Genomic DNA, 57,671 nt, shown 5'->3' with positions numbered 1-57,671 from the left:
TGTTTGTAATGATTTTAGAAGTCCATTATGATAAGCTATTTCTTTTCAATACTATTTTACAAGTTTAGGTGTTTTTTTATACCTTTAACTAATTCTGAACAAGTGTAACTTATGTTGAACTTTTTTATAGATTATATTGCAAATTTATGTATTACCAATTAAAAAAACTTCATTATATAACAACTGCATGGTTAAAACAAGCCAAATATCGCCCCAAGAGCCAGCTAAAAATTAAAATGTTAACACCTTTACATTAAATTGCGTTAATAAGATAGCATATGCTATTCTATCTTATTTTTCAACTGTTTTTTATTAAGTATTAATAACTTTTTGTTCTGTTTCCATAATCTTTTTATGTACTTGCGCTAAACTGTCAAAAAAGTAAAATCAATCTTTAAAATAAGAAAAATAAATATCAGAAACAATTAAGTGCTTTTAAAGCTTATTGAATGCTAATTGTTTCTTAGATATTATGGACAGCTTAAAATATTTAGTGTGAAATTGGATTTTAAAAATCTGCCCTTATTTTAAATTGAAAGTGCATATGCAGATTTAGTAACAACTTCAAGTAAAAAAATAACTCGTATACAAGCAGGCGGTTTAAATGCAAAAAAAATATATCGGAATAGTATCAGGGCTTCTAGCTTTTGTTATTTTAACTTCAGGATGCATATACCTTGACAGTTTTACAGCCCCAAATAAAAATTATGGTGTTAATGATACAAGCTATAATACAGTTGCTAACGTATCCACAAAGACATTTTCTGCTCATGGTGTTAGTTTTAAGTATCCCTACAACTGGAGGGTAGATACTGGTAAGAACCCCGATGGAAGCGATATGATTTCTGCCTATGAAGAGGTTGCATTTAAAGCTACAGCGTTTAATATCCAGATAATGAACGATACAGATATATCAGAGCAAACGGTAATCGAGGGAATGCAAAAAAGCATAATTCCTGGAGGAAATAAAACTGCAAGCTATACAATTATAATAGATAACCAAACAGCTTATGAAGATGTGTATGTTGTAAATAACCCTAATTTCAGTAAGTTAATGAGATTTACACTGATTTACTTTGTAAAAGACGGTAAATCATATCTAATTACACTCCAAGCTTCAGATAAAGGATTTGATAAAGAAAAAGCCAAATTTGGCATTATTCTCAATAGTTTGAAGGTTCAATAAGATTAAAATAACTTTTTAATTTCTAAATGAAATATTAAAGGGATTTTAAATATGACAAAACGGCAGAGTTCACGATTTCAAGGTATTATATTTATATTATTAGGGTTATTGTGGCTATTCCATAGTAGTAATGCACCTATAAGTCCGATATTTATTGCCTTAGGCGTAATATTAGCTACTGCAAACTATTTTAAAAGTAATCATAAGGCGTTTTATATTTTTTTAGCACTTGTTTTAGTATTGATGCTGGTTGGAGAATATTTCTTAGCTCCTGTGCAAAATATAACATTATTCTACGTATTAATTGCAGTAATAACCGTAAGCATGTGTATTAACGCTCGTTCATTTATAATTCCAGAAGATAGCCTGACTAAAAAAGAAAAAGTCAGGGGAAAAATTGGGGTAGCCCTGTATGCAATAAGTCTTTTTAGTTTAGCAGGTATTATCTATAATAATTTTGAAATAGTCTTATTTTTGAGCGCTTTTATGTTAATTTTAATAATTATAAGTCTGTTAATTCGTAGGAAAAGAAGTAAAAAGGTGTTTAATGGGCTTGTTTAATATATTTAAAGAACATGATAATATTTATTAAATAATAAAACAATGAAGTAATGTTTACACAAGGAGCTCACCAAGATAAGTATAACACAGATGGAAATTGAATAAAAATAGGTAACTGATGGTCAAAAGGAATTTTATAAACAAAAATTAAATTTATTAAATTTTTGAGTAAAATAGGCCAATTGCGCCCGATATTCAACGATATAACTCATTTAATCATAAGAAATAGGAAGGAGAATAAAAATGTTTGCAGCACCAAGTTGGTTAGAAGGACTGTTGATACAGGCCGGCATATACATAGTAATCCCGTTAATTATCGCTACAGTTGTAGCAGTAGTAAGATGGAAAAAATTGAAGGATAGGGAACCACGTCATAAAGAATCATCCCCTAAGAAACCACATCACAAAGAACCTCATCCTAAAGAGTCACATCACAAAGAACCATATCACGATGAATCACATCACAGGGGACCAAATCATAAGGGATCAATATTTATAACGTTTATTTTAGCTTTTATTGTAGCAGTCATAGTAGTCTATCCAATTGGTTGTGTATACTGGTGGAATGCTTATGAAGTGCCATCTGTACAGGAAAAAATAATTAAAGTTCAAGGATGGGAACCTAAGCCCGGAATAGTTGCCAATGACTATGGTAGAATAGTTATAGACAATGCAAATAAATTAATGCTTGTTACAAATGAAAGTGAGGGATTCTTTAATAATGAAAACTTCCTGTTCCAGAAATTCAATACAAGGGATATTTTTAACCAGTTAAAAGTTGGGGGAACATATAAAATCAAATACTATGGGTGGAGAAACGGATATAACAGCGGATTTCCAAATATACTGAGTGTTGAACAGGTTATCAATGAAACAAATGCAACAAATAATGATTATGATAAATATTTCGGCACAAAATTAGCAAACTAATTAAGGAGTTTGCAATCCCTTTTATTTTTAAATATAATTCGTTATAATGTTCAAAGAAGGAAAATATTACCCTCGCATAAATTAGTAGGGTTTATTCTCCTATAATTTTCCATTTTTCTTCATCTGTATAAATGTTGGAACATACATCACTGCAAAACCAATTACAATAGCCAATATAAAATCTAATGCATTCAGCATTCCAGATCCCCAAAAGCTATAGCAAATATACACTGAAACAGGAGCATATACAGCACTTGCAGTCACAACACCAGGGGAATATTCGCCAGTATACAATGTATACCCTGCATGAATTAAAAAATTTGAAAATATCCATGCTGCAGCGGCCAATCCAAGAACAAGCGTCCACTGGCTGGTGTAAAAGATTGCAAGAGACACTGATATAAGAACATAAACCATGAAAATAACGTTTCCAAGAACGAACTGGCCAAATGTCTCAGGTGCACCAAGATATTTCTTTGCCCATGGCACGAAACGCGGTGATTCCTCTAAAATATGTATAAAATAAGCTACAGGTACAAGCCATAACATATTCAAGTCCATTAAGTCTACCCCCATCTTAATATTAAACATCTTTTTTGTACTCCTGCATAAATAGTTATGCCCATATTTTAAGGAATAAAATTAGCCAATTGTATAAATAAAGACCATTCAATTAATATTCAGAAGATAAATTCAATAATTTATCTTTTTTTAATCATAGCGACCATACAACTAAAAATATTCTATTTATTGTCATGAGGATACTAAAAATAGAGATATTAAAAGCCATTATTTCAAATTGCATTAAAAAAATAATCTGCCTACTTTTAATTTTGTTTAAACATATTATCGCTCATGCCCATAAGGTTGTGTAAATAATATCGTTTCATTTTCGTGTGTCTGGTTAAGTAAATTGCATTTTTTTAAAATCCCATGTAATCAATTAAAATTGCAATTTAACAGGAAGTATAACTCATGCACAGGATCATGGACATGAGTATTAATGATAATATATCCTGCTCAGGCCAGCCAATCTAAAAAAATTCATCTAAGATACTTGAAAACTAAAATTAAAACATGTATATTAATTTATTAATAAAAGATGAATAGTTATAAGAGGTGGTTTAAGTGAATGACTGGAAATCTATAATTTTAGGGATCATTATAGCTCTGATTCTAAGTATAGTCCTGGGAAAAGTTGTTATTGGAGGATTATTTGCGGGAATTATAGGGTTTTTAATAGCCGGGCTAATTATAGGTTATTTAACTGATAGTGAAACTGAACATGTTTCAATTATAGGTCATTTAACAAGCAGTGATAGGGACAATGTTGCAATTAATGGGGCAGTTGCAGGATTTGTAGGAGGATTTATTTTCATTTTAATTGGAGTAATCATGAATACTTTTATTTATAATACTGGAGCATTTACTTTTGATAATAGAACAAATGCAGCTTTGTTTATTATGTTTATTACAGGAGGAATTCCAGTTGGGATAATCATGGGCATTATTTTCGGAATTATATCTGCAGTTGGTGGAGTTATAGGGGTCTTTATTAAAAGATCAAGACCGCCGAAAAAAAATACAGCTTAATTCCATTTACCACTATTTTTTAAACTTTTCAATTAATTCATGATTTTTATTACACTAAATATAACGACCATAGGGCCAAAACTAGTCAATTTTAACGAAATTTAAGCTTTTTATAGTAACTAACTTCCATTATATACATACCTAATAAATCTGTGAAGAGGCTTAATTAAATTTCAAAAAATTTAAATGTAAACCTAATGCAATGATGAACATTTAATAAACTTATTTTTATATATCTAACCTAATTAGTTCTTAAATTAACCTTAAAATAGAATTAATGAATTATAAAATTTAAAAATTATATCCAGTGTCTTCCCCTGAAGTATATGAGCAGGCTGATTATAAGTACAAAATTTATAAGTAAAACAAGTGGGTATGCAAGGGGCAGTCCAAGTTCAGGGATAAACTGAAAATTCATACCATAAATTCCTACAATGAAAGTTCCTGGAGCAAATAATACTGTTACCACAGTTAAAACCCTGACAATTTCATCTAACCTTCTGCTCATTGACGAATTATATATATCACGTATCTCAGTAATTCTACCAGATAATGTGTCAATTCTAGTAACTACTTGAGTTACATGGCTTTGAAAATTCCTTAAAAAAGTGCTGGTTGACTGATTTATTAAAGGTGATTCAGTTAGCTCCATACTGTTGATTATCTGTTGAAGTGGGAGGATGTTATACCTTATTTTATCCAGTTCAGTCCTGTATGTATGAATTAATCTAAAATTTTCGTTAGATGGTTCATCCATTATATTTTCAGCTGCCTTTGAAAGATCACCTTCAAGTTCTTTCAAGGTAATTATTTGAGAATCCAGAATAGTATCTACAAGAGTGTAAGCTAAATAATCAGCCCCCTTAGTCCTAATACTATGTTCACGGACATTTAATCTATTCATTACTGGGTTCAATATTTCAGCATTGTCCGGATGTATTGAAATTACATAATTATTCCCTAAAATGATACTAATCTGTGTTCGTTCTATTCTGGTTTTCTTTTTGACATTTAACGCAATTAATGTTAAATAAATATAATTTTTATAATCTTCAATATCAGGTATATAATCCAATGTTAAAACTCTTTTTAGAACATGTTCATTTAAATTCAAGCATTTACCAAGCTTTTTTAAAGATTTATCTTCTGTAAGATAAGTCATTTTAATCCATGTTGTTTCATTTTCTTTAATTTCTGGACACTCACCAAATATTTCTTCTTCGAAGTGCTCTTCGTTGTATTTTATGATTTTAATTTCTGTTTTCCCAATATTTTCAGTTAAAATATCATGGACCTCATTATTAAATCTTTTAAACCTGGTTTTATGGTTCATTTTTTACACTCTTGATGTAATTAAATTATATATAATACTTTTTATATATTTAATATTATATTATATTTTTTATTGGTTTGTAGAGACTTTAATTAGGTTCGCATAGCCTCCAAGTTGTATTTAGAGCACAGATATTAAATAAAAAGGAGAGATGTCAAATTGATTGAAAGAGAAGGTAAATACGCCAATGTGAACGGAATGAAAATGTATTATGAAGTCTCCGGCAGGGGAGATCCACTGATCGTATTGCACGGCGCTTATATGAACATAATATCAATGGGAGAAATAATCCCCGAGCTCGCCAGGGCCCACAAGGTCTATGCACTCGAATTACAGGGCCATGACCGGACCACCGACATTGAACGCCCTATCACCTATCCTAACCTGGCAGACGATGTAGCTGCTTTTATGGGCGAAGTAGGTCTTAAGAAAGCTGATGTGTTCGGCTATTCCGTGGGTGCTGAGGTTGGACTGCAGCTCGCCGTCCGTTATCCTGAGAAGGTCAGAAGACTTATTGCAGCCTCAGCAGCCTACGACCTTGAAGGTTGGCAGCCGGAGTACAAGGCAGCTATCCCTCAAATGACCGTTGAGATGATTGTCAACATGCCATTTGCTGAAGACTATCGTAAGCTTGCCCCTAATCCCGATGGTTTTCCCGCACTTGTGGAGAAGATGATAGCTCTCGAGAAGGAGCCGATGGCGTGGGGAGAAGATGTTAAAAAATTGAAAACCCCTGTGCTGATCATTGCTGGTGATGCAGACGTGACAACCCTCGAACATACGATAGCAATGTTTCGGCTGCTTGGTGGTGGCATTATGGGCGATATGGGCAAGCCGTTGTCAAATTCACGTCTTGCTGTTATACCGGCGACATCGCATACGGCTGTTATTACTCAGACCGACCTTTTAATTGCTTTCATTGAACCTTTCCTGAAAGGAGAAACACCAAAGGGATTCTTCCAATAGACTAGTCGAGTTACCCTAAGGGCTAACTTAAAATTAAAATGTCAATATGACTGCATTAAATCGCATTAAAGCATTTAAAGCTCCTACAACTTTTTTATTATAGTTATATTCAATTGGCCCTGACACTATAAAACAGATTTTTATTCATCAATACATTTTTATATTAGTACGATCGTACTAATTTTATGAGGTGGAGAATTGGGTAGAAAAGATAAAATTATAGATGCCACAATGGAGTTGATTACTCAAATCGGGTTTTCAAATTTTTCTATTGGAAAAGTTGCAAATGCACTTAACGTAAGTAAAGGTGTTATTACTTATCATTTTCCCACAAAAGACCTTCTATTGAAGGCCGTGGTAACAAAATATTATGAAGAAGCCGCTGCTTATATGGGGCAGCATATGCGTATTGATAAAAGTGCCTGTGATACATTAAACAGTTATATTGAATCTACTTTATTTTTTGTAAATGAAAATAAGGTAAGAACTGTCGCAATAGCAGATATTATATTAAATAGCCGCACCAAAGAAGGAGAAATGCTCTTTAAAGAAGATAAAACAATCTATCAACCGTTAATAGAAATATTTAAGTATGGCCAGGAGATTGAAAAAAGTTACAGGGATTTTTCACCAGAAATTATGGCAAGAAGTGTTAGAAGTGTCATTGATTCTATGAGCTTAGCAATAGCCAGAGAAGAAATTACAGACATTGATGATGTAATTAGAGAGGTACAGAAAATTTTTGAGTCTTCTACATTAAAATAAACTGAAAAATTGTAATTCTTACTAATTAGAGGTTAAAAACATGTTTGGAAAAAAGAAAAATAAAGAAGAAAAAGAAGAAAGATTTAAGGTGATATATTCACAGGGAAAATTAACTCAAATCCAGATATTACAGGACACCGAAACTGGAGTCAATTATCTTATACGTAATGGAGACGGTGGTACAGCAATTACTGTACTCTTAGATAAAGATGGGAAACCAGTTATAACCAACGTAGAATCATATAACTAAATACAATTTATTTTGATTTTTTAATGAACCAGTTCCTACTCCACGTACACCTTAACTCTGGTTTGATTTTCCTCATCTTCCACTTCCACAATTTTTCCTTCTGCCCCATTTTTAACAGCTTCCATAATTTCTTCAATGTCAATTTTATCGAGGCCAGACTCCTTTAATTTAGGGTCATAGGTTTTTGCAAGTTTTAATCCTACATCAACCAGTGCCAAGGGTATGTTAACATTTACCTTTGACTCATTTTCCATGGTTTTTACCCTAACTTTTAACCATTTAGCATTCTTTTTAGGCACAATTTCTTCCTGATTTCTTTCCAGGGCGCTGAGCAGCTCCATTGCCTCAGATGCATCGATTGTTCCTTCTTCAACCATTTCCAAAATTTTTATCCTTTCTTCTGATACGTTTTTAGACATCATCTAATCTCCCCCAATATTTTATTATTCATTTAGTAACTTCAAAGCCTCTTCTTTGCTAATTTCTCCCCGGCTAAGCTTCTCTAAAATCTCTTTTTGATTAACAGCTGGTTTTTCAACTTTGTGTCCCAAAGCAAAAATCACTTCATCCAGTTTATTCCTTACAGTAGGGTAAGATATCCCCAATTCCTTTTCAATTTCCTTGATATTGCCCCTATTTTTAATAAAAACTTCAACGAAGTATTTCTGTTGTTCAGTTAATCTGCAGAACTTGCATAGATCAAATTCACCCTTGATGGTTGTTTCACATTTCCTGCAGTGTATCTCTGTAACTTTAGTTTCACCGCCGCATATTGGACAGTTTCCAGGTACTTCACGCTTCATAAACCATTTCACCCCACTGTGTAAATTTTAACGACTGTATTTCCTTCTTTTTCGTCGTAGGTTTCAATATCCACCATTTCAAACGGTTCTTCCTGTTCCAACTGGTCGATAAGTTGGTCGACATCTTTACAGGTTATGTTCTTTAAAATTGATTCAATATTTTCATATTCAGCAGATTGAGGCAGCCACCCCGTTCTCATTTTAGAAGGGCCGTATTTGATTATAATTTTAGAAATCCATCTAAGCGTTGAAAATCGTAATGCAGGGATTGGAACTGAGAATTTAGATGTTTTAATGTATATTTTTAATTTTTTTGCCTTCATGATACCCTCCCCTTAAAAATATTTATTCATAACTTCAAATAATCAATATTGTGTTAATGCAATTTAATATTCTTAAGTTATACTATATAAACATATTGAAAATATCAATATTAAATTCAATATTTTCAAAGGTTATATCAATATTATTAATATAACCCCATTCCAATGTTTAAATTTTTTATTGAAATATTCCATTTTTTATTAGTTTCCATGCATTTTTTTATTTCAAACTTTATAACCTCAAAAATGAGTTCTACATGATTTAACGGCCATTTCCAGAATGTCACAGGTGTTTCATAGTTTAAAAAAATAATTGTAAATTCCCATTTTTAGATAAAATACAACATAAAATACGGGATAGTTTAGTTACTATGCCTTAAAAAAACTCCATTATAAAAAAATATATCAACTTCATAGTTAAAACTCGTCCAGTTTTACAAATTAAAATACCCAAAACACGGACTTCTTCAAATAATTATATTACCCTGTTTAATACATTGTCTAATTAGACAATATATGGGGAGGATTCAATGGAGGTAAAATATCTATCTTTACTAGGAATTTGTTTTATCTTAGTTATTATTTTAGGAATATCCGGATGTACTAGTTCCAATAATACCAATCCGCAAACTGACATAGCGGTAGACGGAAATCTTAATGGGCAGTGGAATAATGCAGAAAAAACCAGTTGGCTGGTCGCTGGAAATCTAAAAAGTGCAAGTAACACAGATTATTCTCAAGTAACAGTTAAATTAACAGCATATAACAGCCAAAATCAAGTGGTTGGAGAAAATACTGCCACTACAACAATTAGTAACGGATACGGGTCAATTAATGTAGTTATTCTAGTAACAGGCCAGCCGGCTTATACGAATATGACTGTGGTAAATGCTACACAAAACACTGCCAGCGATACAGACACTTCTAAAACCAAGAAAAAAAGAAGATAAGTTATTATTTTCCATTTTTAATTTAATTTTTTCTATAAGCATAGTGGCCATGTGGCTAAAAACAGGTTAATTTTACAATATAAAACCAGCATCAGGTCAAATAACTTTTTTTCAATAAATTATTTCCTAAGCTTTTTAAAATATCAATAACTCCTTATTTAAAGATAATTTTCACAGTTTTAGATGTTCAATTTTGCTTGATCTATTTTAAAATTTCTACAGCAAAAAATAAGTTTTAATGAAATTACCGATTTACTCCATTTAAAATCTATCCTTAAAATGCAACAGACAAATTTTAGGAGATAAAAATAGTTAAATTGAGAAATTTAAGAACCAGTAATCATCATATCCTGCAGTTTATCCCTCCTTGTCCAGAATATAAGTGCAATAATTAAAATTACCCCTACTACAATTATTTTCCCCAACAAGGTATGGAGTTAAACTTTCACTACTTAAGGGATCAAATATATTTTGAACATGATTGCTGCCTGCATTTAAAAGGACCGCATGCCATATACTGCCTGATTTTAATCGCAGCCGCGCTATAAAACTTATACCAAAACTGATATTAAAAACAGGGGTAGTGCATACCATAATGAGGTAATAGAGTTATAGTTAGAAAATATTATTAAAGGGAAATGCCAGACTGCCCATATAATTCCACTTATAATAGCTACTTTTGTAAAAGTAGTTAATTTAGCCAGTTGAGGGGCTAAAAATTCCATTCCCCGCCTCAATAGATCCTTCAGATATAATTAAAAAATAAAAGACACTGCTTAATGCAAAAATAAGCAATATAAAAGTTATTATCGCTTCTTTAACCTTTAAAAATTGCTCTTGTTTCTCCTTAGCAGGTATAAAAATATGTTTACTTAAATAAATATTTATAATTAGTTTTCAAAATTTAAAAAAAAGAAAAATTAAACATCAAACTCTTTCTCCTTTTTTGACTCAGCTAAATCTTGGTAGCCTATTTCTTCTCCATCTATTTCATTGCTCATGCATATATCTTTTAAGAATAGGCATAATACTAGTCCAATTATGTTCATTAGTACTGCTACTGCAAATACATTGCAAATAGCTGTGACAAGTAATGATGATGAAACATGTACCGTATTTTGCAAATTGATGTTCAAAGTCATGTTTGCAATTGTCCCTAGAACAGCTAAACCAATTACGCTTCCAAGCTGTTCGATATACATTGATGATGCGGTTACAACACCTAAATCTCGTTTTGCAACTGAATTTTGAGCTGCAACAGTAAACAACGGCATTGCCAAACCTGCACTTATACCTATGATAATTTCATAAATGATTATTTCCAGGCCGGATGTGTTTGGAGTGAGTGTTGAAAGTAAGAACATACCTGCAGCGCCTATGGCAAAAGATAGGATAGCGAGCTTTTTGTAAGTGCCTGTTTTTGAAATTACCTGGCCGGATAAAACTGCAGTTATGATCATGGTAAACATCAGTGGAGTTAGATATGCCCCCGACGATGAAGGGCTTAAGCCCTGGACTGATTGTAAGAAAAGTGGAATGTAAACCGTACCTGCTAATGTTATAGCACCTAACAAAAATACTGAAACGGTTGAAATAGTAAATACCGAGTTTTTAAATAGATATAATGGCAGTACAGGTTCTTTAGCTTTTCTTTCAGCATATATAAATCCAAAAAACATGATTACTGCAAATATCCATAATGAATCCAGTAATACCTGCGAAATGACAGTATTTTGCTGGCTACAAGTTAAAGCCGCTAAAAATGATGTTAAAGCGCCTGTAAATGTTATAATGCCCAGGTAATCCATTATTTTTTCTTTTACAGTTACTCCAAATTCAGGGAGATATGGAATAATTAAACTTAGTGCTATGATTCCTATTGGAACATTTACAAAGAATATCCACTGCCATCCGAGGGAATCTGTTATAAAACCTCCCAGTGTAGGGCCTACTACAGTTGAAATACCACCTGCAATACCAAATAAACCCATATATTTTCCTCTTTGTCTTGGCGGAACCATTTCGGCAATAATTTTCTTCGGCACGGTCACAATTATACCCGCACCTAACCCTTGCAGTGCCCTAAATAGTATGAGTTCAGTCATATTTTGTGAAAACCCGCAAAGAACGGAACCTAATATAAAGACCAGTAATGCGCATATCAATACTTTTTTACTGCCATAGAAATCAGAAAGCTTGCCTGAAAGCATGGCAGAAATTATTACAGTTGCAAGATAAATCGTAACCGGCCAAACATAGTATTCCAGGCCACCTAAACTTGCAATAATATTAGGCATAGCTGTAGTGGTGATGGTACTATCTAATGAAACTATTAAGAGACTAATTATAAGTCCAGATATGATCAATTTAAAATGTTTTAAAACATCATTTTCTGCATCCATATGTTAATTCACCCATATAATTCGTTCATTTTGATTAAATTTAGATATTGATTAGATTTTTGATTAAAAAACTGATAATTAACTACTTTTCAAGGACTTCTTGTTATTAATTCAATCGTCTATCTGCATTTTTAGTCTTTGTCATATTTTTTGGCTCTAATTTGAAATTTGAAGATAGCTGCCGCTAATTAGCTATAAAAATTAAAAATTAAGTATCAATACCCTCGAAACTTTTGTTTCATGGCATGTGAAAAATCTTTGATTTTTTACGGCTACAAATTGTTTGTAAGCCTTTTTTCAAGCGTTTTTATAATAATCTCATTATTTAAGCGATTCTTTTATTTTTTTAAGTCTTTCAATGAGTAATTCAATTGATTCTTTGTAAGAAGTAATTTCCTCTTTATCAAGCTCTTCCATATAAGATGCATGCCAGTTCATTGCCTCTAATGAATTTTCTACAGAAAGCACTCCACGATCCAATTCATTAGACCTAAAATGTTCAAATAAATTAGTTACTATGATTTTCCCATTCTCAGTTAAATCATATTTCCCATCATCTTGCTTGGTTATTAAACCTTCAGATACCATTTTTTTAAGCATAGGATATACAGAACCCGGCAAAAGTCTTTTTGATTGTGTGCTGCTTGCATGATGCGGATGTACATGAGTGCCTTCATACCATTGAAATTGTAAATCATAATGTTTTTGGACGTTAGCCATAATTTCTACACCATTACTCGGTCCAAATTCACCTATTACATGGAGTATCCACATTCTTAATCCTCCAACCTCTTTCATTCTTAATCCTCCGTTACCATGAAATTTATGAGTTTTTTAAACTATTTTCCACAATATCTTCTTTAAATTTATAGTCTAAATTATGGCTATTATATCAGTTATAAATATCAAATTTTTATATCAAAAATATATATCAAATTTTTGATATCAATTAATTGATAGAGCATTACATATATACATTTCTGTTTGATATTTTTTAAAAATAGCACAACATTTTAAATAATTAAAACACAGTTATCATTTTACTATCTACAATAAGTTGTATTTTTAAGCATAGTTACCCCCAAAGGCACATAAATAATTAATTAATCATAAAAAGTTTAGATGGTTATTTAAACTAAATACTCCCCAGCCTATACTTACACAGTAAAGATAGCAAATTTGAAAATTATTCCAAACTGGTTTTTATTTTAATTTAAGGGAGGAATACCCTAAAGACTACTGATTCCACAAAAAAAGCGGCAAAAATAATATTAATTTCTAATTTAAACTGCTTCCAAAATTAACATGTAGATATCGCATGAAATAAAAAAAATCCATTAACTATTAACTTTTAAAAAGCAGTTTTGGTTTTTTTTTGAATAATCTGAAGGTTTTAAATTTTCAATTAATTCATTTATCTCATTTAAAATCATCTATTTTGTAATTTTTTTGTTTTAGTTCGGCTTTTAATGTTTCTTCCATTTCATCAGCCATTAAAATTATTTCTAAATATTTATCGTTGTCCTGGAATTTACATGCATCTTCTTTGATCCTGCGTATATTTTCAAATGATCTCTGGAATTCATGGGCTTTTTTTGGTTTAAGACGTTTATCTTTAGTTGCAAGTAATCTTAATTTAAAAAGTACAAACCAGAATTCTTCATTTTCATAATATTCCATAATACCAACATTTTATTAAGTTTTAAACATTTTTGTGCTATAATAAATATAGAATTTATTTCATATAAATGTAATATTATTTTATAAATTAGTACTAAATTAATGTAGATACCACTTTAAACCAGCACACAATATAACTATTCATAGATTCTTTTCACATACATCCCCCTAATTTCTATAGAAACATCTAAAAAAGAACATAATATTAGTATTATTCAATTTATCCTGCTAAAAACATGTAAAGTACAATATTAATCATTTATATTTTTATGAAATAAATATGAAAAAACAAAGTAAAATAAAATCTCGTTTATTTTCTATTTCGGGCCAGTGATGCAAAAACTGCTATTAAACTCAGCACTACAGAAATTGTGAAGGTTATCTTAATACTTATTAAAAGTTCAGGATAATTTTGAGGGCTAAACTGGACTGCGCCAATGTAGACTGCAAATATCACTAAAATCAATCCCATACCAAAGGTTTGGCCTAAAATTCTCATTGTACTTAATATTGCAGAAGATAAGCCCATATATTTCTTTTCAACAGACCCCATGATAACGTTTGCATTGGGGGCTGAAAATATTCCAATTCCAATCCCTATAATCGCCAAAGCCAGTATTATAATATATAAACTGGTTTCAGCTGTTATCAGTGCAAGGATTAAGAGTCCCACGGTTATTATTCCCATTCCCATTGAAGCCAATTTTCCAGGGTCAAATTTATCAGAAAGCCTCCCTGCAACTGGAGATAGAATTACCATAAAAATTGTTTGAATTACAAGAATCAGTCCAGCTGTTCTAGGATCAAACCCTTTTATGAACTGTAAGTACAAACTCAGAAGAAAACTCACTGCAAATGTACTTATATAACTTATAAATGTTGCCAGATTAGAGAATGCAAATTTCTTATTTTTAAAGAACAGTTTCACCTCTAAAACAGGATTTTTAACCTTTAATTCCCACATGACGAAGCTTATAAAGCCCATAATTCCTAAAATAACCATTATCATTCCAAGAGTGTCAGTAATAGTTGAAAATCCTATTAAAACCAGTGCAAGCATAATGATATAAAGTAATGTTCCCCAGCGGTCCAGCTTTTCACCTTTACATTCTGCCCATTCATTTCCCTTCATTTTCCAGAATATAAGTACACTTACAAGCAAGCCTAGAGGTACTATTAAATAGAATATACTTCTCCAACCAAGATATTGTGTTAAAAAGCCCCCTAAGACAGGCCCCATGACCAGTCCAGCATATCCCACAGTGAGGTTTATACCTATCGCTCTACCCCTCTCTTGTGGAGGAAATACTGATGTTATCATGGCAAGCCCTGTTACCATTATCATTGCACTGCTGACACCCTGAACAGCCCTGGTTACAATTAAAAATTCAGCTGAGGGAGATACTGCCGCCAGAAATGTTGAGACTGTTAAAATGATAATACCATATGTAAAAATCTTTTTCATCCCATAAACATCTGCAATTTTACCGAAAGGAACTGCAAACATGGCACCTGTTAAAATATATGCTGTTGAAATCCAGCTTAAAAGAATAGCATTGACTGCCAGTTCGTTTGCAATGGTGGGGAGTGCGATAATTAAAGAAGTGCCCATAAATGGGGTTAAAAATGAGGCCATGGTAGCAATCAGTAAAACCGTTGTTTTATCTACTTTTTTGCCATTAGATATTTGTGTTTCCATGTTTGCCCATCCAAATTATAATTTATATGTTCTTAAAACCCCAGAACCCAAAAAAATTTAAAAAAGACTATTGATGCTGAATTAACGCTATTCGTACTCCATTTGGATCTTCTAAGAATGCAAGGGTCCCAACTGTTATTGGTGTGGGTTCCATGGTGATTTTGGCACCTTTGGATTTGAGTTCTTTCACTGTGGAGTTTATATCTTCAACATCCATACCTATTGAAAACAGTCCAGGTTCGTCTACAGGATTTTTAATGATTTCTATCATAGTTTCTCCTTCTCCTTTAAGCAGAGTAATTGCTCCAGCCTGCCCTAGATCGTACTGGCTGTCTATTTCAAAGCCCATAATGTCCCTATAGAATTTAATTGACTCATCCATATCCTTAACTATCATAGTCGTGTATTTAATTTTCATAGTTACCACCATCTTTATCTTTTATAAAATGAAAGCAGTTTATAAATATAATGTAACTTTAACCAGTGAAAAGGTGACAAAATATGATGTTTGATGAGAAGATGCTGTCTTCCCTGAAAAAGCTGGGCTTAACAAATTACGGTGCAAAGACTTACATCGTTATAACAAATTTCGGGCCAGTTGACGCTTCAAATATTGCCAAAGAGGCAAATATACCGAGGACAAAGATTTATGATGTTTTAAATAAGTTAGAGGATCAAGGATGGATAAATGTAGAACACGGGAGACCTATGCTGTTTACTGCCCGAGACCCGCGAAACATAATCGATGAACGCAGATCAAATCTTTTTACAGAAATCGATGCACTACTGGGTGAAATGTCGATGATGTACGACCAGCAGATTAAAAAGGAAATACCAAAGGTATGGTTAATTCACGGTAAGGCTAATATTACAGCTAAATCACTGGACATTATATCAAAAGCCAAAAAAAGCGTCATGATGACTGGTGATTTGTATTTCCCTGAAGAGGTTGAGTCCCTAAAATCTATCATCCAAAAAGCCAAAAGAAATTCTATCAGCTTTCGAATCATTGCAGGAGGTGTTGTAAAAACCAGTGAAGGTAAGATTGACCTTGTAAACGCATTTGCTGAAGTCCAGCCAGACATGATAATTTCAGGAAAACCTCCTATAAAATACGTAGTAGTCGACGAAAAAGAACTTCTGATCATGTTTCCAAAAATAAATGAAGAAATTTTAGATCTTGACAAAGTAGTTGCTTTATGGATCCCTAGCCCTGCAGTAGCGTCTTCTATGGTCGATATGTTCAATATGCGGTGGAATGCATACGTTAAAATGCAAACAAGTGATAATAAATAAAATTAAGGTTAACATTGTATTATATCATGTTAAAATTTTTCTACTCCTTATCTAACTAATTGATATAATGTACTGTTTCACGCCTCGAATTTTTGAGATTTAAATGCTATTTTAATATTACAAACTAAAAAATAAATACTGGCAGGGCTTATAAAAGACAACTGAAGTTAAATGGGAAATCTAATAATTAATATAATATATGTACTGAGCAGTAGCTGTTATAATGTTTTTAGATTTTAAATATTTAAGGTATGAATTCTTGAAAAGGCTAACTGCCAATATAATAATTGTTTTAGTACTTGCTGCTTTATATTATTTGTTTCTAGTTAATTTATAAAAAAATAGGTGCTTATGAGGACAGATAATTAATTCCAGGAGTATTTACAATGATCAACTGGCTTTATACTAATTAGGCAAAATTAAGTCTTTTTTTGCATTTATAGCAGCTGTACTTATTTATATTTTCATAAATCCCCACAATTTACTCCTATTTCTGATCTGGCTGCAGTTCCCCATTTATTTACTGCACCAGTTTGAGGAACATAACTGGAACGGTTTTAAGAGAATTTCTAAAAACATGCAGAACCTTAAAATAGATGTATGATATAAATTTTATAATAATTAATAATATTAAAACATGTTTAAAGGGCGTATTTTTCAATATAAACATCTTAAATCATTAATTAGAAATTATATCAAAATGAAAAATAATTAAGCCCATATCAAAACGATGTTAATAGAAATTCTCTTAAAAATTATGTTAACAGGAATGTGTTCAATGTTAAAGAAGGTGATTTTCCTTTAAATGATAAAATTATATTCTGGGCCAATATCCCCATTGTCTGGATTCTAATATCTATTTTCTCAGTCCTATCATCTGCAAATATAATGTTTGGTTTATGGATCCCTTATTTTGCAGTATTTAACAGTTTAAGCCACGTAATTGTTTCAGTAAGGAACCATGAATATAATCCGGGGTTACTTGTAAGTTTAATACTCGGAATTCCAGTGGGAATCTATGCATTGATCATATTCTATTCTTAAATCCATGTTCCCGCATTAATTTCGACCATATCCATCTTTTTTGCAGTAGTACTGCATATAATTGTATTTGGCATAATAAGAAGAAATTATAAAAAACAAAGTAATTCTCATTAATCTACTTTTTGACCCATTATTAGCTTGACTTTAATATCTAAGAAAAATAGCTCATTTAATGTATTTTATCAGGGTTAATATATTCTTTCCATCTTTATATGTATAATTAATTTTATCCATGTATTTTTTAATGAAATAAATCCCCAAACCACCAGGATCCCGTTTTAAAGGTGAAATTTTTAAGTCAGGTTCGCAAACATCTTTTTGATTAAACGGCTTGCCAGGGTCCTCAATTATAATATGAATTTCATTATCCCTTTTTTGACATTTAATACTGATTTTATCATTTACTTCAAGACTTCCGTGTTTTATTATATTTGTCACAGCTTCTTCAACTGCCAGTTGAACCTGAAATTGCCCATAGTCCCCTAAACCAAATTTAAGCATGGAATTACCTATGAACTTTGATAAAATGGGAATTTTTTCCAGTTTAGTACTTATATTCAGGGCAGTACATTGAACCACTTACTTCACCTTTATAACCATTAGAGTGATGTCATCGAATTGAGATTGATTCTGGCTGAAGGATATTACCTCTTCCCTTATTTTATTGACCATACCCTCTGCGCTTAAGTTAGAATAGGATTTAATTAACTTATACAGCTTTTTTTGGCCAAAAAATTCTTCTTTATCATTCATCGCCTCAGTAACTCCATCAGTATAAAAGACGATGACATCACCGCTTTCCAGATATATTTGCTTTTCTTCCAGTTCTATCGTGTCTATAGCACCTAAAGCTATTCCTTTAGCATTTAAACATTCCATTGTTCCAGTTTTTCTTATAAAAAGTACTGGATTGTTGTGTCCCGCATTTACATATTCCATGGTTTTATTTTTAAGGTCAAGTATGGTATAAAAAAGGGTAACGAACATTCCAGTATCAGAATCTTCAGCTATAAGTTTATTGGCGTCTTTAATGACTTCTGCAGCATTGCTGTTCCCCATAGCCTTTGCCCTTAAAATTGTTCTGGAAACTGCCATAAAAAGTGCTGCCGGAACGCTTTTACCAGAAACATCCGCAATTGTAACTCCTATTTTGTCTTTGGAAATTGGAATAAAATCATAGAAATCCCCGCCCACTTCCTTTGCAGGTAAATTTATGGCAAAAATGTCATAACCATCTAAATTTGGCATTTCCTGGGGCAAAAAGCTTTCCTGGATCTCATGAGCTATTTCAAGCTCATATTTCTTTCTTTGAAGTTCGTCAAAGTATTCATCCCTTTCTTTAGTTGTTTTTCTTTCTTTAGCTAGATTGGTGATGAAATAAGCAAATATAAGCATTCCCAGAGCATTAGAAACTATCATAGGTATACTTAATTCTTGTGCAATTACAAATGCTTCAGGATATGGTTTTGCAAGTAAAAGAACAAGAATCATGTGAAATGCTTCCATGGAAGCTGCAAACAATACAGAACCTATAATCCCGATGAATTTACGCTTGTTCAGGATGTATATAATACCTGCAAAAAGCCCTGCAAGTACTGTAGATAAAGAACAGGGAAATGTAGTGATTCCCCCTAAGAAGAAATATCTGTAAAGCCCCCCAATAAGTCCTGCACCTAAACCAGCCACTGGGCCTCCAACAAGCCCTGCTATCATGGGTCCTAGGTCTCTAACGTTTCCCATTGCCCCATTAATAGTTATTCCAGAATACGTTCCGAAAATAGAGAGCGCACCAAAAACGAGGATGATAAATACCATGTTTTTAATGGTAAATTTCCTGTCCAGAACTTCATGAAAAATTTTAGTTCTGGTTATCAGATATGCAATTACTAAAATTACACATATCTTTTCTGCTAAATCTAATAAGAGTTCTATTGTGATCATTTTCTTAATTTAATTATTCATTTTTTATAATTTTTAAGTCCATTCAAACTTTTTTTCATCTCAAAGCTTAAATTGTTAATTTAAACACGTATTTAAGCTGTTTAATATCCTTATATCAAGTTTAAATATAAATGTTTTGAATTAAGGCTCATATTGTTATTTAAACTTCAAATGACTTTAAGGCTTCTTCTTCACTTTCATAAATCTCAAAAATCTGTTTAAATCCAGATATTTCAAAAACCTCCATTACATAAGGGTGAAGGTTGGAAAGTATAATCTTACCACCTGATTTTTTAAGCTGTTTTAAAGATGAAAGTACTACTCTAAGTCCTGAACTGCTGATGTAGTCCACTCTCTGAAAATTTAACAATAAATTGATGCATCCGTCTCCAATAACTTTATTTATACATTTTTCAAGTTCAGTGGAGTGATATGCATCTAATTTACCCTCTAAAGATAATTTGCATATGTTATCATCTATATCTTCAGTTATTTTCATATTTAACCCCCAAATCTCTTATCTCTTTTTATTAAAAAGTACGAAAATGGTGGAAGTTCATCATTTATTCCAGGTGTATAATCAAACATTTCTTTTAACTTAACGTTAATTTCATGACTTATTTTAGATAGGGGGATATCTGCAGGACATACGTCTTCACACTGCCCGCAGTTTATACATGAATCTACCATGTGCATAAGTCTTTCCATGTGAAATAAAGGTTTAGGAGGGACTTCTGTATTATTTACCCATTCCGGAATTTCAGATTTTAAGCTGCAGTCGCTGCAGTAACATATGGGGCATGAGTCTTTACATGCAAAGCATTTAATGCACCTCGAAAGATCATTTTCATATTTAAAGAGCACAGCTAAAAATTCACCCCCCACGTGGCTGAACATTTTTTCCTGCCACTTTTTAGCCTGGTTTACCATAATTTTATCAATTTTTTCCCTTACCCCAATACCACCTGTTGGTGCCTTATCCAGGTTTAATATACCTTTATTTGAAGCTTTATCCAATATTTTAGCGCCATTGTCAGTTAGCACTTCAATAAAACTATTTTTGCTGCTGTCAATTACTCCCCAATTTCCAAATGCCAGATCTGCCGTTCGAGGTATGTTGAATTCACACCTCCTGCAGTTTTCTCTCCTACCGTTATTTTCTTCTTCCAGCTCATCTATACTAATTTTTTCCCTTTTGTTCCCTTTAATTTCAATTATAAATTTACCCTTACTTATTTCTTCATTAAGAACCGTGTCAGGGTCAATTCCATGACTTTTTAGCATTTTTATGGTGGGAACTGGAGGCAAAGTTCCGCCGCAGTTAATTCCAAGCATGATAATATTTTTCCTGGCTATTCTACCCCTCTTTATTAATTCATTGATGGCCATTGCATCACATGGTTTAGTTGTAACTGCAATTTTAATATCAAAAGCGCCTCCAAGATATTTTTCAAGTATAACTGCCATATTAAGGGTTCCGCAGTGAAGGGCACCTGCAGATTCTATTAAATCTTCAGGGTTATCTATTAAAACAGGGACAGCGTCATAGATATCTGCACCGCTTTTAACTGTAAGAACAGCATCTATGATTCCTTCTTCAAGTAAAAACTTGTATAATGCTGTTAACGATCCGCCTGATTCTCCTTTTTCTGCTATTAGATTATCTACGGCATTTGAATAAAATTTATCTCCTATCTGGATCATAAAATTCACCTTATTAAGTGTTCATGACTTTCTAATTTTTACAGGGCATAACTTAAGGGGAGGCATCTTTGAAACAGGATCAAGGGATTCAGCACATGTTAAAACGTTTATCACTTCTTCTCCTTCAGCAAAATGGAAAGGAACGAATATAACTCCAGGCATTATATCTGAAGTTATCCTGGCTTTGATATCAATGTCACCTATCTTCGAGGAAATATTGAGTTTTTCACCGTTCATAATTCCCAAAACATGGGCATCTTCGTCATTTATTTCCACATAGCTCTCAGGATATTGTTTTGTTAAAGTTTCTGATCTCATGGTCATGGTGCCTGTTTGAAATTGGAATACAACTCTTCCAGTAGTTAAAATAAAAGGATATTCTGGATTTTGTATTTCAGTTGAATTATTGGGTTCTATTTTGTAAAATACACCTTTTCCATCGGAAGTAGAAAAACTGTCCTGGTGTAAAATTGTTGTGCCTGGATGATCCTCTGTTGGGCATGGCCACTGTAAACCTTCAGGCTTATTAATCCGTGATAAGTCCATACCCCCATATTGCGGTGTCACTTTTCTTATTTCACTAAAAATTTCCCCTGAATCTTTAAAGTTAAATAGATCTGAACCCATTTCACGTGCCAGTCTACTGATTATCATCCAGTCTTCCATAGCTTCACCTGGAGAATTAGCTGCCTTTCTTACGCGCCTTACCCTTCTTTCAGTGTTGGTAAATGTACCATTTTTTTCTGCAAAGCAGGCTGCAGGTAAAACAAAATCTGCAAGTTCAGCAGTTTCAGTTAAAAAAATATCCTGAACTACTAGAAGTTCTAATCTTTCCAGTGATTCTTTTACATGTCTTAAATCAGGATCAGCTACCATTGGGTTTTCACCCATCAAATACAATCCTTTAATAGTCCCTTCATAGGCAGCTTCCATCATTTCTGAAAGTTGAATGCCCGGCAAATAATTTAATTCCCCGCACCGCCATATGTCTTCCATTTTCTCTCTGTTTTCATCAATGATTACTTTTTGATATCCAGGATAAAAATAGGGGATAACACCCATGTCGCAGGAGCCCTGAACATTATTTTGACCTCTCAAAGGGTTTAACCCAGTTCCCCTCTTTCCAATATTTCCAGTAAGCATGGCCAGGTTTGACAGTGAAATGACATTATCAGTGCCATTTATATGTTCAGTTATCCCCAGACAGTAAAGAATTACAGCATTATCAGCCTGCCCGTACATTAGTGCCGCTTCTTTTATGAGGCTTTCTGGTGTACCTGTGATCTTTTCAACTTTATAAGGATCGAATTCTTTTATATGCTCCTCAAGCTCTTCAAAATTCTTTGTTCTTTTATTAATGAATTCATTATCTTCAAGGCCTTCTTCCATTATGACATTCATCAAAGAATTTATCAGCGCCACATCTGTTCCAGGTTTAAGAGGCAAAAATAGGTCTGCAAACCGGGCGATGCTGGTGTACCTTGGGTCTACCACAACAATTTTTGCCCCTTTCCTTTTTGCCCTTAACACCCTTCTCCCAATTAAGGGATGCTGTTCCAGGGGGTTTGATCCAATAATAAAAATGCAGTCTGATTCTTCCAGATCATCAATAGAATTGGTCATGGCTCCTGAACCAAATGTAAGGTTTAACCCCATAATTGAAGGGCCGTGGCATAGATTTGCACAGTTATCAACGTTATTTGTGCCTATTACCGTCCTGGCAAACTTTTGAAAAATATAATTATCTTCATTGGTGCATCTGGCAGATCCTAAAAATCCAAGAGCATCCTTATCTTCTTCCTTAATCTTTTTAAGTTTAGAAGCAATTAAACTGAGAGCTTCGTCCCATGTTGCCTTTTTAAAGCCATTATTTTCTTTAATTAAGGGATATTTAAGTCTATCATCGTGGTTGATGAATTCATAGGAATAATTCCCCTTAGGACAGAGTTTTCCCTCATTTACAGGACTTCTTTTCCAGGGCTCAACGCCTTTTATTTTACCATCTACAGTAACAAGGTTTAAACCGCACCCACACCCGCAATAAGGACATATTGTAGACGTGAAATTCATTTCCAAGCCATTACCCCCATAATTAACTTTAATAATTATTTAAAACTACTGACCTTGAATTTAAATTATATGACCCAAATAGATATCCAAATGCATTTTTTCATGTAATATAACACACATAATCCTAAACTTGATTATAAACCTTGAAATTTAATTAATTTAATAATAACAACCCGATTAATTATTTATTGGGAAGTTTATGTATTACTAACACTATCAAGAATATAAATGTTTATGTAGAACTGCTTATATTAATAATGAACAAAAGAACTGTTTAAAAAATAAAATTTTTGCCTATTTTGCGTTCGAACTGCAAATGGGGATCTTTAACTTAATATGATGGCCTTTTTGACTAAGACTAGTTAAATTTAATTGAATTTAAATCTTTAAAATCTAAAAAAAAATAAATGAGGTATAGAATACTTACATCTCTCTAAACCCAATAATTAAAAAAAATGATATTAAAATATAGTTTTATTTTATATAATTATTCGCTCTAATTATTCTATAGCGATACATTCCCAAGGTTGAACGTCTGTATCAATAGTGGCGTATAATTCTTTTTCTACATCCTGGAATAAATCTTCACAAGTGAATTTTAAACCTGGAATTTTTTTAACAGAATACATTTTGCCTCTTCCACTTTTAACGATTATATCGCCCTCTCGGGTTATACCAACTATTAATTGTTTTATTTCTGCCATATTATCACCAATCAAAATAATTTAATTTTTACTCATTTATAATTGCTTAAGAAAATCTCTATAATTATTTTCCATCTACATAATTTATTATATCTCACAATATAAGTACTGTTATTTTAAATTTTAACCATATTAAAAATATCGAGTCATTACTTAAAATAGGAAACTAATCATTTTTTTCATAAAGATATATGTTATGCTATCTTTTTCCGTCGGGTATTATAAAATACACGATAACTATCTTAATCTTCTTCATAGAGTTATATGTTACCAAATACTCAATAATCTTTTTCAGTCCAGTACTATCCAAAAATAATTCAACGAAATCTAATCTTTATCCATAATCATGTGTTGTCTCAAAATACTTCAGTAATTTTATTCCTTCAGGTGAAATACTGAAGTTTACCTGCCATATCTCCATTCCTTTTGAGATACACTTTTGTACTTCATTTTCTACAAAATCACTGTTAGTACTCCTAACTTCAACCTTAAATCCAGGATTATCGTAAATAAAACAAACTAAAAGAATTGCTCTCTGATTAGTAGTAAAGCTACCTGCCAGTTCATTGATATGTTTAATAAAACGTTCTGTAGAGCTGAATTTTCCAACCTTTTTCGTATTGATGTGTTTCGGATAAGGCAACTGTATAATTAATAGTGGCATTTTAACTTCAATATAAGTATCTCCAACAAGAAAGTCCAGTTTAGAAATTCCCAGTACCTGTTCACGGAGAACTGTATCATATCCACTAACCATATCTTGAAATAAACCTTTCACCAGAGCATTTTCTACATATCGATTGGCAGCATTCTGGCCCAATCCATGATTTTTCTTTTGATTCAGGTAGATCTAATGAAACTGCTTCTACAGTATACGGCGTTTTACGCTTTGGATCATTGCTTTAGATAGTAAACAAGGTATTCCAGATAGATCAATATTCCCAATCCTTCCAGTTGTTGGGCAATGACACCACTTCATTATCGATGACAACATCAATTGTAAACTGGCTTTTTCTCCTTTCCATAATTCCCTCCATTAAAGGCGTTTCATACTTAAGAACCATGTTATTTTCCATAATTTACCTCTAACTATTGTATATTCATTGAATTTTGGGGACCTTTTCAACTCTTTTCCAGACTTTAGATCTCAAAAGAATCAGTGCAAATATTCCCAGAAGTACACTGCCCATAATATTACCCAGTAAACCATTACTGGAATAAGCAAGATATGCTGCCACAATATTACCTGCTTTATTATTAAATAGATGTATTATTATTGCTGCCCAGACACTTCCAGTTTTTAAAACTGCATAACTTAAAATAATGCCCATTACAATGGTGAAAATTGTCATTAAAACATTACCTAGAATGGGGTGTCCTGGAAAATTATAGCCCATTGCATTCATTGGATAATGCCATGCGCCCCATATGATACCCAGTACCAGAACACCTTTATAACTGCCTAAAAGAGGAAATAGTCTGTCCTGGAGGTATACTCTCCATCCAAATTCTTCTCCAAAATACCATGCCCATATTGTAAAGAAAGAAAAAATTAAATAAGGTATCAATGTTATGAAGAATGTGTAAATGTTAAATTCCGCAGCAGGAGCGCCTAAACCACTGAAATAAACTATAATACCCTGAAAAATAAGTATTAAAAGAACAGTTAATGGCAAAATGAGGTAATATTTACGGTTCCTGCCAAAGGATAATTTTGAAGCTTTCAGGCCGTTTCTCCACTTCTTTTTCAAGTTCAACAGTATTACAGCTAACATCCCTAAAACTGCAACAATGGTTGAAAGAACAGGCTGATCCATTACACTCCCCATTACTGGCTGATAATAGTTCTCAAAGGAAAATAAAACAACATAAAGTAAGAAGAATGTAAATACAATTTTTGATTCTCTGGTAAGGGCACTAGATTTGAAGTAAATAATACAGATTATGGCCGCAGTGGCAGGTATAAACATGCTCAATACCAGCGTGGCGACCCATATTTGAGAAGGTGGAGATGGTATGTAACCAGCGATACTATAAATAAAAAATTGAAGAATATAAGTCGCTGCAAAGGTAATGATTAAAAATATAGATAATTCTTTTTTCAGTTGTCCTCTTTTTAATGTTTTATTCAATATAAATCCCCACTATTAAATTAATTTATAATATACCTAAATTATTCCCCTACTTTATATTTAAATATGGACTAAACCGCTGAAAATAGCTGTAATCTATTAATCTGATTATTTCAATGTACTTAAACTCATTTATTTATAATAAGTCAAAGCGGACATTTATTTTGATAATTAAATTCATCAGGACTTAAAATTCTGAAGGAATTTTATTTAGAAAAATAGTTAGTGTACTGGCCATTAAATAAAAAAACATCTGTATTAAAATCAGGATTCAGTTTATTTTAAATTATATTAGAACCTTATCATTGAGTTTTGCATGATTAAGTTAAGAACTCATTTAAATAAAAAAGAAATTAAGTTTTAAATTGATACCATTTATTTAGCGTTAGAACTTTGAATTCTCTCATTCATCTGTCTTCTGAAGTTCTGGTATATTTCTGCATTCTCTTTTTCTGCTAGTCCACCATCAAGACCTTTTACAACTTCTTCTGAAGGGATACGGTCCGAATTGACCTTTCTTTCATACCGGAAGGAGGGCCAGTTATCAGGTAAATCTGCAAGGTGCACAAATTCCATATTATAAGGCATGAGGTCAATCTGTTCTTCTAAAACTTTATCTACATACTTTTTATTGGGTTCAAAAGTTATCATAGGCCTAATCGAATCAGCCTGCATGATATCTTCAATGTTTCTGCCTTCGTGTTTTTTAATTAAATCTGCACACATGTTGAAGTGGGTGATTTCCATCTGTGCAAAGTGTTCCCATAACCTTCTTATCCTTCGGTTTGGCTCTGTTAAAGCAGCGGAACAATAGTTATACGCTTCGTTAAGTTGTATCATTGCTACTTTTTCGAGCATAGTCTCATTTGGATCACCCAATAGTCCATATTGAGTTACATGCTGTTCTTCAATTTCTGCAATTTCGGAATACAGTTTACGTGCCAGATCATCACTGCACATATTTCCATGGGATTTGTAGAATAGTTCAGTCTGCTGTTCACCGGAAGTAATAGTGATATAATTCATTTTTGTCTTGAGTTCGGCCTCATCCTTGTCATAATGATTTCTCATGGAATCATCAGGATGTCTGTGCTCCATACTGGTAGGTCTTCCAGGTTTAATGTCAGTTTTTCCCTTAGTTATTTGTTCAGGGTCTTCGCCATTCAGTATCTGCATCAAGCATCCATATCTATACAGATGGTCAAAATCCTCAAGCAGTGCAAAATCCAATGTACTTTTCACATAGGAATCGGGTTCGTGTTGAGCCAGGTTTGCTGTAAGATCTACAGCAACTTGTTCATAACCAAGGGTAGTTTCCAATATGGTTTGATCAGGAGGATTAAGCCAGTCTACAGTTTGCTGCTGCTGAGAGTCTGCACGACGTATTTCAGCCATTTGCTTCTTAATTTCAGGATTATCAGCCATTCTTTCCACTGCATGAGATGTTAATACAGAATTAGTCTCGATTCCATTCATTAGAATAACTCTAGTACGAGTATAAGGATCTACATCCATCTTGTCATACGGTTCCTGAATTACTTCTTCCCAGTTCATATATTCTGATTCTATAGGAATTCCATCCATTTCAAATGGTTTAAATTGAGCCATACTATCAACCTCCACTTTAGAATTTCCTATGTAATACTTTATTTATAAAATTTAATATTATTGAAATAAAATACTCCGTTTATTAAAGACCATACTGACAAAATAAGAGTTATAATTAGATATGAGTTTTTATATAACCACAACCACACTATAGCTAAAAAAAATGTATTTAACTGATTTTTAATCTTTTAATGTTTAATGAACTAATTTCCGATATATCAAAAACAATCCAGTACCCCTTTAGTGACTTAACTCACAATAACAGAAATAAATTATTACCAATATAAGTTTAATTCTCTTGATCCATTAAAAAAGAAAAACAAATTCCATATAAATGAATATGATCATTGTGATCCTAAAAATATAATATTTATCGCTTCATAACCATTTAATAAATAATTTAAGTTTTAATTGTATGGATAATAGTGAAATATAATGTGATTAATTCTATTTTAGATAGGTATCCATTTAAACTAAAGATAAAAGTTTTACGTTGATTATAGGAGTATAAAAATAGGAAATATTATATTGTATAGCGTTGATAAACTACTGTTAAAGATATGATAAGGCATTTCAAATTAATACTTTTATACCGCTTCTTATATCAAAATGAAAGTATATATGTAACACTTTGAACCAGCCTATTATTTATATATGAAATAGAATATTAAATAAGGTGGAAAAATGGCAATTATACCCAGTGCATTATCTCCAGTATCTAACATTATTGACAACATTATACCTGAAAAATATGCAGTTATGATGCAGGAAATGCTTATAAGAAGTGGAATGTATGTTAAAGCTTCAGATATAATAACTTTAGATCTCATAATTGCAATTGGGTTAGCCGTACTCGCAGCTGTTTTATCATTATTACTTGGCATAAACCCTATTTTAGGGGCGCTAGCTGGTTTCGTAATACCCACCATACTTATTGGTGTTTGGATATTTTTCATGATGGAACGCAGAGTTGATGCTATTGAAAATGGAACTCCTGATTTTTTAAGACAGATCGCATCTTTACTTCGTGCAGGTGTTGGTCTTGAAACTGCTCTGGAAGACGTCTCAAGACATGGAGAAGGCCCATTAACTGATGAATTAAAAAGGGCTGTAATAGAGATTAAAATTGGAAGTACATTTGATGATGCAATACTTGCAATGGGCGAACGTCTTAAGTCTAAAAACTTAGATAGAACATTCAGGATGATATTAGAAGGAAGAAAAACTGGTGGAAGTCTATCTGACGTTGTTGAAACAGTTGCAGAAGATTTAAGGGCTGTTTTAGCACTTCAAAGGGAAAGGAAAGCAAATGTAATGATGTCAGTAATGTTTCTTATTATCGCAGCCATAATAGCTGCCCCCTTTGCACTCGGAATGATAATGACATACAATTCATTTATTGCGTCTGTAGGTAAACCAAATCCACTTGCAGAAACTGCAACACTTGCTGCAGGCGGTTATATAATCATCCATTCCATCATAGCGTCACTGTTAATTGGTATTGTTATGTATGGTAGTGCAAGAAAAGGCGTTAAATTTGCATTATTACTGGCCCCGGCAGCCTATGGGATATTTGTTGTAATACAAATGTTGGGTCCAAAGATTTTAGGAACAGGTTAGTTGGTGTTAAATATGGGAATGCTAGAAGAAGAAAGGGCACAGGGTGCAGCGGAATATCTACTAATTTTTGGCGGCATAATTGTAATTGTAATTGCAGCAGCACTTTATTACAAGAATTATTTAGCAGGAATGGGTAGCGAAATTAACAAGACCGATTTGAAAAATATCAACAATTCATTAAATGGATTACTCCCTAAATTTAGTTAATAACCAATTTTACAGTTAATACTACCTACTTTTTTTATAATTACTCATGTCCATGGTGCACAGTTTATACTTCATGTTAACCTGTCACTGGTTAATTTAAGTTGAACTTGTTTAAGAAAATTCCAATTTATTTAATCAATGATTTACATAAATTATAGCGCTAACATAACGATTCTGGACATGAACATGAGCGACAATTAATTATTTAATTATATTAATTACATAAAATACTGCAAACATCTATTCACAGCGGGAGGTAAAAGTATGGACATGCTGATAAACGGTAAATTAATGGATAAAACTGAGAAAATAGAAATTAGAAATCCGTTCAATAATGAAGTAATAGATACAGTACCTCAAGGGAATCACGAAGACGTGCAAAATGCACTGATTGCTGCAAACAGAGCAAAGAAAGCCCTAAATGATCTTTCATCCCGTGAAATATCAGAAAATTTATATGGAATTCATGAAGAATTATCAAAAAATTCAAAATCCCTTGCAAAATTAATAACCATTGACTGCGGTAAACCCATTAAAGATTCAATAGAAGAAGTTAATCGTTCCATACAAACTATTTTACTTGGAGCAGAAGAATCAAAACGTATATACGGCGAAACAATACCCATGGATGCCTGTGCCGGCGGGGAAAATGTGATTGGTTTTACAATGCGGCTCCCATTAGGTGTGGTTGCTGCTATAACCCCTTTTAATTATCCTTTAAACCTGGCAATTCATAAAGTGGCACCAGCAATTGCAGCTAAAAACAGTGTGATTCTAAAACCATCCATGAAAGCACCGCTTACCGCGTTGAAAATGGCCGAAATTATGGATTTTTACCTTCCAGATGGGGCCTTAAATGCTGTAACAGGGCATGGAAGAACCATTGGTGATGAGATTGTAACAAGCCCTGTTGTAAATAAGATCTCGTTTACTGGAAGTGTGGAAATCGGCGAACATATATCTAAACAGGCAGGGATGAAAAAATTAACACTTGAACTTGGTGGAAATGATCCACTCATTGTACTTGAAGATGCAGATATAGAAAAAGCAGTTGAAGCAGCTGTAAGAGGTTCTTATCTTAATGCAGGCCAAGTTTGTATTGGAGTAAAGCGTGTGATTCTTGATGATAAAATAGCTGATGAATTTATCCAGAAATTTGTAAATAATACTAAAAAACTTGTTACTGGAGACCCCATGGATCCTGAAACAGATGTAGGCCCTTTAATAAATAAAGGAGCAGCAATTGAAGTTGAAAACAGAGTAAATGAAGCCGTAAATGATGGAGCAGAGCTTTTATGTGGTGGAAAGCGTGAAGGGACTTTATATCTGCCAACGATCCTGGACAATGTTGATTCTAAAATGAAAATCGTACAATATGAAACATTCGGCCCTATCTCGCCAATAATCCGCATAAATGGGATTGATGAAGCAGTAAAAGTTGCAAATAACACCAAATATGGATTACAGGCAGGAATATTCACAAATAACATTAACAATGCTATGAAAGCTGTAAAAGAGATAGAATCTGGAGGAGTTATAGTAAACAAACCGTCAACATACCGTATGGACAACATGCCTTTTGGAGGCTGTAAAATGAGCGGGTTAGGTAAAGAAGGTATAAAATATGCCATTGAAGATATGACTAAAACTAAAATCGTGGTTATTAACCCTCTTTAAAAAAATAATAGAAGCAGTTCTAACCATGCCCTATAACAACTACTGGGAAGTCTGTACAAATATAGTAAAGCGGAAAATATAGGTAAAAACCTTAAAAAAAAGTTACTGAAATACCGTTTATTTCACAAGAGCAGTAGGAATCGCAAAATAAAAAGTTGAACCTTTTTCAGGCTTAGATTCAACCCATATTCGCCCGCCGTGAAGTTCCACCACTTTTTTACTAATAGCCAGGCCTATCCCCGTACCTTCATATTCTTCTTTGGTATGTAGCCTCTGGAATATAGTAAAAATACGCTCTGCGTACTGTTGTTCCATTCCTATTCCATTATCCTGAATACTGAAAATGTATTCCTCCTTATTTTTATCTTTACAGACTTTTATATTGATTTTAGGTGGAACTTCTGGTTTCCTGAATTTAATGGCATTTCCAATTAAGTTCTGGAATAATTGAATCATCTGTCCAGGTTCGGCCATTATTTTTGGAAGGTTTTCATAGGTAATTTCAGCATTATTTTCATAAATAGCAGTGTTAAGGTTATTTAAAGCAGATTCAAGAACATATCCCATATCTGTCAGTTCGAACCCTTTTTTCTTTGTTGCTACGCGGGAGTAGTTCAGGAGGTCGTTAATTAAAGTTTGCATCCTTTTTGCGGCATCTACAATATATTCAATAAACTCATCAGCATCTGAATCTAACTTATCTTTATAACGACGTTCAATTAACTGGGTAAAACTGGTAATGGTCCTGAGAGGTTCTTGAAGGTCATGTGACGCAACATAAGCAAACTGCTGCAGTTCCTCATTAGAATGTCTTAACTCTTTTACGGTTTCTTTTAATTCTTCTTCCAACTGCCTTCGTTGTGTAACATCATGACTTATTACAAGTAATGACTCTATTTCACCACCATCATATTCTGGAACCATATATGAATGAAAGAATTTTAATCCGTGGATTGAAGGAAATTCATATTCCATTTCCTGTATTTCTCCAGTTTTTAAAACCTTTCTGGCATTTTTCATCCATATTTTAGCAATGCCATTTAATGGGGTTATATCCTCAATCTTCTTACCAATTAAATTCTCAGAGGATAATCCCAAAGTGTTGGAACCATGGTTGACATATTTATACCTTAATTCTTTGTCTAATCTTGAAATAACATCGGGAGAATTCTCTGCAAGAGCCCTGAATTTTTCTTCACTTTCCCTTAAAGCCCTTCCTATTCTTTTAATCTCACTAATATCGCTTTCCAGTCTCATGTTGCATCTTGAAAGTTCTTTAGTACGTTCCTGAACTTTTAACTCCAAAGTGTCCTGTGTTTCCCTTAAAATACGTTCTAACTCTTTAAGTCCAGTAATATCCTCACATACAATTAATACCGTAATTTTCCCATCATTTTCTTTTACTGCGCGTGCTGTTTCCTTAACCCAAATCATACTGCCGTTCCTACGAACTTTGCGCAGTTCCCAGTGGAATAATTGCCCAATATTCTTAATACAGCGCCTTATATTTAAGATAGCAGCTTTTTTATCTTCTTCGTGGAACACCTTTAATACAGATTGTCCAACTAACTCATGAACTGTAAACCCTAATTGTTCAGCTCCAAACTGGTTTACAGACAGTATTACAGCTTCGCAGTCCACAGTGAAGTACATTGAAGGATTGTGATCATATAAAAATCGGTACCGATCTTCACTTTCTATTAAAGCCTCTTCCCATTGCTTCCGATCTGTGATATCAATCCATACACAGTGAGTTTGCTTAAAGGTACCATCTGCTGAATATTCAATATTACCGTCAATTAGTATAGTTATTTGAGCATTATCTTTACATAAAAGCTTAAATTCAGATTTCCGCATATATCCTAATTCATTAAATCGTTTAAAACGTTTCTTAAATGTATATGCGCATTCAGGAGTCATTATATCGGTAAATGGACGTCCAATGATTTCTTCTTTGGTATAACCCATAGCATCAAGAAATGCTTGATTTACCTCGATAAAATCACCATTACAATCCAACGACTGGTATGGAAGAGGAGAATTTTCATATAACAACCTGAACATTTCTTCACTTTCTCGAAGTGCATTTTCAGTGAGTTTACGTTTCTTTATTTCATTCCTCAATTTTTCATTGTTTTTACTAAGCCTAACCACATATTCTGCAATTTGTTCCAGTTCAACAGTTCCATCCTGTAACGCCTTTTCCAGGTCGCAGATAAGTTGTTCTTTAGTTTTAATCCCAGTTTTCATTTTGAACAACCCGCAATATTTTTTATTTAACGACTAATTTGAATTTTTTTAGTTCTATATCGTATAAACGCATTTTTATTGTTAATAAAGCATTTAAATTCAACTTTTCAAAAATAGTTCCATCAGGTTAATTTTATTTGAATATGTTGAACTCCTGTTTTCCAGCATAACATACCGTGGTAATATGCTTTCAAATTCAATTATACTTTAATTAAATAAAGTATTACTTAAATAGGATTTCTTAAATTTTTTATTCAATTCGTATCCGTTTTTATTATTTGATCATTAATACATTTTTCGATTCTTTTAGCAGGACGAAAATAGGGTAAATTCAAAATTAAATGAATTTTAATAAACAAAATCCGTTAAACTTTACAAAATAACATTCAAAAAACTAGACTATTAACGTTCAAGTTGATTAAAAAATAAAATTTTGGTTTAAATTAAAAAATAGAAGATTAAAGATTATTTTAAGAAAACCTCGGAAACTGTCATAATCCCTCAAAATCTGTTATTTTGGGGGAGGTAAAATCGGAGATTTTCAAATGCTTTGCTTTTTCTAAAATTCAAAGAATTTTCGAATGATTTTTGAGAATTTTTGCTGTTCATAAACACTAACTCACGTTAGTGCTTTAAAAAGTCTTCAACAAAATTTCTAGCCTCATTCAACGCTTCCAGAGGAATTCCTTTTGGCATTCCACCTACTTCTCCTTCAACATTTTTCAAGACACCTTCTCCAGCCCCTAAAAACATTCCTTCACTGGTAATTCCCATGAAGCTTGTTGGTGGGAGCATTGCTACAGCGACCCTATTGGATTCTTTAACCTCTAAATCGTTAGTTACGACTGTTATGACCCTTTTGATGTTTACATTACAAACAAAGAGACTGTCTGCACCAGGATGTTCTCCTGCACTTACAATCTCCCCAACTTTAATATCAATGGCAACTATGGGGTCATCTATTGGTCCGAGAGCCAATCGTTTATCTAAATTTAAAACTGTATCTAAAAAGAAACGTATTTTAGCGATGGCTTCTTCTAATTTAATTTTTTCTTCTTTATTTACCATATCTAAAAAGTGACTGTACCATTTTTCCCCACCGAAATTTTCAATTATTTTCCCTGCCTTTTCCTTTAGAGATTCAATTTGAGGCATTTTAGCTAAATCAGCAGGTTCAGCATAAGAATAATAGAGGGATTGAATTTCAGGAATCATATCTCTGGCTATTTGTCGAACATCTCTTTTATTCCACCTTCCTTTTAAATTAGCTCCTTCTATGGTTCTTAAAAAAAGATCTACTGACTTTTCACATACTAATAATCTGTAATCATTGCTTGTATCCCACATATAATCACCATAACTATCAAAATTCGAATTATAAGTAATACATTAATTCAATTTCTTTATTTGTTTTATAGATTTAATTATTTAGAATTTTAATTTACTTTATAATTGTCCTTTACAATTTATAACTTCAATGACCACTGCCGTAAAATAGTGAAAAAGTATGATTAAGTAATACTTATGTAATATTTTTAATCATAGTTTACATTGCGGATTCAAAATTCCATTAATACATTTAGGTATCCTGTTTTAAAACATTGGGCTAATTTTCGAAATATTTAAGTAGATAAATGATTCAAACCTTATTCAATAATCAGAATTATTTAACTAAATGTGGTGGTAACAAATGGTCGATTTATCTAGCCTGTATAATTTAGATGTATACACAACACGTGGAAAATACGTTGGAAGAGTTCAAGACGTGGTATTAAACATTAAAAAAGGAAGGGTATCAGTTCTTAAAACAAGAGTAATGGCACCAGATAAAGTAAAAAGTGTTGGAATAAGGGATGTTATTAAAACCAGCATGCGCTTTGTTCCAGAAGTAGACGAAGTAAGGCCTTTAAAAGAAGAAGGGAACATAGACATACAGTACGACAGAGTACAAGCTGTAGGAGATATTATTTTAATAAGCCCAGAAGTATCGACCACACCAGCAGCTGCAACCACATCAAAATAAGGGAAAATAAATGAAAGTTGGAATTATAGGATGCGGGGCCATAGCTAACATCATGACCAATTTTGCAGTTGAAGGTAAACTAGGCGTTGATTTAAAATTCTTTTATGATAAAGACATTGAAAGGGCAGAAAATTTAGCTCTTCAAGTTGATGGGACAGTCGTTCTTGAAATTGAGGATATGCTGGATAAAGTTGATCTGGTAATTGAAGCTGCTTCACCTCATGCCGTTGGAGAAGTTATCCCTCAAGTACTGGAAAGCGGGAAAAATGTTATTATAATGAGTGTTGGAGCTCTAATGGATTTTGAACTTAAAAATAGACTTGAAAAGATTGCAGCTTCAACAGGAGCTAAAATATATGCCCCTTCAGGCGCCATAGTGGGTTTAGATGGGATTAAAGCAGCTTCAATTGGAAAAATATCCAAAGCTTCGCTTATTACCAGAAAACCTCCAAGGTCACTTGGAATTAAAACAGATGGGGAAACTATTCTTTATGAAGGAAAAGCATCAGAAGCTGTTAAAGAATTCCCTACCAATATAAACGTAGCAGCAGCCCTGAGTATTGCCTGTGGAATAGATATTGATGTTAAAATAATAGCAGACCCCTCAGTTGATAGAAATATGCATGAAGTTCACGTTGTCGGAGACTCAGGTGAATTTACAACCATCACCAAAAATGTCAGGTGCTCCATGAACCCTAAAACAAGTGTTTTAGCTGCATATTCTGCAATTAAACTTCTTAGAAGATTAAATGAAAATATAATTGTAGGAACATAATTTTTTCCTATCTTATTTTTAGAAAATTTGATATTATGAGAGAATGTGAAATATTTTCAAGTTTGAAGGTTCCATGCGGATCCAAAATTGTTATAAGGATTGATGGAAGAACATTTTCTAAATTATCTCATGATTTAAAGTTTAAAAAACCTTATGATGACCAGTTTAAAGACATAATGGTTAAAACATGTGAAGATTTTTTTAAAGAATTCAGCCCTACACTTATTTACACCTTCTCTGATGAGATAAACATTTTATTATCTGAAATTCCATTTGGGGGAAGAATTGAAAAGCTGGACTCAGTTTTTGCCAGTTTTATTACAGGAAGCTTCACAAAAAACCTGTTAAAAACAGTTAAGAGGCCTATTTCATTTGATTCCAGAGTAATCCCACTTTCAAAAAAAGGCACTGTAACCTATTTTAAAGAAAGGCAGGACGAAGCCTGGAGAAACTGCATCAATGGATATGCCTACTGGACCTTAAGAAAGGAATATACTAAAAAAGAGACCATGGAAATTCTGATAAAGAAAAAAAGTAGCGGGCTCCATGATATCTTGTTTGAAAGAGGCATAAATCTAGCGGAACTTCCAGCATGGCAGAGAAGAGGTATCGGAATCTACAAAAAAGAAGAAATAATTGAAGGATATAACCCTGTTAAAGATGAAAAAGTAAAATCTGTGCGGAAAAAAATCTTTGTTGATAAAGATCTGCCTATATTTAATGCTGAATTTTTCAGCGAAAAGCTAATTTTATAGATATTTATAATGTATCTATCAATTTTTATGTTGCATAGAAATTTCAACTATAAATTATACAACAGATAGAAATGATTGTAATTTTGTTAAAAATAAATAATTTATAAAACTTTAAACCTGATAAAATGAAGCTGAATAATTTACTTGGGAAACTTCTTGGAACGTCTAAGTACCAGTTTGAAGAAATACATGTGGAAAGCGAAGTTATAGACGAAATAATGAACATTGCAAAGGAAGCATATCCTAACGAGTTCATGGCCCTTTTAGAGGGAAAAGTAGAGGAAAAAATACTTAAGATAACAGGTTTGGTATTTCTTCCAGTTGAAACTTCGCAGGAAGGTGCTGTAATGCAGGTATTCATGCAGCCTTTAACCACCAACTCCGTGGGATCTGTTCACAGCCATCCTGGCCCTAGTGCTAGCCCATCTGATGCAGATTTGAATTTTTTTGCATCAAAAGGATTTTTTCACATGATAATTGCAGAACCATATGATAGAGAAAGTATCAGGGCTTATGATTCCTTTGGCAATATAGCAGATTATAGGATAGTTTAAAAACAAATATTCATTCTGATTTTGTGGTTTGAAAATTAATTTAATCCAGCTTAAAAAATGAGAAAAAAAGAGAAATAAATAATTAATTATCTATTTTTTTTATTGTTGATGTAACTTTATAACTGAACGTATACAGCATCATAAACGTGTTCTAATGCCCTGATTTCATCAATTACATCTACTGGAACCTTTTGATCTACTGTTAAAACCATTACAGCTTCTTCGCTAGGTGCCTGCCTACCGACCTGCATTTTAGCAATGTTTATTCCGTGTTCTCCCAGTTTTGTTCCAATGGTACCAATACTTCCTGGGATATCTTTATATCTTGCTATTACCATTGTTCCTTCAGGTTTTACGTTGACCCAGTATTTGTCAATCCTTACAATCCTTGGCTCTCTTGTAGCATTACCTTCAATGCTTAGTTCGCCTTCATCGCTCTTAATTTCAATTTTTATAAGGCTTTTATATCCTTCTGCTTCGCTTCTTTTACTTTCTGTGATGACAATGCCCCTGTTTTTAGCAATGGTAGGTGCATTGATCATGTTTACAGGTTCAGTAAGTATGGAATTTAATGTTTCTTTTAAAATTGTCCTGCTTATTACGTCTACTCTTGGGAAGTCAGCTAGTTCTCCGCAGTAGGTTATATTAACTTCAGTTATGTTGCCTTTTGCAGCCTGAATTAAGAAATTAGCTAGTTTTTCAGAAAGTTTTAAATATGGTTTAATGGCGTGAAAGGTTTCTGGATCTAAAACCGGCATGTTTAAAACGTTTTTAGGTGCTTCACCAGTAAACACTTTCTTAACTTCGTTTGCAACGATTATTGCAGCATCTCTTTGTGCTTCTTTAGTTGATGCAGCGATGTGCGGAGTTACGACTATGTTATCAAGTGTTAAAAGAGGACTGTCTTTTGGAGGTTCTGTTTCGAACACATCAAGTCCGGCCCCACCAATTATGTTATTTTTAAGTGCTTCATAGAGGTCATCTTCGTTTATTATACCTCCCCTTGCACAGTTTACTATGAAAGCATTTTCTTTCATCATTTCAAATTCTTTTTTGGATATGAGATGTTTTGTCTCAGGGGTAAGTGGAACGTGTATTGTCATGACATCGGAATTTTTAAGTAAGTATTCAAGGTCTACAACTCTAACTCCTATTTCTGCTCCTGCTTCTTCAGTTACGTATGGGTCGTAAACAAGAATTTCCATTCCAAATGCCTTTGCCCTTATGGAAACCTGGGTTCCAATTCTTCCTAAGCCTATAATACCAAGGGTTTTACCATTCAGTTCTATACCCATGAATTTGCTTTTTTCCCATTTTCCTTCTTTTACGGACTTGTCTGCAATTGAAATTTTCCTTATAAGTGTCATTATAAGTCCCATTGTGTGTTCTGCAACAGTTATTGAAGTTGATTCTGGTGCATTAACTACCATTATTCCTTTTTCTGTAGCAGCAGCCATATCGACGTTGTCTACACCAACACCTGCTCTCGCTATAATTTTAAGCTTTTCTGCTGCTTCTATTACAGCACGAGTTACTTTAGTCCTGCTTCTAACAATAATAGCATCAAAATCTTTAATTTCTTCTATGAGCTCTTCTTGAGTAATGGAAGTGTTTACTACAACATCTGCCACATCTTCAAGCTCTTTAATTCCTTTTTCATTTATTTGATCAGCTATGATTACCTTCATTTTATCCATTATTTCACCAGCCGCATATCTATTTTAAATTTGCCATGATTTGTGCAAATGTAACTATAAGTCTCATATGAATTATGAATGAAAAAAGTTTAAAAATTTAATCGCTTATTAACTAAATAACATTCTTCACATGATCACAGCATGAGCCTAAACTAATAGAATCACTACTGTACAATATAGATAAATAAATTTAAACTATTGAGGATTTAATTTAATTATATCTATTGTTATAAGTTTTGTTGTTTATAATTTAAACTAATTAGTATAAGATTCAATAGAAATTAAGTAAAAGATTATCATTATTTAATAATGACATTTTTTTATAATTTCTATATTTTTAAAATCCTCTGTTTAAACTATTGTATCTCCTATTTCTATTTAAATAAAAATAAATTTAAATTTGTTGTTACATAATATTAATTAATATATAAAAATTATTAAATGAAGGGATGTAGATTACACAAAATGATACACACAGACAGATAGAAGAATTTTTAAAGGACAAAAATTTAATTGTCGCCTCAAACAGGGGACCTGTTGAATTTCATATTAAAGATGGTAAAACTGAGATGAAAAGAGGTGCAGGAGGACTTGTATCTACTTTAGTTCCATTTATGACCCGTGTTAAAGGAACATGGGTTGCAAGCGCCATGACCGATGGGGATCGGGAAATGGCAAAAAAGCATAAGAAGTGTTTAGTACCAATTCCAGAAGATAGCCTTGATTTTTGTGTTTTGTTCGTTGTTGTAGACCCAGAGATATATAAAGATTATTACAGCGTAATTAGCAACCCCCTCATCTGGTTTGTGCAGCATTACATGTGGAATACCCCATACATGCCAGAAATTGATGATAATATCCATAAAGCATGGCATGACAGTTATGTATATGTAAACCAGCAGTTTGCAGAAAGAATTATAGAAGAAGTAAAATTAAGTGAAAAAAAACCTTTGATCATGCTTCAAGATTACCATTTATACACCTGTCCTGGTTATATACGAGAAAAACTCGATGATATTTTTCTAAGCCATTTTATCCATATTCCATGGCCTCAATCCGAATATTTCAGCATTCTTCCAGAGTATATGCAGGAAGCCATTGTTAAGGGACTATTGTCTAATGATATTGTTGGATTTCATCTGGAAAAATACGCCAGGAATTTTCTATATACCTGTGAACCCTACGTAGATAAAGTAGATTACAAAACCAATACAATCTGGTATGAAGGGCGTAGAATTTTTGTAAAACATTATCCCATATCAGTTGATGATAAAAAACTCATAGAAAATGCAAAAAGCCCCGATGTAATAAAAAAAGAGGAAATAATTAAAAAAATCAAGGGAAATAATTTTTTACTGTATAGAACTGATAGAGCAGACCTAAGTAAAAATATAATCCGCGGATTTAAAGCTTATGAACTATTTTTACAGAAACATCCTGAATTTCATGGAAAAGTAGTATTTCTCTCAACTGGAATGCCTACAAGACAGCAGATAAAGGAATATTGTGATTATAGAGATGAATCTTACAGAATAATCGATTCAATAAATGAAAGGTATTCCAAAGATGGTTGGGTGCCAATTAAACAGATTTTTAAGGCAGATTATGGGCTTGTAACTGCGGCCTTTAAACATTATGATTGTTTACTTGTAAACCCCATTGTAGATGGTATGAATATCGTTGCCAAAGAAGGGCCAGTAGTAAATGAAAATAATGGCGTTTTAATAATGTCAAATGGTGCAGGCTCTTACGAAGAGCTTAAAGATTATTCTATCATTGTGAACGCTTATGATATCAGCCAAACAGCAGATGCAATTTATAGGGCCATTATGATGAGCAAACATGAACGACAAAGACTTATTGAAGGACTTAAAAAAACTGTCGGGGAAAGAAATGTTTATATCTGGATGCAGGAACAGTTTAACGATATTCGTAAGCTATTTTAAGTCATATATGCTCTAATTTTGTAGTAAATTCTTATTTTTAACTTATTGCTAATTTATCTGAAAATAATTATTTTAAGAGTAACACCATTTTAAGCTTGTATTTTAGCTGTAAATCTTCTTTTGAGTTCAAAAAATCAAAATAAATATAAATTCATTAAAACATATATTAATTAAGAAAGTTTTTTTAACACGCTCATGACTTGAAGGTGGTGCAGATTATTATGATAAAACTATATGAATTATATTGTAAATTGCACTTATTAGTACTCCAAATAGCTAAAATTACAATTTAATACAGGACAAAACTTATAAGTGTATTATAGATATGGGCGTTTAATAAAATTAATATCAGGAGGAAATTACCATTCCAGCTTTAGATGAATGCATAAATCGATTTCTTGAAGATAAAAATTTAATCATAGCATCTAACCGCAGCCCAGTAGAATTCTTTTATGAGGATAATGATGAAATAGGGATGAAAATAGGGGCCGGAGGAATAGTTCCCACTTTGCTCCCATTTATGGAAAAGAATGGAGGTACATGGGTTGCAAGCGCCATGACCGATGCAGATATGGAAATGGCAGGCAGATTCCCAGAAAATAAAATACCCATTCCACTGGAAGAACCCCGGTTAAATGTCCAATTAATTAGATTAGACAGAGAAAAATACAATGAATTTTATAATTCTTTCCATAACCCTTTTTTATGGTTTATATATCATTATCTGTGGAATTTAACATATACTCCAGAAATTGATGACAGTTTACATCATGCCTGGCAGAGCTATCAATATGTAAACCAGAGATTTGCAGAAAAAATAATTAAAGAAGTGAATTTATCAGATAAAGAACCTTTAATAATGCTTCAGGACACCCATCTGCAAACATGTCCAGCATATATCCGTGAAAAGTTTGATGATATTTTTTTGAGTCAGTTCATACATATTCCATGGCCTCATCCAGATTATTTTAATATATATCCCCGATACATTAGGAAATTCATTATAGAAGGGCTTTTATCTAATAATCACCTTGGTTTTCATACTAAAAAATATGTTAAGAATTTTCTTATGACATGTGAAAAATATGCAGATGAAGTAGACTTTAAAAATAATATAGTGCATTATAATGGCCGTGAGACATTTGTAAAGAACTATCCTATTTCTGTTGATACCAAAAAGCTAAATGAATTTGCAAAATCCGATGAGGTTTTAAAGCAGGAGCAGTATGTAAAAAAAATCAAGGGAAATAACTTTTTAATTTACAGAACTGAAAGAACTGATCCCAGTAAAAATATTATAAGGGGTTTTAAAGCATATGATCTTTTCTTCCAGAAGCACCCCGAATTTAAAGGCAAAGTCACATTTTTCATAACTGGGGTGACAACCAGAGAGAATGTGAAAGAATACAGGGACTATAAAACTAATGTAAATAATATAATCACTGAAATCAATGCAAAATATTCTAAAGATGGGTGGAAACCTATAGTTCCTCATTTTGATGCTGAATATTCACTTGTAACTGCCGCATTTAAAAACTATGACTGCCTTTTAATAAATTCAATTAATGATGGAATGAACATCGTCCCTAAAGAAGGGAGCATTGTAAATGAAAATGATGGTATTTTAATAATATCTGAAACCACAGGAGCTTACGATGAACTTAAAGAAAATGCAATTAATATAAATGCACTTGATATTACAGAAACAGCGGATGCCATTTATAAAGCCGTTGCAATGAAACATGACCAACGTAAAAAGCGTTTAAATGGACTTAAAAATACTATCTGTCACTATGATGTATATAGATGGATGGGAGAACAGTTCAACGATATTCAAAAACTATTTTAAGCACATAATAAATAGTTAGTTCACTGTTAGAGGGAGGCAAAATAATATGGATGTAAATGAATTCATTGTGGTAAGTTCAAACCACGTACCTGGATACAAAGCTGTTGAAACTCACGGTTTTGTATATGGACTGACTGTAAGAAGTAGGGGTCTTGGCGGACAAATAGGTGCAGGACTGCGTTCCATGTTTGGTGGGGAAATAAAAGAATATGTTAAAATGATGGAAGATACAAGAGATGAAGCTTTACATAGAATGGTACGTCACGCGCGATCAATGGGAGCTAATGCTGTAATAAGCGTGCGTTTTGATTCAAATGACATCTCAGACGTGATGCAGGAAATTTTAGCCTATGGAACTGCAGTAACAGTAGAAAAGGAGTAAATTTGGGATAAAAATGTTTGAGGGAACTATTACAATCAACAACAGGGAAATACCAAGAACTCTTCTTGGGACTTCTCCTTTTATAGGGGCAGCTCATTTTGGGCATAGATCTAGACTTTACCAGTTAGACCTTTATGACAAACCAGAAAACATACTTAAAATACTTAAGAAATCACATGAACTTGGAATTACTGGTATTCAGCTTATACCTTATGAACCTGTAGTAAAAGCCCTTAACTGGGCCGTGGATGAAGGTTATGATTTTAATATTGTTGGAACTGTAAGACAGGACTGTGAAAATGAAGATATAGAACTTCTATCCCAGCTTGGAGCAAGTGCTATGATTCTTCATGATGCAGCCGCCGATAGTTTGAATTACGATTTTTTAGCTGAAAAACTTGAAGATATACAGCAAACAGGGGCTGTTCCAGGGATTACAACACGCAAGCCTTTCAATACAACAAAAAATCTTTTAGAATCACCCATATTGGACTTATTTGATATTTATATGGTCCCTGTAAATAAACTAGGATATCTAATGGATACTGACGCTTTTATTGCCAAAGAACGTGGCGAATTTAGAGATATAATTGTTAAATTAAATAAAACAATCATTGCAATGCAGACTATGGCTGCTGGAATACTTACTCCTGACGATGCTTTTGACTTCTTGAAAACACTGGATTATGTTGATTTAATGACTGTGGGAATTGCATCTGAAAGGGAAGCTGAAGAAACCTTTGGTTTGCTTAAAAACAAGTAGCCAATAAAATTTTATTTTTTGGTTTGAATTTATTTGTGGATAAAATTGATTTCTTTTTAAAAAAATATGAAAAATAATTGAACCCTTTTTCTCCGAGCTCAAAATTCATTTTTGAGCGAGGCAAATTTCAATTGCTTCGGAATATCTATAGATTTAAATAAAAAAATTAAAATAAGGATTTTATGAATTAAAAAATAATTAAATAGTGAATTCGTTTTGATTCTCGATCTCCGCAGCGAAAAACAAAGTTTTTCGCTAGGATTTTTTGATAAAAAATTTTCTAGGAAAATTTTTTTAGTTACATTCTTCTTTCCGTTCTCTGATGATTTTCAAGAATTCCCCGCGGCTTTCCATTTCACTCATTTCCCAACTGTGAACAGCCGGGACACCTTCAATACAACTTAAAGGTTTTTTATTCTTTAAAATGAATACTGCATCCGTCCCAGTTACACCTGCAAGGTCTTTAACATTTACCGCCATTTTTTCCAGGATCTTCTGGTTCCTGTTTTTTTCCATATTTGTTATCATGGCGATCTTTTCTTTTAATTGAGGGTCGCTGGTTGTGAGTGCATCGAAAGGAGTTTTGCTGGTTGGAATAATTCCAAAGCCTAATTTAATTAATTCTTTTGGTGTTTTTTCAGTGATGACCTCTTTTTCAGCTTCCGGAACTTTAAAGAGATCGACTGAAAGTGTAATTTTCATGTTTAAAATAGTTTCAAGAGTTATCACAGTTTCAGGGGATGCCCTAACCTGTCCACGTTCATATTTATATATAGTTTCACGTGAAACATGGGCTTTATCTGCTAGTTCTTTGAGGGAAAGGTTTTCTCTTTCTCTAGCTTCTTTAACAGCGTCACCATCTATCTGAACGAAGTATCCCCCACGGTCTGCAAACACTTCAGGATAAATTTCTTCTGTAATCATATTCCGCAGGGTTTCAGGAGCAATTACAGGTATTCCATGTCTTTCATAGACAACGTCCTCTTCCAAATATTCATATTTGGATTTTACCCCTACAACTAGAGGAGATGCTAGAAAAGTGCTTGCTAACTTCTTTATTTCTTCTGCCTGCTGCCCTGTAAAAGAATCTATATTGATTAAAACTTTAAGTAATAGCAACAACAATCTTTTTCGAGCGACCATATCAAAACAACTTCTATCATATATGTGAGAAGTTTCAAAATTATGGTTTGCCAAAAGTTCGTTTATTTCTCTTAAGATATGATCCCTTTGCATTTTGATCACCGAATTAGATCTATGTAATTGTATATTGTCAGGTGAATTTTATGTATATTGGTATAGATGATACAGACTCCAAAGATGGAATGTGCACCACTTTTATATGTAGTGTTATAATTGAGGAACTTAAATATTTTGGTTTCAACATCATTGGCTATCCTCGTTTAATACGTTTAAATCCGTTTGCCATGTTTAGAACACGTGGAAATGGAGGCTTATCATTCAGATTAAATGTGGAATCAGAAGAAGATATTAAAAAGGTTAAAGAAATAGTTTTAAAAAATGTAGAAGAACTCTCAGAACTCGGTGATGAAAGAACCAATCCGGGTGTTGTATTTTACCAGGGCGAAATTACAGATGAGCTTAAATCTTATTCTATGAGAGTCATAAGGAATATAATATCTATTGAAGAAGCTGAAGAATTTGCAAATAAAATAGGGGCTGAGTTCTTCAAATTTAAAAAAGGCAGAGGCATAATTGGCGCTCTTGCGGCTATAGGATGCCCTGATACTGATAAAACCTATGAATTACTTGCATATAGAGTGCCTCAAAATTATGGAAAAGAAAGGCGGATCGATCATGAATCTGTATTCGAGATGAATAAAGCAACTTACCCCGAGACTTTCGATAATTTAGATATTGACAACTGCTATGTTGCAATTGAACCTCATACCCCCTGTCCTATTTTATATGGAATACGCGGCGAAAGCCCAGATGCAGTCTTAAATGCAGGTAAAATGGTAAAAGTTTATGAAGAAATTGCAGAAGCCAGAGTATTTGAAACAAACCAGCACACAGATATGCATCTTATACAAACCCATAAAATTTCAGACATGGAGAAGCTCAAATGCTACATCGTAAAAGGAAATGTCAAAGACTTCCCTTACACTAGAGAAGGAGGTCATGTTATATTCACTTTAGAAGATGCGTCTGGTGAAATTCCATGTGCTGCCTATGAGCCCACCAAAGAGTTTAGAGATATTGTAAGGGAATTAGCCCCTGGCGATAAAGTAAGAGTATACGGAGGAATTGGAGAGAAAGGAACATTGAACATAGAAAAGTTCGAGATTCTAGAACTTGCAAAGATCTATGAATCTAAAAACCCCCTGTGTGAATGTGGAAAACGTATGAAATCTGCAGGAAATGGAAAAGGTTATAAATGCCCTAAATGCGGTACAAAATTAAGGGCTGATACTAAAGACACCATTGAAGTAAAAAGGAATATTAAAAAAGGATTCTACGAAGTACCTCCTTCTGCAAGGAGACATTTAAGTAAACCACTTGTAAGAATGGTATAATTCATTTTTACCATATTTTTAAATTTCCATTTCACCAGGCAGCTTTGCCCAGTTAATCCAGAAATCTCCAAGAGAGTCAGAGAACTTGATAAATGAATCATAATCACTTGGTTTGACGATGAACGCATTTGCATGGTAATGATATGCACACAGCATGTCTCTTTCATTTCGAGACGCTGAAATGATTATCACTGGAATTAATTTGAGATGATCATTTGTTTTAACTTTTTTTAAAACATCAAAACCTCCAGTTGGAGGTATATTGATATCAAGTAATATTATATCCGGTTTAGGGACATTAGTATATTTTTCCTGACGATTTAAGAAATTATTGGCATCACTGCTATTTTTAACTGAATAAAATTCATTTTGAAAGTTTGATTCTTTAAATGCTTCTTTAAAGAGGCGAATATCTGCCGGATTATCCTCAACTAATAATATTTTAGTAAATTCAATATCTGACATACCATCACTTTCTCAGTTTATTTAAGTTACAGAACAATATACGAACATCATATCAACTTATTATTCTTAAGTTGACCGGGGTGTCATAATCAAATTAATTCAATCATCTACTGTCCGCATTCTGGCTTAATATTTGTATTTTATCCTATAAAAAGTTATTCCAAATATGACTGTCTATGAATATTATCACACCCTTTTCTGGTGCAAATGCATATAATATCATAATATATGGAAGTAGTGAATTGGATAAGAACCAATGTAGAATTGAATCGAACTATTTAAAGTAATATTAATCTATTAATTTATATTATTAATGGATCTAGATCATTTTTTATCAATTACTATAATCAATTTATCTAATTTTATCCATATTTACACATGATTTTTTTAATTTACATGTTTTTACAGAGTATATGATTAACAAACTGATCAAAAAGTTTATCTTATGAACCTAGAATTTACGATCAATGATAACAGGAAAATTTACAGATTTTATTACTGGAACTCACCATAAAAAAGGCCCTAAACAAGCCATAGATCAGGCTAAACTCTGTTTTTTAGACTTTTTAGGGGTAACTCTCAGGGGATCTAAAACCAGAAGCTCAATTGCAATAAATAATATTGTAAAAGAAGACAGTGAATCAACTATCATTGGCCATAAAAAAGCAAATATTCTTGATTCTGCTCTTGCAAATGGGATAGCTGCACACTGCCTTGATTTAGATGACGGACACAGATTTGCCCAGATGCACCCCGGAGCCTGTGTTATACCCGCAGCATTATCAACCTGCGAAGCATCTAACAAAAGTGGAAAAGAATTTATAAACTCAATCATTGCAGGCTATGAAGTTGCAATCTCCCTTGGAATTCTTGTAAACCCCGAACATCGGAATAAAGGGTTTCACAGTACTGGAACCTGCGGAACGTTTGGAGCTGCAGCTGCTGCATGCTACGCACTAAAACTTGACAAAAAAGAGACATTAAATGCCCTTGGACTTGCAGGAACTCAGGCAGCCGGCCTTTTAGAATCAGACCATTCTGGATCAATGGGAAAACATCTACATGCAGGAAAAGCTGCACATACAGGAGTTTTATCAGCGCTTCTTGCAAAAGAGGGATTTACCGGCGCTTCTTCAATCATCGATGGAAAAGAAGGGTTTATATCCTCAATGGTAAATGGTGATATTAATAATAAGAAACTGGAAATAGGAAATTTCCATATTCAGGATGTATATTTCAAAAAATACCCAGTATGCAGACATTTACACTCTACAATTGATGCTGCTTTTTGTATTTTAAATAAAAACAGTATTAAAACAGATGATATACAAAAAATAATCGTTAAGACATATAAAATTGCTGCAAACCATGATAATTATGATCCAAAAACAAAAGAAGCTATAAGGCAAAGTTTACCTGTAAGTCTTGCAATAGCAGTGCGAAATGGAAATTTAAGTCTTGATGACTTGAAAACAGATGATGAAATAGCAAAAATTTCCAGTAAAATTGTCACTGAATGTGATGAGAATCTGGATGAATCATACCCATATAAAAGATCATCAAACGTAATAATCCAAACTGAAGATCACTCCTACAGTGAATGTGTTGATTTACCAAAAGGAGAACCTGAAAACCAGTTTACCTTGAATGAATTAATGGACAAATTCATAGAGTTGAATCCAGGAGTATCGGCCAATATTTTAGAAATACTAGATGATTTAGAAAATTATAACATGAAAGAATTAATGATGACACTGGATAATGAATTTAAAATAACTAACTAAACTATTCAGATTTAAAATTAATAAATTACGCTAATAGAGAAGGATAAGTGATAATGATGCAGACTAAAGAGTTTCTTAAAACTATTGGAATAGAAAATAATAATTTAAGAGTATCAAAAAAGAGGTTTCCAGATGGTTCACAGTACAGGTTCGAAGTTCCAGGGATTCAGAAACCCGGTGCAATGGCGGCCCTTATTGATGCTACAGATAAATATGGAGTTAAAGTCCACAGGGTAACACAGACTAAAGGAATAATGCTCCTTACAGATTATGAAATAGAACAGATGATTGACATTGCTAAAGACGCTAAGGTAGAACTTTTTTTAAGCGTCGGGCCCCGTGCAACATATGATACAAGTGCATCTGCAAAAACAAAAGAAGGAATGAGAATTGGCTATCGGTTAAGAGGTTATGACAACCTTGTATATGCCATAGAAGATGTTAGAAGAGCTGTGGATCTGGGAGTTAGAGGAATCGTAGTTTATGATGAGGGACTTCTCTGGACACTTGGAAAAATGAGGGATGATGGCGAACTCCCAAAGGATACTCATTTTAAAGTATCTGCCCACACAGGACATGGGAACCCTGCTTCTGCAAAGTTACTGCAAGAAATTGGGGCGGATTCATTTAATCCAGTAAGAGATCTGCAGATACCTATGATCGCGTCAATAAGGAATGCAATTGACATTTCTATCGATCTCCATACAGAAAATCCCCAGTCATCAGGTGGATTTATAAGACACTACGAAGTCCCTGATATAATAAAATATGCAGCGCCTGTTTATCTTAAGACTGGTGGAGCAGTAGCTGGACATCATGGATGGGACACAACAGAGACACAAGCTGCAGAACGTATAAGACAGGTCTCACTTGTTCAAGACATGATAAATAGATATTACAGCGATGCAGTAATGTCCGGGAAAGACGCATCAGACTTAGCAATCCCAAAATAATTTTAGATTATCTGGAATTTAAAGTATATACTCAATTATTATCTAAAAATTGTACTTAGGAAGTGTTTATTGGATGGAAATAGTTAATTTAATCAGAGACGCAGTAATTGAAGCAAGTACAACTTTCAGGAAGGATCAGTTTGATGCTTATAAAAGAGCAGTGGACATGGAAACTAATGAAAACACTTCCTGGATGCTTGAATTACTCATAAAAAATGCTGAGATAGCAAATAAAAATAAGGTTCCTCTTTGTGATGATACAGGTATTCCACATGTTTTAGTGGAAATTGGAGAAAATGTCAGTTTACCTGCTAATTTCTTCGAAGATATAAAATTTGGAATAGAAAAAGGTCTTATTGAACTTCCTGCAAGACCTATGGCCGTACGGGGCAATGGTATTGAACGGATAGAACAGAGTAAAGGGCTATATACTGATCCTGGAAAACTCACCCCTCCATCATTTATACTTGATAAAAGTCGATCAGATGGTGTGAATATTCATATTTTAATGTTAGGTGGAGGCCCTGAGATTAGGGCAAGCACATATAGAGTTTTCCATAAGAGGGATAATAGAAAAGTATTTAATGAAGTTAAAACATGGATGAAATCAGAGGTCAAAATGCTTGGGTGCACTCCATGCATCCCTGCTGTAGGCATTGGTAGAACTCATTTTGAAGCTTCGTCATTGATGGTAAAAGCAATGGCATATGGAAATTTGAATGAACAATCCAAAATAGAAGAGGAAATAACAGAATCCATAAATAGTTCTAAAGTAGGGGCACTTGGAATTGGGGGTTCTGTTACTGCACTTGGATCTTTTGTTAGAATTGGTCCGCAAAGAGCAAGCGGTGTTAGAATTTTATCTATGAGACCGTGCTGCTGCGTGGAACCACGAAGATCGTCAGTATTTCTCCATTCCTCAATTCTGGAGTGATATATCATGGCAATTGGAAGAGAAACAATAGAAAACCTACTTAAACTTGGTAATCCCAAATGGAAGACCAGCATAACAAGCGTTGAACCAAATAAACTTAAAACTAGAGGATACATGCAGGAGGATCTTATAGGAAATATATCCTTTTCTGAAATGGTTTATTTACTCATTAAGGGAGAATTACCACCAGAAAGTGAATCAAAAATGTTTGAAGCAGTCTTAACTTCCTTTTGTGATCACGGTGTAACACCCCCAAGTACTCAGGCTGCAAGAATTATTGCATCTACAGGATCCCCAATGCACGCATGCGTTTCAGGCGGACTTTTGGCCTTTGGGAAACACCATGCAGGAGCCATAGAGAATGCCATGAAAACCATTCAAGAAGGTGTTAAACGATCACATGGAGATATAGAAGCAACTGCCAGGGAAATGGTGGATGAATTTTTAGAAAGTGGAAATAAAATACCTGGTTTCGGCCACAGATACCACAATGAAGATCCAAGGGCCCGCAAACTTATAGAACTTGCCAAAGAGTACGGGTGTTCAGGAATACACACTGAGCTTGCACTTACAATTCAAAGTATTCTTTTAGAAGAAAAAGGAATTAGAATGAATATCGACGGAGCCAATGCAGGCATATTGTCAGATATGGGTTTCGATTGGACTATTGGGACTGGAATATTCATGATTGGGAGACTTCCCGCTCTCGTTACACATATATATGAAGAACAGACCAGAGAAGCTCCTTTCAGAAAATTATTCGATACAGAAGAGATTTACTATGACGGCATTGATGAACGCAGGATAATAAAAGAGGATGAAAAGTAACATACCTCTTTATATATTCATTTATAAAGAAATTCCTCGGAAAATTAAATAGTAAAAGATAAATATAACTGAAAATAGAGTTTTGTTCATCATGGTGATTCAAAATGATGTCGATATCTGAAGCTATTACGACAATTAAAAAGGCAGAAAATGATGCCGATAAACTAATAGAGGATGCAAAGCAAAGATCCTCTAAAATGAAAGAAGAAGCGAAAGAAAAGGCAGAGGTGCTTATTAAAAACGCTAAAGACGAAGCTCATGAAGAAACTGGTGATATAATCTTTAAAGCAGAAGATGAAGCTAAAAAAGAAACTCTCCAAATATCAAAAGAAGCTGACGAGAAAATAAATAAAACTAAAAATCAGGCTGCAGGTAAAGTTGATGAAGCTGTAGACGTTATAGTTAAAAATATACTATAGGCCTATTCTCGTTAGTTAAAAAAAAGTGATAATATGTTTAAGCCAGCGAGAATGAAAAAGCTTAAAATACTCACTTTAGATGCCTATTCTAATTCTGTGGTAAGTGCTCTTCATGAAGAAGAGATAGTTCAAATCCATGATATTTCAGAACGCATCCAACAGGATGCGGAATGGAAACAAATTTTAAAACCATCAAAGGCCACTGCCTATACTGGTAAACTATCTTCACTTCAAATGAAGACTGCAGGAATTGTTGATTTTTTAAAATCCGCAGAACGAAAAGAAGGCGGCATTCTTAAGAGTGTTATGGGCTTTATAAATCCAAAAGTACCACAAAAAAAAGAAGTTGAAGATCTAGATACGGAAACTCTCATTGCACATGCAGAATCCGTTCTAGACAAAGTAGAAGGACAAACAAAAACAATCGAAAATAAAATAAATATTCTTGATTCAGAAAAAAACGAGCTTAACAACGCTCTTAACATTGCAACTAAACTCCAAAATATTGATATTGATCTCAGTGATTTAGAAAATACAATATATACTTCTGCAATAGCTGGAAAAATGCCCAGTGCTCAATTTGAAGAATTTAAAAAAGAAGTAACTTCCATAACAGATCAGATCGTGATTTTAGAGCAAGATGCCGAAGAAGATACAAAGATCTTAATCGTCATAACTTTAAAAGAATATGGTAGTAAAGTCTCAGCTCTTCTAAGAAGATTCGAATTTGAGTTGTATAATACTTCAGGACTTTCCGGAAAACCAGCTGCAATAATTTCAAGTGCCGAAGCTAGAATCAATGAAATTGATAATGAAAAAGCACAATTAATGAATGAACTTGCAGATATTGCAGAAAAATGGAAAGATGATCTTTTAATATTAAAAGAGCAGCTCGATATCGAAAAAAATAGAAATGAAATATTTTCTTTCTTTGGAGAAACAAATAAAACTTTAATGTTAGAAGCATGGGTTCCAGTTAAAAAGGCAGATAAAGCTGTTGAAACCATTAATGAATCCAGTGAAGGTTACTCCATCATTGAAGTAACTGATCCTGAAGAAGGAGATGACATTCCAATTCATCTGGATAACCCACGTTTTGCCAAACCATACGAAATGTTCGTACATATGTACTCTCCACCAGGTTATAATGAAATAGATCCATCAATATTCCTTGCATTAATGTTCCCATTTTTCTTCGGGTTCTGTCTTACAGATGCCGGTTATGGTATTGCAGATGCTTTAATTGGTATAGTTTTAATTCTTGGACTTGGAAAAGTAAATAAGATGATGCGCAATATGGGTATTATCATGGTTACAGGTGGTCTATGGGCAATTATACTTGGTACAATTACAAATAGTTTCCTGGGAGATATATACGGTAGATTCCTTATAGGAGATCCAACTGTTGCGATCCCTGGAACTGTAGAAGCAGTCAATGCATTTGCACATCCTGATAACATATTAATTATGGCAATAGCAGTTGGTGTAATCTACACAGTTATAGGGCTAATAATTGGAGCTCGTAACAATTTAGTAGCTGGAAAAACCAAAGAAGCTTTAGGAGAACAAATAGCATGGCTAATGATGTTTGTAGGTGTTGGTCTTGCAGCTGCATCTTTCTTGTTAGGATTAAGTTCAATTTTACTCTATGTAGGAGGAGCCATTGCCGTTATAGCCATTATCATGTTCATATATGTTAATGGACCATTTGGAGTCATGGACCTTATGGGAATGATTGGAAATATTCTATCATATGCAAGGCTGCTTGCTCTTGGTCTTGCAACAGGCGGAATAGCTATGACTGTGAACATTTTTGTCCAGTTAGTGGGCGGAATTCCTTATATTGGTTTAATACTCATACCAATAGTATTTATATTTGGACACATCGCTAACGGTGCGTTCCAGACTTTCGGAGGTATTATTAACGCTCTCCGTTTACATTATGTTGAATTTTTTGGTCAGTTTTACATCGGCGGAAGTCAAAAATTCCGGGCTTTCCGTACAAAAAGAAAAATTACTAAGTTAGGAGGTAAATAAATGGTATTAGAAATAGGTGGCGCACTAGTAGCAATAGGCGCGGGAGTAGCAGTAGGTTTTGCTGGATTAGGATCAGGTTTAGGACAAGGTATAGCAGCTGCTGGAGGTGTAGGTGCAGTTGCAGAAGACAGAGGTATGTTTGCTCAGGGCCTTATCTTCGCTGTACTTGCAGAGACTCAGGCTATATACGGTCTGTTAATTGCTATACTGTTAATGTTAGGTGCTGGAATACTTGGTGGAGCAACAAAGAATATTAGCGTCGCTATGGGATTAGCAGCAGTAGGTGCAGGTGCAGCTATTGGATTTGCTGGTCTTGGTTCTGGTATCGGTCAGGGTATCACTGGAGCATCATCTGTAGGTGCAGTAGTAGAAGACAAAGACATGTTTGCTCAGGGCCTTATCTTCGCAGTATTATCAGAGACTCAGGCTATATACGGTCTGTTAGTTGCTATATTGATAATGTTAGGTGTTGGACTCCTCGGAGGAGGTTAAGTATTCAACAGAATACTTGGAGGATAGTTAAATGAACTCTGGGGCAGATAAAATTGTCTCAAGCATAATTTCTGATGCGCAAAGTAAGGCTGATGTTATAATCCAAGAAGCTGAAAGAGAAACTGCTCTTATTGTTGAAGAAGGAGAAAAAGAAGCAGTTTTAGAAAAAGAAAAGATCCTGGAAAATGCCAATAAACAGTCCGCAATGAAATATCAACAGCTCATCTCTGAAGCTAAAATGAACTCCAGAAGAGCAGAGCTTGAGGCAAGAGAAGAAATAATAGAAAGTGCATTTAAACGTGCCGAAGATGAACTAAAGAAAATTGCATCTACTGATAGTGATGAATACAAAGAATCCCTCAAAAAAATCATAGAAGAAGCTTCTATTGAGATTGGTGGAGGAGACTTAATATTATCATTAAAAGCAGATGACGTTGCCAAAGTCAAGGATGCAATTTCATCACTTGAAAAGAATATTGAAGGAAAAACTGGCACTAAAACAACCTTAGAGATTGGAGAAAACATAGCTACCATTGGGGGAGCTGTTGTAAAAACCAAAAATGGAGATATTGAAGTTAACAATACAATCGAAGCTAGAATGCTGAGGTTCAAAAAAGCTCTACGATCAGAGGTTGCAAAAATATTATTTAAATAATAAGGGGGAAAAATCATGGCAGATGGTATCATATCAATAGTAGCTCAAATGGGTTTTCCCTCTATTGATCCTCTTTTAGGTCTTTTAGCACTGGTAGGGTTAATTGTTGGAGCTATAGTGATAGTGGTAGTCATACGACCATTGTTAGATATTTTTCCATATGCTTACCCTAATGCACGAGTAAGAGCAAGAACAGGAAAAATTCTTACAGAAAAACAATTAACAGAAATTATCGAATCAAATGACTTAACAGAAGTGACAAATTATCTTAGAGGACTTCCAGACTATGCAAAATACATAGATCAGTATCCTCTAGAAAAAGCCCTTGATACGCATCTTGCAGATAATTATGAAACATTAACCAAAATAGTCCCAAAGGATATTAAACCTATTTTCAGTGTTTTACTCCAAAAATGGGATATAAGGAATATAAAAAGCATAATTGCTGCAAAAGAAGCAGATTTATCCAGAGATGAAACTGTAAATCTTATAGTTCCATTTGGAGAGTTAAAAGACTCACTGGATAAACTTTTAGATGCAAAAAGTATCACTGAAATTATCAACGGTCTTGAAGGGACAGCATATGCACATGTTCTTGATGAGGCATTGCCTGCATATCAAAAAACAGGCATGGTTTTACCTTTAGAAGCTTCGCTCGATAAATTTTTCCTTGAAAACCTATTAACCGCTACATCAAATCCTTCTGATGAAAGCACAAGAGCTTTACATTCATATATAGGAACACAAATTGACGCAGCTAACTTAGGCATCATTTTAAGGGCAAAAGCTGAAGGTCTAAAGTATGACGATATACAACCTTATATTGTTTCAGATGGTTATCAAATTAGAGAATGGAAATTAAAAGACCTAATGGAATCTGAAAGTGTAGGAAATGTTGTAAGCAGCCTAGACGGAACTGAATATGCACAAATTCTTACTGATGCTTTACCAGAATATACTAAAACAGGTTCTGTAGCACCACTGGAAGCAGCTTTAGACGAAAAAGTCAGACAAACTGCAAAAGCTTTATCAGTTAAAATACCTTTCGGAATAGGGCCAATTGTAGGTTTCTTAAGCAAAAAAGAAAAAGAAATAAGAAACTTAAAGGTTATAACTCGCGCAAAAAGAGAAGTAGGATTCTCTAACTCAAAAATTAAGGAGTTGCTAGTATGAAATCAAGTATAGCGGTTATTGCAGATCCAGATACAGTTACAGGATTTAAGCTTGGAGGCATAAAATCAGGGTATCCTGTAGAAAATATGGAAGAAGCAGAAACCACCCTTAAAGAAGTTTTCAAAGGAGATTTTTCAATCATAATAACCACTGAAAAGATTGGAGATGAACTGAGGAAAACAATTGAGAGACTCACAAAAGCAAGCGCGTTACCTATGATAATTGAAGTACCCGATAAAACAGGTCCATCTGAAAGGAAGACTGATCCTATTGGGGAACTTATTAAACGAGTAATTGGGGTTGAGATGGTAAAATGATTACAGGAAGGATAATTAAAATAGCAGGTCCCGTTATTGTTGGAGACGGCATGAAGGGAACCCAGATGAATGAGATGGTTAGAGTCGGTGAAGAAGGACTTATCGGTGAGATAATCGAACTGGAAGGCGACACAGCAACCATTCAGGTTTATGAAGAAACTGCTGGTATCAAACCAGGGGAACAAATTGAAAGTACTGGAGGGCCACTCTCAGTAGAGTTAGGTCCTGGAATTCTTACATCCATTTACGATGGAATTCAAAGGCCACTTGAAAATATTAAAGCCTTAACTGGAGACTACATTGAAAGAGGTGTAGACGTTCCTGCACTACCTAAAGACAAAAAATGGAAATTTGTCCCAAAAGTAAGCGCAGGAGCACAGGTAAAAGGCGGAGACGTCATTGGTGAAGTTCAGGAAACTTCTTCCATAGTTCACAGGATCATGATCCCTCCAAAAACAGAAGGTACTCTAAAAAGTATCGTAAGTGAAGGAGAATACACAATAGTAGACGACATAGCTGAAGTGGAAACATCAGCCGGCGTTGAAAAAGTACAGATGGTACAGAAATGGCCTGTAAGGGTTGGAAGACCATACAAATCAAAACTTGACCCAGACATACCACTGGTAACCGGTCAAAGAG

57 protein-coding genes and 1 pseudogene (1 of these 58 running past the window's edge) are annotated in these 57,671 nt (G+C 33.5%); 33 read left to right on the top strand and 25 right to left on the bottom strand.

The window, feature by feature from the left end; genetic code table 11:
• Positions 1–604 precede the first annotated feature (604 nt).
• From EJ01_RS11005 to EJ01_RS10995, 3 genes are all read left to right on the top strand, one after another.
• A complete protein-coding gene (locus tag EJ01_RS11005) occupies positions 605–1,186 on the top strand; it encodes a PsbP-related protein (RefSeq protein ID WP_048082933.1) in 582 nt (193 codons plus the stop codon).
• Positions 1,187–1,237: 51 nt separating this feature from the next.
• On the top strand, positions 1,238–1,747 hold the full coding sequence (locus EJ01_RS11000; protein ID WP_048082934.1) for a hypothetical protein: 510 nt from the start codon (positions 1,238–1,240) through the stop codon (positions 1,745–1,747).
• 243 nt (positions 1,748–1,990) lie between these two features.
• Positions 1,991–2,677, top strand: coding sequence for a hypothetical protein (locus tag EJ01_RS10995; RefSeq protein ID WP_048082935.1), 687 nt, complete (start codon positions 1,991–1,993; stop codon positions 2,675–2,677).
• 99 nt (positions 2,678–2,776) lie between these two features.
• Here EJ01_RS10995 and EJ01_RS10990 read toward each other — a convergent pair whose 3' ends face one another.
• Positions 2,777–3,238 carry an HXXEE domain-containing protein gene (locus tag EJ01_RS10990; protein WP_048082936.1) on the bottom strand — a complete coding sequence of 154 codons (462 nt, stop codon included), beginning with the start codon at positions 3,236–3,238 and terminating at the stop codon, positions 2,777–2,779.
• 567 nt (positions 3,239–3,805) lie between these two features.
• Between EJ01_RS10990 and EJ01_RS10985 the strand changes: the two genes are divergently transcribed.
• Positions 3,806–4,270, top strand: a complete 465-nt coding sequence (locus tag EJ01_RS10985; RefSeq protein ID WP_048082937.1) for a DUF5518 domain-containing protein — start codon at positions 3,806–3,808, stop codon at positions 4,268–4,270.
• A gap of 298 nt (positions 4,271–4,568) precedes the next feature.
• Here EJ01_RS10985 and EJ01_RS10980 read toward each other — a convergent pair whose 3' ends face one another.
• The gene (locus tag EJ01_RS10980) at positions 4,569–5,603 is read right to left on the bottom strand and encodes a CorA family divalent cation transporter (RefSeq protein WP_048082938.1); all 1,035 of its coding nucleotides are present in this window, start codon (positions 5,601–5,603) and stop codon (positions 4,569–4,571) included.
• A 159-nt stretch (positions 5,604–5,762) separates the two neighbouring features.
• Here EJ01_RS10980 and EJ01_RS10975 point away from each other — a divergent pair, with 159 nt between their 5' ends.
• The 3 genes from EJ01_RS10975 to EJ01_RS10965 all read left to right on the top strand — a co-directional run bounded on the left by EJ01_RS10975 (position 5,763) and on the right by EJ01_RS10965 (position 7,584).
• Positions 5,763–6,569, top strand: a complete 807-nt coding sequence (locus EJ01_RS10975) for an alpha/beta fold hydrolase (RefSeq protein WP_211251464.1) — start codon at positions 5,763–5,765, stop codon at positions 6,567–6,569.
• Between the two features lie 198 nt (positions 6,570–6,767).
• Positions 6,768–7,334 carry a TetR/AcrR family transcriptional regulator gene (locus tag EJ01_RS10970; protein ID WP_084689206.1) on the top strand — a complete coding sequence of 189 codons (567 nt, stop codon included), beginning with the start codon at positions 6,768–6,770 and terminating at the stop codon, positions 7,332–7,334.
• A gap of 40 nt (positions 7,335–7,374) precedes the next feature.
• Positions 7,375–7,584, top strand: coding sequence for a DUF6440 family protein (locus EJ01_RS10965; protein ID WP_048082940.1), 210 nt, complete (start codon positions 7,375–7,377; stop codon positions 7,582–7,584).
• Between the two features lie 35 nt (positions 7,585–7,619).
• Here EJ01_RS10965 and EJ01_RS10960 read toward each other — a convergent pair whose 3' ends face one another.
• Genes EJ01_RS10960 through EJ01_RS10950 form a run of 3 tightly spaced genes read right to left on the bottom strand, consistent with a single transcriptional unit; the run spans position 7,620 to position 8,710 of the window.
• Entirely contained in the window at positions 7,620–8,006 is a 387-nt protein-coding gene (locus tag EJ01_RS10960; protein WP_245611200.1) for an SHOCT-like domain-containing protein, read from the bottom strand.
• A gap of 21 nt (positions 8,007–8,027) precedes the next feature.
• On the bottom strand, positions 8,028–8,387 hold the full coding sequence (locus EJ01_RS10955; protein WP_048082942.1) for a DUF2089 domain-containing protein: 360 nt from the start codon (positions 8,385–8,387) through the stop codon (positions 8,028–8,030).
• 8 nt (positions 8,388–8,395) lie between these two features.
• A complete protein-coding gene (locus EJ01_RS10950) occupies positions 8,396–8,710 on the bottom strand; it encodes a hypothetical protein (RefSeq protein ID WP_048082943.1) in 315 nt (104 codons plus the stop codon).
• Between the two features lie 530 nt (positions 8,711–9,240).
• Here EJ01_RS10950 and EJ01_RS10945 point away from each other — a divergent pair.
• The gene (locus EJ01_RS10945) at positions 9,241–9,660 is read left to right on the top strand and encodes a hypothetical protein (protein ID WP_048082944.1); all 420 of its coding nucleotides are present in this window, start codon (positions 9,241–9,243) and stop codon (positions 9,658–9,660) included.
• A gap of 920 nt (positions 9,661–10,580) precedes the next feature.
• Here the strand turns inward: EJ01_RS10945 and EJ01_RS10940 are convergent.
• From EJ01_RS10940 to EJ01_RS10920, 5 genes are all read right to left on the bottom strand, one after another.
• Positions 10,581–12,062: an MDR family MFS transporter gene (locus EJ01_RS10940; RefSeq protein ID WP_048082945.1), complete on the bottom strand. Its 1,482-nt coding sequence runs from the start codon at positions 12,060–12,062 to the stop codon at positions 10,581–10,583.
• Between the two features lie 321 nt (positions 12,063–12,383).
• On the bottom strand, positions 12,384–12,860 hold the full coding sequence (locus EJ01_RS16610; RefSeq protein ID WP_052376096.1) for a PadR family transcriptional regulator: 477 nt from the start codon (positions 12,858–12,860) through the stop codon (positions 12,384–12,386).
• 621 nt (positions 12,861–13,481) lie between these two features.
• Entirely contained in the window at positions 13,482–13,742 is a 261-nt protein-coding gene (locus EJ01_RS10930; RefSeq protein WP_048082946.1) for a hypothetical protein, read from the bottom strand.
• Between the two features lie 310 nt (positions 13,743–14,052).
• Positions 14,053–15,441 (bottom strand): MFS transporter, encoded by a 1,389-nt coding sequence (locus EJ01_RS10925; protein WP_048082947.1) that lies wholly within the window; start codon positions 15,439–15,441, stop codon positions 14,053–14,055.
• 67 nt (positions 15,442–15,508) lie between these two features.
• Positions 15,509–15,859 (bottom strand): VOC family protein, encoded by a 351-nt coding sequence (locus EJ01_RS10920; RefSeq protein ID WP_048082948.1) that lies wholly within the window; start codon positions 15,857–15,859, stop codon positions 15,509–15,511.
• Between the two features lie 83 nt (positions 15,860–15,942).
• Here EJ01_RS10920 and EJ01_RS10915 point away from each other — a divergent pair, with 83 nt between their 5' ends.
• Together EJ01_RS10915 and EJ01_RS10910 are read left to right on the top strand one after the other, a co-directional pair.
• A complete protein-coding gene (locus EJ01_RS10915) occupies positions 15,943–16,737 on the top strand; it encodes a TrmB family transcriptional regulator (protein WP_048082949.1) in 795 nt (264 codons plus the stop codon).
• A 762-nt stretch (positions 16,738–17,499) separates the two neighbouring features.
• Positions 17,500–17,781: pseudogene (locus tag EJ01_RS10910) on the top strand (HXXEE domain-containing protein); the annotation flags it as partial.
• A gap of 165 nt (positions 17,782–17,946) precedes the next feature.
• Here EJ01_RS10910 and EJ01_RS10905 read toward each other — a convergent pair.
• The 10 genes from EJ01_RS10905 to EJ01_RS10865 all read right to left on the bottom strand — a co-directional run bounded on the left by EJ01_RS10905 (position 17,947) and on the right by EJ01_RS10865 (position 27,940).
• On the bottom strand, positions 17,947–18,360 hold the full coding sequence (locus EJ01_RS10905) for an ATP-binding protein (RefSeq protein WP_052376094.1): 414 nt from the start codon (positions 18,358–18,360) through the stop codon (positions 17,947–17,949).
• The gene (locus tag EJ01_RS10900; protein WP_048082951.1) at positions 18,361–19,722 is read right to left on the bottom strand and encodes a SpoIIE family protein phosphatase; all 1,362 of its coding nucleotides are present in this window, start codon (positions 19,720–19,722) and stop codon (positions 18,361–18,363) included.
• 160 nt (positions 19,723–19,882) lie between these two features.
• The gene (locus tag EJ01_RS10895) at positions 19,883–20,221 is read right to left on the bottom strand and encodes an STAS domain-containing protein (protein WP_048082952.1); all 339 of its coding nucleotides are present in this window, start codon (positions 20,219–20,221) and stop codon (positions 19,883–19,885) included.
• A gap of 2 nt (positions 20,222–20,223) precedes the next feature.
• Positions 20,224–21,426, bottom strand: coding sequence for a Coenzyme F420 hydrogenase/dehydrogenase, beta subunit C-terminal domain (locus EJ01_RS10890; protein ID WP_048082953.1), 1,203 nt, complete (start codon positions 21,424–21,426; stop codon positions 20,224–20,226).
• A 21-nt stretch (positions 21,427–21,447) separates the two neighbouring features.
• Positions 21,448–23,496 carry a formate dehydrogenase subunit alpha gene (gene fdhF, locus EJ01_RS10885; protein ID WP_211251468.1) on the bottom strand — a complete coding sequence of 683 codons (2,049 nt, stop codon included), beginning with the start codon at positions 23,494–23,496 and terminating at the stop codon, positions 21,448–21,450.
• A gap of 500 nt (positions 23,497–23,996) precedes the next feature.
• Entirely contained in the window at positions 23,997–24,200 is a 204-nt protein-coding gene (locus EJ01_RS10880; protein ID WP_048082955.1) for a hypothetical protein, read from the bottom strand.
• A gap of 334 nt (positions 24,201–24,534) precedes the next feature.
• A complete protein-coding gene (locus EJ01_RS10875) occupies positions 24,535–25,020 on the bottom strand; it encodes a DNA/RNA nuclease SfsA (RefSeq protein WP_211251465.1) in 486 nt (161 codons plus the stop codon).
• 112 nt (positions 25,021–25,132) lie between these two features.
• Positions 25,133–25,264, bottom strand: a complete 132-nt coding sequence (locus EJ01_RS17985; RefSeq protein ID WP_269221178.1) for a hypothetical protein — start codon at positions 25,262–25,264, stop codon at positions 25,133–25,135.
• Positions 25,265–25,300: 36 nt separating this feature from the next.
• Positions 25,301–26,332 (bottom strand): CPBP family intramembrane glutamic endopeptidase, encoded by a 1,032-nt coding sequence (locus EJ01_RS10870; RefSeq protein WP_048082956.1) that lies wholly within the window; start codon positions 26,330–26,332, stop codon positions 25,301–25,303.
• 375 nt (positions 26,333–26,707) lie between these two features.
• Positions 26,708–27,940, bottom strand: a complete 1,233-nt coding sequence (locus EJ01_RS10865; RefSeq protein WP_048082957.1) for a hypothetical protein — start codon at positions 27,938–27,940, stop codon at positions 26,708–26,710.
• Between the two features lie 684 nt (positions 27,941–28,624).
• Between EJ01_RS10865 and EJ01_RS10860 the strand changes: the two genes are divergently transcribed.
• From EJ01_RS10860 to EJ01_RS10850, 3 genes are all read left to right on the top strand, one after another.
• A complete protein-coding gene (locus EJ01_RS10860) occupies positions 28,625–29,560 on the top strand; it encodes a type II secretion system F family protein (protein WP_048082958.1) in 936 nt (311 codons plus the stop codon).
• Positions 29,561–29,572: 12 nt separating this feature from the next.
• On the top strand, positions 29,573–29,767 hold the full coding sequence (locus EJ01_RS10855) for a class III signal peptide-containing protein (RefSeq protein WP_048082959.1): 195 nt from the start codon (positions 29,573–29,575) through the stop codon (positions 29,765–29,767).
• A gap of 264 nt (positions 29,768–30,031) precedes the next feature.
• Positions 30,032–31,444 carry a lactaldehyde dehydrogenase gene (locus EJ01_RS10850; RefSeq protein ID WP_048192881.1) on the top strand — a complete coding sequence of 471 codons (1,413 nt, stop codon included), beginning with the start codon at positions 30,032–30,034 and terminating at the stop codon, positions 31,442–31,444.
• A 117-nt stretch (positions 31,445–31,561) separates the two neighbouring features.
• Here EJ01_RS10850 and EJ01_RS16605 read toward each other — a convergent pair whose 3' ends face one another.
• Together EJ01_RS16605 and EJ01_RS10840 are read right to left on the bottom strand one after the other, a co-directional pair.
• The gene (locus EJ01_RS16605) at positions 31,562–33,694 is read right to left on the bottom strand and encodes a PAS domain-containing sensor histidine kinase (protein WP_052376092.1); all 2,133 of its coding nucleotides are present in this window, start codon (positions 33,692–33,694) and stop codon (positions 31,562–31,564) included.
• Between the two features lie 624 nt (positions 33,695–34,318).
• Positions 34,319–35,041: a tRNA-binding protein gene (locus tag EJ01_RS10840; protein ID WP_048082961.1), complete on the bottom strand. Its 723-nt coding sequence runs from the start codon at positions 35,039–35,041 to the stop codon at positions 34,319–34,321.
• 343 nt (positions 35,042–35,384) lie between these two features.
• Between EJ01_RS10840 and EJ01_RS10835 the strand changes: the two genes are divergently transcribed.
• The 4 genes from EJ01_RS10835 to EJ01_RS10820 all read left to right on the top strand — a co-directional run bounded on the left by EJ01_RS10835 (position 35,385) and on the right by EJ01_RS10820 (position 37,801).
• The gene (locus tag EJ01_RS10835) at positions 35,385–35,717 is read left to right on the top strand and encodes a PRC-barrel domain-containing protein (RefSeq protein ID WP_048082962.1); all 333 of its coding nucleotides are present in this window, start codon (positions 35,385–35,387) and stop codon (positions 35,715–35,717) included.
• A 10-nt stretch (positions 35,718–35,727) separates the two neighbouring features.
• The gene (locus tag EJ01_RS10830; protein ID WP_048082963.1) at positions 35,728–36,492 is read left to right on the top strand and encodes an aspartate dehydrogenase; all 765 of its coding nucleotides are present in this window, start codon (positions 35,728–35,730) and stop codon (positions 36,490–36,492) included.
• 35 nt (positions 36,493–36,527) lie between these two features.
• Positions 36,528–37,247, top strand: coding sequence for a tRNA(His) guanylyltransferase Thg1 family protein (locus EJ01_RS10825; protein ID WP_048082964.1), 720 nt, complete (start codon positions 36,528–36,530; stop codon positions 37,245–37,247).
• Positions 37,248–37,372: 125 nt separating this feature from the next.
• The gene (locus EJ01_RS10820; protein WP_048082965.1) at positions 37,373–37,801 is read left to right on the top strand and encodes a Mov34/MPN/PAD-1 family protein; all 429 of its coding nucleotides are present in this window, start codon (positions 37,373–37,375) and stop codon (positions 37,799–37,801) included.
• Between the two features lie 116 nt (positions 37,802–37,917).
• Here the strand turns inward: EJ01_RS10820 and serA are convergent, their stop codons facing one another.
• Positions 37,918–39,489 carry a phosphoglycerate dehydrogenase gene (gene serA / locus EJ01_RS10815; protein WP_048083051.1) on the bottom strand — a complete coding sequence of 524 codons (1,572 nt, stop codon included), beginning with the start codon at positions 39,487–39,489 and terminating at the stop codon, positions 37,918–37,920.
• Positions 39,490–39,953: 464 nt separating this feature from the next.
• On the opposite strand from serA, the gene EJ01_RS10810 reads away from it, so the two are divergent.
• From EJ01_RS10810 to EJ01_RS10795, 4 genes are all read left to right on the top strand, one after another.
• A complete protein-coding gene (locus EJ01_RS10810) occupies positions 39,954–41,444 on the top strand; it encodes an alpha,alpha-trehalose-phosphate synthase (UDP-forming) (RefSeq protein WP_048082966.1) in 1,491 nt (496 codons plus the stop codon).
• Positions 41,445–41,802: 358 nt separating this feature from the next.
• Positions 41,803–43,293 (top strand): alpha,alpha-trehalose-phosphate synthase (UDP-forming), encoded by a 1,491-nt coding sequence (locus EJ01_RS10805; protein WP_331275708.1) that lies wholly within the window; start codon positions 41,803–41,805, stop codon positions 43,291–43,293.
• 46 nt (positions 43,294–43,339) lie between these two features.
• Entirely contained in the window at positions 43,340–43,675 is a 336-nt protein-coding gene (locus EJ01_RS10800; protein WP_048082968.1) for a heavy metal-binding domain-containing protein, read from the top strand.
• Positions 43,676–43,688: 13 nt separating this feature from the next.
• Entirely contained in the window at positions 43,689–44,438 is a 750-nt protein-coding gene (locus EJ01_RS10795; RefSeq protein WP_048082969.1) for an aldo-keto reductase family protein, read from the top strand.
• A 294-nt stretch (positions 44,439–44,732) separates the two neighbouring features.
• On the opposite strand, the gene EJ01_RS10790 is transcribed toward EJ01_RS10795, so the two are convergent.
• A complete protein-coding gene (locus tag EJ01_RS10790) occupies positions 44,733–45,674 on the bottom strand; it encodes a transcriptional regulator (RefSeq protein ID WP_048082970.1) in 942 nt (313 codons plus the stop codon).
• Between the two features lie 50 nt (positions 45,675–45,724).
• Here EJ01_RS10790 and EJ01_RS10785 point away from each other — a divergent pair, with 50 nt between their 5' ends.
• Positions 45,725–46,975, top strand: a complete 1,251-nt coding sequence (locus EJ01_RS10785) for a tRNA(Ile)(2)-agmatinylcytidine synthase (protein WP_048082971.1) — start codon at positions 45,725–45,727, stop codon at positions 46,973–46,975.
• A gap of 18 nt (positions 46,976–46,993) precedes the next feature.
• On the opposite strand, the gene EJ01_RS10780 is transcribed toward EJ01_RS10785, so the two are convergent.
• Positions 46,994–47,440, bottom strand: a complete 447-nt coding sequence (locus EJ01_RS10780) for a response regulator (protein WP_048082972.1) — start codon at positions 47,438–47,440, stop codon at positions 46,994–46,996.
• Positions 47,441–47,907: 467 nt separating this feature from the next.
• Between EJ01_RS10780 and EJ01_RS10775 the strand changes: the two genes are divergently transcribed.
• The 11 genes from EJ01_RS10775 to EJ01_RS10725 form a co-directional block, all read left to right on the top strand.
• Positions 47,908–49,224, top strand: a complete 1,317-nt coding sequence (locus EJ01_RS10775) for an MmgE/PrpD family protein (protein WP_048082973.1) — start codon at positions 47,908–47,910, stop codon at positions 49,222–49,224.
• Positions 49,225–49,277: 53 nt separating this feature from the next.
• Entirely contained in the window at positions 49,278–50,177 is a 900-nt protein-coding gene (locus EJ01_RS10770; protein ID WP_048082974.1) for a peptidase, read from the top strand.
• A gap of 73 nt (positions 50,178–50,250) precedes the next feature.
• Entirely contained in the window at positions 50,251–51,111 is an 861-nt protein-coding gene (locus EJ01_RS10765; protein WP_048082975.1) for a fumarate hydratase, read from the top strand.
• A gap of 6 nt (positions 51,112–51,117) precedes the next feature.
• Positions 51,118–51,939, top strand: coding sequence for a citryl-CoA lyase (locus tag EJ01_RS10760; RefSeq protein WP_048082976.1), 822 nt, complete (start codon positions 51,118–51,120; stop codon positions 51,937–51,939).
• Positions 51,940–52,043: 104 nt separating this feature from the next.
• Positions 52,044–52,358, top strand: a complete 315-nt coding sequence (gene ahaH / locus EJ01_RS10755; RefSeq protein WP_048082977.1) for an ATP synthase archaeal subunit H — start codon at positions 52,044–52,046, stop codon at positions 52,356–52,358.
• 33 nt (positions 52,359–52,391) lie between these two features.
• Complete coding sequence (locus EJ01_RS10750; RefSeq protein ID WP_048082978.1) at positions 52,392–54,395, top strand: V-type ATP synthase subunit I; 2,004 nt, start codon at positions 52,392–52,394, stop codon at positions 54,393–54,395.
• The gene (locus EJ01_RS10745) at positions 54,396–54,887 is read left to right on the top strand and encodes an ATP synthase subunit K (protein WP_048082979.1); all 492 of its coding nucleotides are present in this window, start codon (positions 54,396–54,398) and stop codon (positions 54,885–54,887) included.
• A 31-nt stretch (positions 54,888–54,918) separates the two neighbouring features.
• Positions 54,919–55,542 (top strand): V-type proton ATPase subunit E, encoded by a 624-nt coding sequence (locus EJ01_RS10740; RefSeq protein WP_048082980.1) that lies wholly within the window; start codon positions 54,919–54,921, stop codon positions 55,540–55,542.
• A 15-nt stretch (positions 55,543–55,557) separates the two neighbouring features.
• On the top strand, positions 55,558–56,715 hold the full coding sequence (locus EJ01_RS10735) for a V-type ATP synthase subunit C (protein WP_048082981.1): 1,158 nt from the start codon (positions 55,558–55,560) through the stop codon (positions 56,713–56,715).
• Positions 56,712–57,032 carry a V-type ATP synthase subunit F gene (locus EJ01_RS10730; protein ID WP_048082982.1) on the top strand — a complete coding sequence of 107 codons (321 nt, stop codon included), beginning with the start codon at positions 56,712–56,714 and terminating at the stop codon, positions 57,030–57,032. Before EJ01_RS10735 ends, EJ01_RS10730 begins: the two co-directional genes overlap by 4 nt.
• Positions 57,029–57,671: the beginning of an ATP synthase subunit A gene (locus EJ01_RS10725; RefSeq protein WP_048082983.1), read on the top strand. The gene runs 1,109 nt beyond the window's last position; the window shows 643 of its 1,752 coding nt (coding positions 1–643); its start codon is at positions 57,029–57,031; its stop codon lies beyond the right edge, outside the window. The genes EJ01_RS10730 and EJ01_RS10725 overlap by 4 nt, the downstream gene beginning before the upstream one ends.

The sequence above is a fragment of the Methanobacterium veterum genome (assembly GCF_000745485.1).
In the GTDB taxonomy this organism is placed as follows: domain Archaea; phylum Methanobacteriota; class Methanobacteria; order Methanobacteriales; family Methanobacteriaceae; genus Methanobacterium_D; species Methanobacterium_D veterum.
The sequence above is the reverse complement of the archived record's forward strand: the minus strand, read 5'-3'. Positions and strand labels throughout refer to the sequence as shown.

What these genes read in the sequence shown, in the direction of transcription:
- EJ01_RS10860 (WP_048082958.1), top strand. Translation starts at nt 28,625, where the DNA reads ATGGCAATTATACCCAGTGCATTATCTCCAGTATCTAACATTATTGAC.
- EJ01_RS17985 (WP_269221178.1), bottom strand. Translation starts at nt 25,264, where the DNA reads ATGGTTCTTAAGTATGAAACGCCTTTAATGGAGGGAATTATGGAAAGG.
- EJ01_RS10735 (WP_048082981.1), top strand. Translation starts at nt 55,558, where the DNA reads ATGGCAGATGGTATCATATCAATAGTAGCTCAAATGGGTTTTCCCTCT.
- EJ01_RS10925 (WP_048082947.1), bottom strand. Translation starts at nt 15,441, where the DNA reads ATGGAAACACAAATATCTAATGGCAAAAAAGTAGATAAAACAACGGTT.
- EJ01_RS10915 (WP_048082949.1), top strand. Translation starts at nt 15,943, where the DNA reads ATGATGTTTGATGAGAAGATGCTGTCTTCCCTGAAAAAGCTGGGCTTA.
- EJ01_RS10745 (WP_048082979.1), top strand. Translation starts at nt 54,396, where the DNA reads ATGGTATTAGAAATAGGTGGCGCACTAGTAGCAATAGGCGCGGGAGTA.
- EJ01_RS10920 (WP_048082948.1), bottom strand. Translation starts at nt 15,859, where the DNA reads ATGAAAATTAAATACACGACTATGATAGTTAAGGATATGGATGAGTCA.
- fdhF (WP_211251468.1), bottom strand. Translation starts at nt 23,496, where the DNA reads ATGAATTTCACGTCTACAATATGTCCTTATTGCGGGTGTGGGTGCGGT.
- EJ01_RS10840 (WP_048082961.1), bottom strand. Translation starts at nt 35,041, where the DNA reads ATGTGGGATACAAGCAATGATTACAGATTATTAGTATGTGAAAAGTCA.
- EJ01_RS16610 (WP_052376096.1), bottom strand. Translation starts at nt 12,860, where the DNA reads ATGAAAGAGGTTGGAGGATTAAGAATGTGGATACTCCATGTAATAGGT.
- EJ01_RS10775 (WP_048082973.1), top strand. Translation starts at nt 47,908, where the DNA reads ATGATAACAGGAAAATTTACAGATTTTATTACTGGAACTCACCATAAA.
- ahaH (WP_048082977.1), top strand. Translation starts at nt 52,044, where the DNA reads ATGATGTCGATATCTGAAGCTATTACGACAATTAAAAAGGCAGAAAAT.
- EJ01_RS10940 (WP_048082945.1), bottom strand. Translation starts at nt 12,062, where the DNA reads ATGGATGCAGAAAATGATGTTTTAAAACATTTTAAATTGATCATATCT.
- EJ01_RS10990 (WP_048082936.1), bottom strand. Translation starts at nt 3,238, where the DNA reads ATGGACTTGAATATGTTATGGCTTGTACCTGTAGCTTATTTTATACAT.
- EJ01_RS10740 (WP_048082980.1), top strand. Translation starts at nt 54,919, where the DNA reads ATGAACTCTGGGGCAGATAAAATTGTCTCAAGCATAATTTCTGATGCG.
- EJ01_RS10790 (WP_048082970.1), bottom strand. Translation starts at nt 45,674, where the DNA reads ATGCAAAGGGATCATATCTTAAGAGAAATAAACGAACTTTTGGCAAAC.
- EJ01_RS10770 (WP_048082974.1), top strand. Translation starts at nt 49,278, where the DNA reads ATGATGCAGACTAAAGAGTTTCTTAAAACTATTGGAATAGAAAATAAT.
- EJ01_RS10830 (WP_048082963.1), top strand. Translation starts at nt 35,728, where the DNA reads ATGAAAGTTGGAATTATAGGATGCGGGGCCATAGCTAACATCATGACC.
- EJ01_RS10960 (WP_245611200.1), bottom strand. Translation starts at nt 8,006, where the DNA reads ATGATGTCTAAAAACGTATCAGAAGAAAGGATAAAAATTTTGGAAATG.
- EJ01_RS10750 (WP_048082978.1), top strand. Translation starts at nt 52,392, where the DNA reads ATGTTTAAGCCAGCGAGAATGAAAAAGCTTAAAATACTCACTTTAGAT.
- EJ01_RS10795 (WP_048082969.1), top strand. Translation starts at nt 43,689, where the DNA reads ATGTTTGAGGGAACTATTACAATCAACAACAGGGAAATACCAAGAACT.
- EJ01_RS10890 (WP_048082953.1), bottom strand. Translation starts at nt 21,426, where the DNA reads ATGATCCAGATAGGAGATAAATTTTATTCAAATGCCGTAGATAATCTA.
- serA (WP_048083051.1), bottom strand. Translation starts at nt 39,489, where the DNA reads ATGAAGGTAATCATAGCTGATCAAATAAATGAAAAAGGAATTAAAGAG.
- EJ01_RS10850 (WP_048192881.1), top strand. Translation starts at nt 30,032, where the DNA reads ATGGACATGCTGATAAACGGTAAATTAATGGATAAAACTGAGAAAATA.
- EJ01_RS10995 (WP_048082935.1), top strand. Translation starts at nt 1,991, where the DNA reads ATGTTTGCAGCACCAAGTTGGTTAGAAGGACTGTTGATACAGGCCGGC.
- EJ01_RS10955 (WP_048082942.1), bottom strand. Translation starts at nt 8,387, where the DNA reads ATGAAGCGTGAAGTACCTGGAAACTGTCCAATATGCGGCGGTGAAACT.
- EJ01_RS10895 (WP_048082952.1), bottom strand. Translation starts at nt 20,221, where the DNA reads ATGAAAATAACTGAAGATATAGATGATAACATATGCAAATTATCTTTA.
- EJ01_RS10800 (WP_048082968.1), top strand. Translation starts at nt 43,340, where the DNA reads ATGGATGTAAATGAATTCATTGTGGTAAGTTCAAACCACGTACCTGGA.
- EJ01_RS10820 (WP_048082965.1), top strand. Translation starts at nt 37,373, where the DNA reads ATGAAGCTGAATAATTTACTTGGGAAACTTCTTGGAACGTCTAAGTAC.
- EJ01_RS10965 (WP_048082940.1), top strand. Translation starts at nt 7,375, where the DNA reads ATGTTTGGAAAAAAGAAAAATAAAGAAGAAAAAGAAGAAAGATTTAAG.
- EJ01_RS10835 (WP_048082962.1), top strand. Translation starts at nt 35,385, where the DNA reads ATGGTCGATTTATCTAGCCTGTATAATTTAGATGTATACACAACACGT.
- EJ01_RS11005 (WP_048082933.1), top strand. Translation starts at nt 605, where the DNA reads ATGCAAAAAAAATATATCGGAATAGTATCAGGGCTTCTAGCTTTTGTT.
- EJ01_RS10780 (WP_048082972.1), bottom strand. Translation starts at nt 47,440, where the DNA reads ATGTCAGATATTGAATTTACTAAAATATTATTAGTTGAGGATAATCCG.
- EJ01_RS16605 (WP_052376092.1), bottom strand. Translation starts at nt 33,694, where the DNA reads ATGAAAACTGGGATTAAAACTAAAGAACAACTTATCTGCGACCTGGAA.
- EJ01_RS10950 (WP_048082943.1), bottom strand. Translation starts at nt 8,710, where the DNA reads ATGAAGGCAAAAAAATTAAAAATATACATTAAAACATCTAAATTCTCA.
- EJ01_RS10945 (WP_048082944.1), top strand. Translation starts at nt 9,241, where the DNA reads ATGGAGGTAAAATATCTATCTTTACTAGGAATTTGTTTTATCTTAGTT.
- EJ01_RS10765 (WP_048082975.1), top strand. Translation starts at nt 50,251, where the DNA reads ATGGAAATAGTTAATTTAATCAGAGACGCAGTAATTGAAGCAAGTACA.
- EJ01_RS10825 (WP_048082964.1), top strand. Translation starts at nt 36,528, where the DNA reads ATGAGAGAATGTGAAATATTTTCAAGTTTGAAGGTTCCATGCGGATCC.
- EJ01_RS10865 (WP_048082957.1), bottom strand. Translation starts at nt 27,940, where the DNA reads ATGGCTCAATTTAAACCATTTGAAATGGATGGAATTCCTATAGAATCA.
- EJ01_RS10730 (WP_048082982.1), top strand. Translation starts at nt 56,712, where the DNA reads ATGAAATCAAGTATAGCGGTTATTGCAGATCCAGATACAGTTACAGGA.
- EJ01_RS10785 (WP_048082971.1), top strand. Translation starts at nt 45,725, where the DNA reads ATGTATATTGGTATAGATGATACAGACTCCAAAGATGGAATGTGCACC.
- EJ01_RS11000 (WP_048082934.1), top strand. Translation starts at nt 1,238, where the DNA reads ATGACAAAACGGCAGAGTTCACGATTTCAAGGTATTATATTTATATTA.
- EJ01_RS10900 (WP_048082951.1), bottom strand. Translation starts at nt 19,722, where the DNA reads ATGATCACAATAGAACTCTTATTAGATTTAGCAGAAAAGATATGTGTA.
- EJ01_RS10880 (WP_048082955.1), bottom strand. Translation starts at nt 24,200, where the DNA reads ATGGCAGAAATAAAACAATTAATAGTTGGTATAACCCGAGAGGGCGAT.
- EJ01_RS10980 (WP_048082938.1), bottom strand. Translation starts at nt 5,603, where the DNA reads ATGAACCATAAAACCAGGTTTAAAAGATTTAATAATGAGGTCCATGAT.
- EJ01_RS10760 (WP_048082976.1), top strand. Translation starts at nt 51,118, where the DNA reads ATGGCAATTGGAAGAGAAACAATAGAAAACCTACTTAAACTTGGTAAT.
- EJ01_RS10855 (WP_048082959.1), top strand. Translation starts at nt 29,573, where the DNA reads ATGGGAATGCTAGAAGAAGAAAGGGCACAGGGTGCAGCGGAATATCTA.
- EJ01_RS10930 (WP_048082946.1), bottom strand. Translation starts at nt 13,742, where the DNA reads ATGGAATATTATGAAAATGAAGAATTCTGGTTTGTACTTTTTAAATTA.